The organism is Natronoarchaeum rubrum, assembly GCF_024494695.1.
Genome location: NZ_JANHDP010000005.1, coordinates 1 through 57,671, shown reverse-complemented (window position 1 = coordinate 57,671; position 57,671 = coordinate 1). Strand labels below are relative to the sequence as shown.

Here is a 57,671-nt window from a genome sequence, read left to right as displayed (position 1 = left end):
CGCGTCTGCGCGGCCGCTCATCGGACGACACCCCCGGTCGTCGCCGCCGCGTCGTCATCCGTCGGCTCGTCGTCGGAGCCGGTCGTCGTGGAGTGACGGGCGCGAACGCGCGGGTTGAACATCCGGTCGGTACCCTGCGAAAACAGGATCAGCCCGAACGACAGGAGCGTGATCGTCGCCAGCGGCGCGATCAACCAGTGGGCCATCGACACGACGTGCATCGCACCGCCGCTGACCGCCTGGTCGATCATGACGCCCCAGTTGACGACGCTGTCGTAGGGCAGCACACCGAGGAAGTACAGCCCGATCGATGCGAAGATAACCTGTCTCGCCGCGTTGACGAACGTGATGAGTACGTAAGGCATGATGTTCGGAAGGATGTCTTTGACGATGATCGTCGGGGTCGACAGCCCCATCGCTTTCGACGCCTCCACGTAGGAGTGGCGGCTGATCGAGAGGACCTGCGATCGGATCTCCCGGGCGAGACCGGCCCAGACGTTGACCGTCAGGATGAGGCCGGTGACGATCGGGTTCTGGGGCGCGAGCAGCGCGGCCAGGATGACGATGAGCGGGAGCCCGGGGATGGTCATCACGATATCCGTGATCAACGAGAGGACCCGGTCGGTCCGCCCGCCGGCGTAGCCCGCGGTCGTCCCGACGGTCACACCCATGATCGTCACGAACAGGCCGCCGGCCGTAATCATCTGCAGCATCGACGGCGTCGCGTGGATGAGCTGGGCGAGGATGTCCCGGCCGAGGTTGTCGGTTCCGAGCGGGTAGGCCAGCCCCTCCGAGAGCGGCGTGACCGATCGCGGTCCCTGATTGACCCGCGGCGCCTTGTAGAGTCTCGGCCCGAACAGGCCGACAAGCACGTACAGCAGGATGATCGACGCGCCGATGCGGGCTCGGAGGTCGTCCCAGACGATCCGCCCCGGCGCGAGGATCAAACGATCGAACAGTCGCCGGTATCGCTCTTCCCGACTCATCGTGGTGTCGGAGACGGCTTCGAACGCCTCGCCGTCGTCGATCGCGTGGAGTGACTCGGTGCGTTCGCTCATCAGTGCTCACCTCCTCGAGTCTGCGCGCGCGGATCGATGAGCCCGTACGTGAGGTCGGCGATGTAGACGCCGAGCACGACCGCGATCGTCATCACGAGGAACACGCCCATCATGAGCGGGTAGTCGCGAGCCTCCAGCCCCTCGATCATGTAGTAGCCCACGCCGGGGTAGGTGAACACCTGTTCGAGGATGACGCTGCCGCCGAGCGCGAATCCGATCGCGATCAGCAGCGCCGTGTACAGCGGCAACACCGCGTTTCGTCCGACGTACCGGGTCGCGATACGGCGCTCGGAGAGCCCGCGGAGCCGCGCGACGCGCAGATAGTCCTCGCCGAGCACTTGGATGCTGTTGCCGCGCATCCGCAGCGCCCAGCCCCCGGACGCGACGATCGCGTACGACAGGATCAGCAGTGCCGCGTGCCAGAGCGCGTCGCCGAGGAAAGCGAGCGTCTGTATCGGTTCGAGAAGCCCCACGGTCGGTTCCATCTCCGTCGAGTACCGGCCGCCGGTGGGGAACAGCTCGAACTGGTAGCCGAGGAACCAGATCAGCAGGATGCCGATGATGTAGTTCGGGATCGAGTTGAACAGGATCGACACCACGGACGCCCCGCTGTCGAAGTAGCTTCCCTCCTTGTAGGCCATCACTGCACCGAGCGAGATGCCGATCGCGAACGAGATCAGCAGGGCGATCGACATCGTGAATATCGTCCAGGGGAGCGCCTCAGCGATGATCTCCGAGACCGGGACACCCTCGTTGATCGACTCGCCAAGATCGCCGCTGAGCAGCCCGGTCACGTAGTTGAGGTACTGCTCGTGGAGCGGCGCGTCCGGGAGCACGTTGAGCTTGCGCTCGACGCGGTAGTCGATCTCCGCCTGGGTCATTTGAGGGTTGTTCTGGATAAGTTCGGCCCGGTACGCGTCCGCAGGATTTCCGGGCATCAATCGAAGGAGGAAAAACGCGAGGCTCATCACCGAAGCGACCGTGACGACCGCCTGTAGCGTACGTTCGAGGTAGTACCGTTGCATATTGTGTTGGGCTCACGAAGACTATTCTTCGGCTTTCGCAACGAGCTTCCCGACGCGGGGAAGGTACGTGGTCGCGTACTTGACCGAAGCGTCCGGGTCGGAGTCTTCGACGACCTTGAAGTTCTTCGTCGAGATGAAGCCTTGGTCGACCTTCTCTTGGATCGGAAGCTGCGGGAGGTCGTAGTTGAAGACCCACGCGAGTTCCTGAATCTTCTGACGAGCGGCGTCACCCTGCGGGTCCATGCCGACGAGTTCCTCGATCTCGGGCGCCAGCTCTACCGTCTCGGTCTCGGCGTCGGGCTGTCCTTTCGGCGGGACATCGACTGACTCGGGGTAGTTGTAGACGTTCTGTGCGTCCCAGCTGTTGAGGTTCCAGTTGAGGGTGTGGTAGGGGTACGTCCAACCGTCGGACCACCAGAAGCCGGCGGCGTCGAAGCCGGTGTCACCGTAGAGGTCCTGACCGAAGTAGACGCCGCCGTCGCGGGTAATGAGATTCGTCTCGATACCGAAGTCCTGGAGATGCTGATTGAGCGTGATCGCGGCGTCGACCCACTCGTTCCAGCCGGCGGGTACTTTGAACTCGAAGGTGAGCGTGTCGCCGTCCTCGTCCACCCAAGTGCCGCTCTCTTTCGTGAAGCCCGCGGACTCGAGCAGTTCGGCGGCACGGTCGGTGTCCTGGCCGGAGTAGTCCTCGAACGCGTCCGGACTGTCGAGCCAGTCGTTCGCCGAGTCGTCGAAGTTTCCGACGATTCCGGTTGGCGTCTCCACCGGCGACTTGGCGTCGCCGCCGCCAGCCGAGTTCTCCGCGACGATCTCGCGGTCGATGGCGTGGGCGATCGCCTTCCGCACCTCGCGCTGGCCGAAGTGCTTGTGTTCGTGGTCGAACGCGATCGAGAGCCCCCAGTTGGCGGGCTGTTGCATCTCGACGACGTGATTGGGGAACGACGCCATGATGTCCGGCGTCGTGAAAATGTTGTGCAGGGCGTCGACCGTTCCGCCGCGAATCGCCTGCCAAGCCGTTTCGTTGCCGTCGATGAACCGGAACCGGTACTCGGCGAAGTTGACGTTGTCCGCCCAGTGGTAGTCCTCGAACTTCGTGGTGACGAGTTCCTGTTCGCCGGTCTGGTCGAACTTGAACGGGCCGGTGCCGATCGGTTCCTCGGGCGCGTAGTCCGCCAGCGCCGTCGATTCGGAATCGCTCTCCATCTCGGCGAGGATGTCGTCGTACTGCTCGCCCGGCATGTCCAGTTCCATGTTCTGGATCGAGTTGAGGAAGATGGGCTCGGAGACGTCGGCTTCGAGCCCGACCTCGACGGTCTTGTCGCCGGCGGCCGTGACGTTTTCGACCGAGGTGAAGTTCCCGATCGGGTGGTTGTCGTACAGCGAGATGTGCAGCTTTCGCACGAGGTCCTCCGCGGTGGCATCGTCGCCGTTGTGCCAGGTCAGGCCGTCCTGGAGGGTCAGCGTCGCCGTGTCGTCGCCGACCTCCCAGTCGGCGAGCGCGCCCTCGACGAACTCGCCGGTCGTCGCCCGGAAGTACACCAGCTGGTCGAAAACCACGAATCCCGGACGATCGGGGTAGTTCGAGTCGTTCGCCGCGTTCCACTGCATGTCGTCGGGAAGCACCGACGTCGGCGCGGTGAACGTGCGGTCGGTCATCGGCTCGTCGCCGGTGATCTTCTCTCTGGTCGGGTTGCCGTCATCGTCGCCGCCGAAGCACCCCGCGATCCCCGCCGCTCCCGTCGCCCCGGCGAGTTGCAGGAATCGGCGTCGTGATGCCTCTACGTCCGTGGGTAGCACGCTGTCTGGTTGCATTGCGCTACCACCAGTTGATCGTCCCCTTGTAAATAATTTCCGGAATTCATAACGAATTGCAATTTTCATAATTGTATCACAGATCGTGCGCGCGAGAGCGGACCTCCTCGCGTCGTTCGCTGCGGGCGCCCGGCGAACGCTGACCGGTCAGCTAGGGATACACTTATTAACTACCTCCCCAGATAATCAGAGACATGACGAGCATAGAAGACAGCGAGCCGTACCTAGATCCGTCGCTGCCGATCGAAGAACGCGTGTCGGACCTGCTCGACCGGATGACGCTGGAGGAGAAGATCGGCCAGCTCGCCGGATCGTACGTCGGGATACTCGACGACGGACCGCACGAAGTCGACGACGTCATCGACGAAATCGAAGAGTACCACGTGGGCTCCGTCGCCCCCTTCGGCTGGGGCGGTTCGCCCAACGAATCAGCCGACGACGCCGTCGACGCCGCCCGCCGGCTGCAGACACACGCCGTCGAGGAGACGCGCCTCGGTATCCCGCTTTTGTTCGCCGCCGACGCGATCCACGGCCACGCCTACATCAAAGAATCGACCGTCTTCCCGAGCAATCTCGGAGCGGCGGCGACGTGGAGTCCGGACCTCCTCGAACGGGCCGCCGAGATCACCGCGGCGGAAATGCGGGCGACCGGGGCCGCCCAGAACTACAGTCCGACGTGCGACGTGGTTCGCGATCCGCGGTGGGGACGGACCGGAGAGACGTTCGGGGAGAGCCCGTTTCTCGTCGGCAAGCTGGCAGCCAGTGAGGTCCGCGGCTACCAGGGCGAAGAACTCGACGAGAACTCCGTGCTCGCGACGGCGAAGCACTTCCCGGCCTACGGAGCGCCCACGCGCGGCGAGGACGCCGCGCCGGTCGACGTCTCCACCCATACGCTCCGGAACATGCTTCTCCCGCCGTTCGAGGCGGCGCTCGAAGCGGGCGTCGGCAGCGTCATGCCGTGCTACAACTCGATCGACGGCGAACCGGCCCACGGATCACACAGGTTCCTGACCGGACTGCTCCGGGAGGAACTGGGCTTCGACGGCGTCGTCGTCTCGGACTGGAACGGGATCTCCCAGTTGCACGAGGAACACCGCACTGCGGGCGGACCGGTCGAGGCGGCGCGACAGACGCACTTCGCGGGGCTCGATATCGGCTCGGTCGCCGGCGGCAACCACGCCAAGCACGTTCAGGAGTTGGCCGAGCGGGGTGAGCTATCCGAACAGCTGATCGAGGATAGCGCACGACGAGTGCTGCGGGCGAAGTTCGCGCTCGGGCTCTTCGAGAACCCGTACCCCGACGGTGAAGCCCACGATCTGCTGGGTGCACCCGAACATCTCGACACTGCACGGGAGGTCGTTCGGAAATCGCTCACGCTGCTGCAGAACGACGGAGACCTGCTTCCGCTGGAATCCGGCGTCGACGAAGTGTTCGTGACCGGCCCGAACGCCGACGAAATCGTGCACCAGAACGGGGGCTGGAGCTGCAACGCGGACGCCGGCGTGCCCGGGACGACGATCCGTCAAGGCATCGCCGACGCCGTGGACGAGGAGACGAGCGTCAGCTACGAGTCCGGCAGCGGAATCGCCGAGGCGACCGACGTCGGTGCCGCCGCCGAGCGCGCGGCCGAGGCGGACGTCGCCGTGGTCGCGCTCGGCGAGGACTGGTACCTCCACGAGTTCGGCCCGTCCGCGGAAACAACCGGCAAAACCGGCGAGTTCCCGACGCGCGGCGAACTTTCGCTCCCCGACGCGCAGCGCGAACTCGTCGAAGCGATCTCGGAGACGGGGACCCCCATCGTCGCAGTTCTCGTCTCCGGTCGACCGCTGGCCGTCGAGTGGCTGGCAGAGGAAGTGTCGTCGATCCTCATGGCGTACTACCCCGGAAGGGTCGGCGGCGAGGTGATCGCCGAGACGCTGTTCGGCGACGCCGAACCGGGCGGGCGGCTCCCGATCTCGATCCCGCGGTCGGCGGAGACGCTTCCGACGTATTTCAACCACAAGCCACACCCACATCCGATCGGCGCCGACGAACACCCGCCGTCGTACGATCCGCTGTTCGAGTTCGGCCACGGACTGAGCTACACCTCGCTGGACTACGAGTCGATCGAACTGTCCGAGGAGACGATCGCTCCGGGCGACGCCGTAACGGTCCGCACTACTGTGGCCAACACCGGTGATCGACACGGCAGCGAAGTCGTCCAGGTATTCGGCCGGGACGAGTTCAGTTCGGTCGTAACGCCGGTCCGCGAGCTGTGGGCGTTCGAGCGCCTCGAACTCGAACCCGGTGAACGTGCGACCGTGGACCTGGAGATCGATCCGGACGAGCTCGGACTGTTCGATCGGTCGCGCGACGGCCGCGCCGACGCCGGGAGCGCCCGGATCACCGTGATGGATCGAACGTTCGAGATCGACGTGCGTCCGCAGGACCGCTGAAAGCCGACGGCGCGCGGATCCGTCGCGACGACTTCTTTTTTAGCCGCCTCGACGATCGGGACCGGTACATCGGCGCCACACTGCGTTCATCGAAAGTCGCCCCGAAGGAGTCATCGGACAATCGCGTCTCGAACGACCGATACGGAATTCGTCACTTCGCGCATAAACGTCAATATTCGTATCTGTGTTTTATTCTTTGTCGCAACAGCCAAAATGGTGGACGTGGGGACCCCATTGTTGTCAAATATATGTTCGTTCGGGATGGAAGAGACAAATAGACGGTATATATCTCTCGAAGAGACGACTCTCGCGAGGTGCGACCGACGGGGAGCTCGCACGATTGCATTACAGTCATATCGTTGTAAACCATCGCAGTTGTGCCGGCTGACAACTCTTTCCGCGGGGATCGAGCGAGGTAGACAGCACCTCACAGAACGACGTAGAACAGTAAATTTTCATATAGTATGTGCTAACGGCCACAGTACCATAAGTGATCCTATATTCATATTTTAGTGTTATGTGATCAATTCGTAAAGTGAAGAGCAAGTTGTAAAACCGAATTGAGACCACGGTATAACGCTATAGAAGTGGATACCGACGTATCAGTCCGCACCTGACAACAAAATCAGCTATTCACTTACTCAGTGATTATTTATTTAGACAAATAATCTCTTATGTCGTAGATTATCAGCCATTCAAATGATTTGAGGAGAGTATTTCGGCTAATATATAGATCTCTTTTTGTGAGACAGTAAGTTTGGACATATTGTCTATTGAAAATACTCATAAAAATTCTATCACTAGAATCTTCTGATCGACTATCGGGAAGGTCGGCGTAATACAGATCGGAGAGGCGACCGACGACACGAGCGGTCCGCGCCGGAACTCGGTCCGGAACGGACCGGACAGGAGTCTCCCGCTTCGGCAGGACGAGTGAATTTTCGGCCCCGTACACTTCCGCTGGGTCGAACCCGAACGGCGAAGACAACGGCTGTACAGCCCGATACAAACGGAGACGGCTGTCAGGTGCCCGGCAAGTAGTTGGTGAATATGGACTATTTCTATCGGATTGAACTGACAGTGTGATCGTCCAACTAGTGTCCGCAGTTCGTCCAGCCCAGATCGACCCGCTAGTCGAGGAGACGCTGTCGAACTCGGCAATGTCCAGTTCGCTGTGGTTCATGATCGCGCTGATGGGCATCGCGACGGTACTGTTCGTGTACATGGGTCGGGGCGTCGAGGACCCGCGCGTGCGGACGATCTTCGTGGCGACCATCGGCATCCCCGCGGTATCGCTAGCCAGTTACTTCGGTCTCGCCAGCGGCCTGACGATCGGGGTCGTCGATATCGCGGGCCGGGGCGAGGTCGTCGCCATGTGGGGTCGGTATCTCACGTGGACGTTCTCGACGCCGTTGATCCTGCTGGCGCTCGGACTGCTCGTGGGGTCGGACCGGCCGACGCTGTTTGCCGCCATCGCGTTCGACATCGGGATGTGCGTCACCGGTCTGGCGGCGGCGTTGACCCGACAGGCAGTCTGGATGCGCTGGGTCTGGTTCGGCATCAGTTCGGCGTTCTTCCTCGTCGTCGTCTACGTCTTGCTCGTCGAGTGGCCGCGAGACGCCGCTGTGCAGGGAGACGACGTCGAGAGCCTGTTCGGACTGTTGCGGACGCTGACCGTCGTACTGTGGTTCGGATACCCGATCGTGTGGGCGCTCGGCACCGAGGGGCTGGCGGTAGTGGGTACCGGCGTCGGCGCGACGGCGATCACGTCGTGGGCCTACAGCCTGCTGGACGTCGGCGCCAAGTTCGTCTTCGCCGTGCTGTTGCTCAGGTTCCTCGCCGACGAACCCGCGTCGGTGACCAGACGGCAGCCAACGGGTGCACAATCACCGACCGAAGACTGACCAGCGCGCGGATGAACCGTCACCGACCCGACCAGAACCGCTCCAGGCCGAACGAGAGCATGTCCGTGCTCACTGGCTGAAACTCCTCGCCGGGGATGTACTCGCGGACGCTGTCCCAGGAGTCCCGGGCGTAGCGGGCGTCGACGAACACGCGAACGCCGACCTCCTCGGGGCTGCGGATCACCCGGCCGATCGCTTGGCGGGCCTTGCGGACGGCGGGAACGGTCAGCGAGTACTCGAACCCGTCGCCGAAGGCCTCGTCGTAGGCCGTCCGGATCGCCCGCGTTCTCGGGGAAGTGGTGTCGACGATCGGGACGCCACAGATCACCGCCGCCGACAGCCGGTCGCCGCGGTAGTCGACGCCCTCCGTCAGGGTGCCCCGCAGACTGGTGACCAGCACCTTCCCCCCGCCGGCGAAGAAGTCGCTCTTGAGTTCCTCGGTCGCGTCGTCGCCGCTGGACTCGTCGATCAGCACGGGCTTGTCGACGGCGTCGCGCAGCTGCTCGGCGGCCCACTCGGCCTCGCGGTAGCTCGGCATCCCGACGAGCACGTTGCCGGGGCTCTCGGCAACCTCGCGGATCGCGTCGGCGTACGCCCGGCGCGTGGGGTTGTCCTCGTGGGGGCCGCCCCGGTTATCGTACGTGAACTTCGGGGCGTCGACCGCGAAGCTCTCGCGGTTCTCGGCGGGGAACGTCAGGCCGTAGGTTCGGGTGACGACCGGGCGATCTTCCTCGTGTTCGAGGTGGTCGAGGCCGGTGACCTCCGCGAACACGTCCAGCGGCTCCAGCGTCGCGCTCATCAGGACGCCACCGCCGAACTCGGCGAGGCGCTCGCCGATCACGTCGCCGGGCACGCAGTTGTGGATCGCCAGCCGCGCGTTGTACGCTCGGCGCCAGCTGTCGGGCGGTTCGGCGTCGTCCCAGGTCCGGTCGAGTTCGATCTCGCGGAAGTGGCCCTCGTGGTCGGCGCGGTACCAGCGACCGAGCACGCGCCCGACGCCGGGGGCGGCCCGCTGTTTCGCGTCGTCGTCGGCCTCGTCGAGAATGCGCTTGACGACGGCGCCGACCGTCTCGGCGCGGCTCCACACGCGGTCGTCGTAGCCGGTCCGCTCGGCCCACTCGGTGATTTCGTCGACCGCGGGCACCTCCGGGTCGCGCAGCGGGATCTCCTCGTCGGGCAGGCTGTTGAGATCGCTCCTCCAGCCGCGGTGCTCGCGTTCGAGGTGGGCGGTGACCTGCCGATCGAGTTCCTCGCGGAGGTCGCGGACGAACGAACGCAGCGTCTCCAGTTCGCGCTGGGCCACCTCGGCTTCCTGTAGTTCGGCCCGCACGAGGTCGGCGTCGGCGCTGCTGGTCCCCTCCTTGCCGTCGAACTGCAGGGCCTGCAGAACTCTGGTGAGTTCGGACTCGGCGTCCCGCAGCGATCGGTCGGCGACGGTGTCGCTCACCAGGTCGCGCACGCGCGGTTCGAGCATGTGGGCCTCGTCACAGATCACGAACGTCGACTCGTCGAGCAGCGCGCCAGTGAAGGAGCCGGTCGTCGTGGGGTCGAACGCGTGGTAGTAGTTCCCGAGAACGAGCTCGGCGTGGGGCAGGATCGCGCCCATCATCGAGTGCGGGCAGGTGCCCGCGCCGACGGATCGGCGGACCAGTTCCTCGGGGTCGATCAGCCCGGCATCGGTGAAATCGAACGGGACGGCCTCGGCAGGGTCGCCGTCGCCGTCCTCGGGTTTGTCGTCGAGATATCGGGCGTAGAACGGGCAGTACTCGGCGTCGTCGCGCATCGGCATTCCGGTGGGGTACGGCGAGGGCTCGCCGGCGGTTTCGAGGTAGTCCGCCCCACCGTCGGCGCCCGAGTCGGCCAGCCCGATCTGCTGGCTTCGGGCGTCGTCGACGAGCGCACCCGCGCTGGCGGGGCCGTCGCCGGTCAGCGCGCGGGTGGTGTCGCGCAGCTCCTCGCAGCGGTCGTAGACGGTTGTGTCGTCGATCCCCGCGGCCTCCTCGCGGCTGTAGGGACAGACGTCGGCCTTGCCGACCAGCGTCAGCGCCGAGAACGGGCGCCAGTCGTCGGGCAGCTCGTCGTTGATCCGCTCGACGTCGGCCTCGAACTGCCGGAGCTGTTGCTTGACGCTGGTCAGCGCCAGCACGCGCTCGAAGTCGCTATCGGGGTCGCGAACGAGATGGAGGCCCGCCGAGAGCGCCAGCATCGTCTTGCCGGTGCCGCAGGCACCCTCCAGCGCCAAGAACCCCCCGTCGCGCGCGGCGTCGATCGCGGTCTCGACACCGTCGATCTGCTCCTCGTAGGGAGCCTCGTGACCGAACACGTCTCGCCAGGAGCCGGGCATCTACACGTTCTACTCCCGGCTCCCCGTTTAGGGTTGTCGGATAGAACGGGGCCGTCAGCTATTGCGGTCCGGGAGGATCGACAGGTAGCAAGTAATCGGTGATTACTCGATGGTAACTAGACATTAACTGGTAATTAAGCATGCAATTAAATTCTGAACAGTAGAAATAATTAATAAGGGAAACGGAGTAAATTACGTCGAGAATGATCGCGCAGATCGTGCTAGCGGGGTTTCTCGCCGTGGTGGGGCTCGTCTGGGGGCTGCTCCGCTACGAGTTCGGGATGCCGCGGGGCGTCGCACTCGCGTTCGGCGGGACGCTCGTGCTGCTGGGCGTGATCGCCGCCGGAATCGGTCAACTAGCCGGAATGGGGCCGGTAGCGGGCGTCTCCGGCCTCGCGCTGGGCGTGACGGCGACGCTGTCGGTGTTGCTCGCGCTGGTCAGTTGAGTCGTCGGCAGTGCAAACCGCCTTTGGTGCCCGAGCGAGAACTACGCTCGTGACCGACGACGCCTTCGACGCCGACGCGTGGCGCCGCGAACTGACCGCACAGCGCGAGGAAAAAGACGAGTTCTTCGCCGAACACCGCCAGTCGCCGATTCCGCCCGAGGAGCGCGACGCCTTCGACGGGCTCGACTACTTCGATCCCGACCCCGACTACCGGATCGCGGCCGACGTGACCGTCCACGACGACCCCGAGGGTGTCACGATGGACTCGACCGGCGGCGGCCCCGAAGTACGCTACCTGCGCGAGGCGACGCTGACCTTCGAGATCCGCGGGACCGAACAGACGCTCTCGGCGTACCGCCAGGAGGGCGACGAGGCGTACTTCGTCCCGTTCCGCGACAAGACCACCGGCCAGCAGACCTACCGCCAGGGTCGGTACATGGAACTCCACGCCGACCGCGAGCTCTCGGACGGCGACGAGATCGTCGTCGACTTCAACCTCGCGTACTCGCCCTTTTGCGCGTTCAGCGAGACGTTCGCCTGCCCGCTCCCGCCCGAGGAGAACTGGCTGGACGTCGTGATCGAGGCGGGCGAGCGAGCGCCCTGAGCGTCCAGTCGACTCGAAACCGGCGACCGCGCATCGGCGTCGAGACGCCGCGTCCGAACTGCCGAGCCGGCGCGGTGACGGTGACGAGTTACGGCTCGACGCCGACGGTCAGCAGCGTCCCGTACTCGCGGTAGCGCTCGACCATGGCCTCGCGCGTCTCCCAATCCTCGGTGGGGAACTCGCTCGCGGGCGGGATTTCGGTCTCGCGGTCCGGAATGTTGTCCTGCTCGGCGACGTGCAGGCCGGCCTCTCGGAACGCCTCGCGGTACTCCCGGGCGCTCCAGCGAGTCATCTCGATCTCGATGAACTCCTGCCACTCGTGGGAGTGGACGTTCTCCTCGTAGTAGTTCACGGCGCAGTAGACGGTGCCGCCAGGCCGGAGCACGCGCCGGATCTCCCGGAGCGTCTCGTGGGGGTCGGCGGCGTAGTAGAACGCCTCCATCGTAAAGACGTGATCGACGCTGTCGTCCGCAAAGGGTAGCGACCCGAAGTCGCCGACGACGTAGCCAACGTCCTCGTCGTCGGTGTAGGCCCGGGCGTTGCGCGTCATCTCGGGCGAGCCGTCGAGGCCGTACGCCCGCCCAGCGCCGGCGGCCTCGCGCAGCGCGCGACCGGCGTACCCGCTCCCACAGCCCAGATCGAGCACGACGTCGCCCGCCTCGACGGGCATCCGCGAGAGGACGTGCTTGGCGGTGTGCCAGTGGCGATCCTCCATCCCGCGGTCTCGTCCCTCGGCGGCCCACGCGTCGAACTCCTCGCGTACGCTCATGTGCGCGACGTGGGGGCCGCGGGTGAAAACCGGTTCGGTGAGTCGCCGGGATCGGTCGGGCGATCGAGCGTCGGCCGAGGTCAGAACTCGCCGTTGACGATGTCCGAGAGCCGCTGACGGTCGAACAGCTTCGCGTCGCTCGTGACGTCGCCGAATTCGTCGGGAAACAGCTGCTTGGCAGCCCGTTCGGTCAAAAAGAGGTTGTGAATCGGCCCCTGGCGGAGGTAGCCGCCACGATAGACGCGACCGTCCTGAACGGCCGTGAGCTCGCTCCCGACCGGGTGATCTTCCATGTTCGCGAGTACCGTGTCTCGGAACTCGGTTGCCGACTTTTGCTCGTGGCCGCGAATTAGAAGCACGTCGGGATCGACTTCCAGCAGGTTTCCATAGTCGAGTTCACCGCGGTTGTTCGTGCTGAGGTTCTCGGTACCGGTACCCGCGAGCGCATCGGCCACGCCGAGGTCGGACCACTGTTTCTTGCTCGTCCCCTTGTCGTTGAGGCGGTACGGAGAGAACGTCTCCGGATCGTTCATTCCCTCGAACGTGAGCATCACGCTCGGACGTTCACTCGCCGGGGGAAGCCGTGTCTGAACGTCCGCGATGAACTCGTCGTGGAACCGCTTGAAGGCCCTGTAGCGGTCTCGCTCTTGAAACAGTTCAGCCATCTTCTCGAAGGCTTCGTACAGGGTATAGTACCGGTGATCGTGCCACCCGTCGGACCGGCGGAAAATCATGTTCCCCACGAAGGGCGCAACCTGATTGTGGATCTCTTCGATGTCGGCTCGGCTCCAATCGAACCAGTGTTTGAGCATCTCCGTATCGATGAGGTGAACGTCACTGTCCATCTCGTAGAACAGTTCCATCGACATGCTGTTCTCGACCAGATCGTTCTCGGCGATCCGATCCGTGTCGACGCTGACGCCCGGGAGCTCGTCGTAAATGTCCGTGTAGTACTCGCTCGTTTGCCCGATACCGATCATCCCATCGGCCTGCCCCAGTGCGACGCCCATGTCGGCGTAGTCTCCGCCGTAGGGCACCCACTTCTCTGGGGTCGTATCGAGCGTTATCTCCCCGTTCGGAGCCATCGACACCGAGTAATCAGAATTCCCAGTTGGTCCGGTCTCGCGCTCCGAATCGGTCATCCCCGTACAGCCCGCCAGCAAACCGCTACAGATGGCAGCTCCGCCGTACTTGATCGTGTCTCTGCGCGTCCGTGTCAGGCGCTCGGTTCCGTTGTCCGCCATGGTTTTAGGCTTGCCTAAAGTAACTAAAACACTTTGATTTGGTCAGTGACAGATGACGGTTAGTTCGGGGCTCCACAGCCCGGACACACCGGCGGTCCGCCCTTGGGCAGCGTAAGCCCGCAACGCGAGCACTCCTCGTCGTCGGCAGACAGCATCGACTCGACGACCGCCTCAGTCTCACTCCGAAGAGCGGCCAGCGTACCGACGCCGTCCGCGGTCGCTGCCGGCACCTCCCCGTCCCGTGCCGCGTCGAGGAACTGTAGCCGCGACGCCACGAACGCCGCGGCGTCGTCGTCGTCCGGTTCGGTGCGATCCGGCGACCGAACGTCCACATCGCCGACCCGCACCAGCAATCCCAGCGCCTCCGCAGCCCTCCCGCGGACGTACGGACGCTCGTCGTCGAGCAAACGAGCGAGCGAGTCGCGCGCGTCCGCCAGCTTCGAGGGGTGCTCACACCCGATCGCGACCAGCGCCGTACAGAGGTAATACCGCACGAGCTCGGAATCGTCGTCGAGATGCTCGGCCAGCGAGGAGACCTGATGGCGGAGCCTGCTCGGGTCGCCGATCGCGACGTACGCCAGCGTCTTGGCCAGTTTCTCTCTCACCTCCGGCTCGTCGAACGACAACCTGACGCGGAGATCCGCCAGTAGCTCCGGGTCGCTGACCGCGTCGGGATGGTCGAGCGCCACGTAGCCGAGCGCCTCGGCACACCGCGCCCGGACGTAGTAGAACTCCTCGTCGTCGGCCGAGCGGGCCGCGAGCGCGTCGACGACCGGTCGAACGACGGCTGGCCCCGATCGGGCGAGCGCGACGAACAGCTTGGCGGTCGTCAGCCTGATGGCGCGCTCCTCGTCGTTCAGGAACGTCGTCAGTGGCGTCGCCAGCCCGTCGAAAGCGGACGACTCCGTCTCGGCGAGGTCTCGAAGCGTCCGGATCGCCCGCTTTCGGGCATCCGCGTCGGCCGCTTCGAGTCGGGTCAGAGCGTCGATCGCTTCCTCGCGAGATCCCTCGGAGAGGAGTTCGGACGGCCGGTCGGGCGACGGCTGGCGGTCGGGATCAGTCATCGGAGTACTCGAGTTGATCCACGGTTCTCCTGTCAGTAGTTATAGGTCGGTGATGTACGCGTCGAATCGAACGGGGAGCGGCCGTCCAGTCTGGCCCACAGTTGATCGTAAGTCGTGGAGAACCGAGCCTCTTGCGCCGCGTCGGCATCGATGCCGCGCTGCAAGCGCCACAGCCGATACGCCTGCCCCGCCGTGTCGGCCTGACTCAGCAACCGCTCGGGAACGGCCCCGTCGACCGCCAGCAGAATCCGCGCCGTCGCGCGGGCCTTCCCCGCTTCTTTGGCGCTGTCGATCCGCGAGAGCGCTCGCGCAACGCCCCCGTATCCGAGAGCCGATCGGCGATATCGCCGACCGTGACGGTCTGCTTGATCGCCGTCTTGGCGGCCTTCCCGACGCCGACGCTGAAGTTGAGGTGTGAGCGTGCCGCCAATGAACTATCTGCTAATCACTGCGTTTGCCGGACCCCGAAAGAGGTTTCAGCGACTTTATCACTCACGTTTGTCCGCGTCGACGGCGGCGAGCGTCGTCCGGGCCAGCTCCGAGAGATCGTGCTCGCGGTGCGCCCAGTCGTGCCGACACACTTCCACGGGGATCGCGTCGCTCTCGATGGCGACGTCCAGCCCGCGCCGACGCGCGAGTGCGAGGCCGGCGATCGCGTGGAAGCTGACGAGCTGACGCCCGTGTGCGACTGGCGGCTCGAACTCCCGCTCTGCGATCGCTGCGAGGTCCGCTGCGGCGTCTTCGATGGCAGCCTCGTCTGCGGCGGCGAGCCCGCGGTAGAGGTCGAGCGCGGGTTCGGCCGTGGCGAAGTCGACTACCTCAAGGTGTTCCGCCGCAGCATCGAGACTCTCGAGTGCTCGGTCGTCGGTGCCGTCAACCAGCGCCGCAAGCGCGCGGACCCGATTATACCAGTACTCGAAGTGCGGCCTGGTCACGTCCTCGTCGGTATACTGTCTGGCCTGTTCGACGACGCGGGCTTCGAGGACCGGATCACTGCCGAGAATTGCCGTTTCCAGCGTTTCCTCGGCGTTTTGAAGGTGCACGTTCCAGTCGCCGCCGAGCCGCTTCCCCTGCCGGTGGGCGGTTTCGACGATGTACAGATACGCCGTCTTGAACGCTGTTCCCTCTGCGAAGCACTCTCGCGACCCCTCGTACCGGCCGAGATGCAGCTCCGTGGCGCCTTTAGCACTTTCTTTGTGCCAGACGGTCTTGTGCTTGCTGACGAGATTGAGTGGATCTTTCCGACGCAGTTGACTATCAAGGTCATCTCTGTGGAACCGAAGCGCATACTCGTCCTTATCGTACCTATCCTGAAGCTCCTGTTCTGTGAATTTCATGATTATGCAGTGCTCGAACCCTGTTGTCAACTCAGTACATCTTCGTCTAGGTATACGTGGTGGGTCCCATCGAGGAACTCGCTGAGATCCGACCCCAGCCACGACGCCGACGCTGGCAGTACACGTAGTGCCGAGTAATCGTCGCAGGTTCTGCGTCTCGGCTTTGCTCGCGAGCGAGACGCCGGCGGCGCGCTTGCTGTTGTCGTTCTCGTCGGTCGCCCGCACGTAGACGGTCGTTCCCAGCGCGGCGTCGCCCGCCGCGCCCGTGACGTCGCCCGCGGCGTCGCGGACCGAGCTCCCGAACGAGACGGATGTCGATGTGATCGACCTGATGACCTCTTCAGGCGGGGACGTCTGATTGGCCCACTGCTTGCGAATGTCGCCGCTCACGTCCTCGCGCGTTGAGGTGTGGCCGTGCCTCGGATGAACTACCTGCCAAAGAAGAAGTCGCCAGAAAGGTTCGCAACGCTACAGTTCTGATTCTTGCTTGAGAACCCACTTGACCCAAGATTCTTTGATAAAGTCCTCGTCTCTTCCGGGGGCGTCTTTGACGAAGACTGCTTCGTCATCGGGGTAGTGTACCGTGACCAAGAGAACGATTCTGTGATATCAGTGATTGTTTGCAGGCCGTGTTTGAATCGCTCGATAGAATCCATGTCTCTCAGCGAGGTCTCAAACGCGCTCTGAAGGGGCGCTCGTCATACGTAATATAGTCGTAGTCTTTACTTCTCATTGTTTGCCTCCTTATAGATCTCCCTAATATTAAATTGGCCGACAACGACGATATTTCCATCACTATCAAGTACTTTCACAGTCAGATCTGGGTTGCTAATCACTGCGGTTGCCGGACCCCGAAAGAGGTTTCAGTGGCTTTATCACTCACGTCTGTCCGCGTCGACGGCGGCGAGCGTCGTCTGGGCCAGCTCCGAGAAATCGTGCTCGCGGTGCGCCCAGTCGTGCCGACACACTTCCTCGGGAATCGCGTCGCTCTCGACGGTCCACTCGGTTCAGGACTCTTTGACGATGTTGTCTTCGTCGCTGGGAACGGGAACGACCTTGCGGTCGTCAACTGTAATTATTCTCTGACCATGCGAACTCCTCAAAGGCGTTCCTGTACTGGGATTCAGCGACCATGTTCAGACAGGACTCGACGAGCAGCCGCACGCACACGCTCAGTGTCGTCTTCTTCGGCTATGATCGCGAGAGTGTCGGCTACATCGTCGTCGATGTATGTCGCGAGTTCGTTCACCGCCGTTTCGCGGATCCGTGGTTCGTTCGAGAACTCCAACGTGTCTAGAAGCGCGTCTCGTACGTCGGCCCCGCCTGACTGGGCAGCCGCTCCCAGGGCTAATGGTACTATTTCAGGATCGTCTGCCCATCGCTGATTGATGAGTTGCTGTTTCGCACGGTCATCAGGGTATTTTTTGAGGCTTTGAAGTACCCCACGTTTGATTATGTCACTCTGGTGGGAGAGAAGCATCTCGTATTTCGTCTCTACGTCCTGGCCGTCTCGTTCCCGTAACTGGCCGACTATTTCTCGAAGAGTTCCCGTTTCCACCAGGAATCTCGAAAGGGCAGACTCCTCGTACTCGGCATGATAGAGGTACTGCTGTACTCGATCAGAATCTGGATTCAACTCAAATCCCGTGGCTGAACCATGTTTCTCGACGTAGTTACGTATCGATCGCCCATCATCAAGCAGAGTAACGAGCCGTTCGTCGCGCCATTCGTCGGGCCAGCATTTTCGTACGAGAGAGACGTACTCGTCCGCTGCTGCGACGATTGAGGAAACGAAGTGTTCGACATTAACTTCGACCGTAGCCGACAGGTGAGACGGCTCCCACGCGGGGCGACCGTGTTCGTCGGTTCTCACGTCGTCTTCGGTGATTGCAATCACGACGGTGTCTTGGCTGGGCTTCGCGAGGGGTGGATAGGTCGTATTATGCCGGAATGAGTTGCCCCCACGCTCGACCACGACTGTTCGCGGAGATGGTAGCGTAAAGACACGAGCGGCGGCGAGTCCGTAGAGCGTAGTCAGCATCTCCCTTACAAACACGGAAGCCAAATCCTCATACTGTAACTGGATCCGATCTGCTCGTGTTTCCGCTTGATCTAACAGGTCAATTTCGGGATAGCAATACGAATCCTCGGCTGCCTGCGCCTGCTGGACAATTTTATCCTTGCTATCGATTGATAGTTGAACGGAATTCATAGGATCAACGATATTATTACGGTTGGTAGGTATTCCACTCTACCCAGCCACTGTCCCATTTCTGCCACTCGTCTCCGTTCCACCGCCTTACTAACGGTCCGGTTGAGGGATATACACTTCGAACACGCTCGGCGTTGACGTTAACTTCCACGGATTCGATTCCGTGTCGTGATATTCCCTCATAAGTTATGCTGCCACCGTTTGAATTGCTATTTTTGATGGATCGGTACGCCATGTCCTGTATCTCATTACGTAGTTGTCGATTGGACATCCCCATCGTGTTCGGAAGTTTGGCCGGACCATCGATTCCGGCCCGATCAATGACATTCCCCGTCGGATAGAATGTGGTAACGTCTGAAGAACCGACGTCTTCCCCGAATATGTGCCGTTCAATGGCGTGATCAGTTGCTTGTTTCGTCATGAACATCCCGTTCCCATTCGGTTGTCCAGCGATTACTCTTACGTCGGCAAAGCCTGCCTTAGATCCGTACTCGTTTTGTTCAAACTTTCGGGCGATTTTGACAACTTCGTCACCAACAATCTCGTCGTGAACGAATCTGGATTTGCCTCTGATTTCCCCATCAACGAGAATGTTTCGCGTGATTTGCTGATTCTGATCAGACAGTTTGAGGACGGAGGTGTAACTTCCTCTAGAGAAGCGGTTTTTGATTAACCAAGATGCATGGCCATCGGAATTCCGGATGAATCGAGATAGGTCGGTATGATCAAGACGCACATCGCTATCGACTTGCCCGAACAGGGCCCGGAGTTCCTGCTCCGGCATCTCGTCAATAAATTTCAAACCGTGAGCGCCGGTGTCGGCAACAACTTCCTTTGCAATCCGCGAATTTTCGAGTCTGTCTATCTTTCTAACGGCCCTATCGAGTTGATCATAGGAGTCTATAATATCTTGACGAGAAGCTCGAGCAACAGCGGTTCTATACGCCGCATCAACATCTCGCCCGCCGTCTGTGATAATCCGGGTGGTCTCCGGGGAGACCTCGTCCACGAACGTGGCACCATCTTCATCAGTTCGTGCGAGCATTCGCCCAAGCTTCGTCTGCTTGGCCTCCGGCAACGCGTCGATATCGGCGTCGATCCCGCGCTGCAACCGCCACAGTCGATACGCCTGCCCCGCCGTGTCCGCCCGGCTCAACACCGGTTCCGCGGCGCCGTCGACCGTCAGCAGAATCCGCGCCGTCGCCTTCGCCTTCAGCGCGTGCTTGGCGTCGCTGATCCGCGTCAGCGCCCGCAGCGCCCCCGTGTCCGAGAGCCGCGAGCCGATCCGCTGAACTTGCTTGCTACTTTTCAGCGCCGACTGGGCACTGCCGCCCAGCGTCAGCTTCGCAAGGAACCCCGCCGCGTACCCCGTGTACCAGTTCTCGCGGAACGTCTTGTACAGCTCCGAATGCTCGGCCTCGCGTAACGACCCGTAGGGGTTGTTCTGGGCCTGTTTTTGCTGGAACTGCTTCACGTAGCTGTCGACCAAGATCTGGACGGTGTTTGCCCCCTCCTGCTGGATCAGCTCGAACAGCGCGATCATCCCCTCGACGATCGCCTCGGGTTCCTCGATCAGCATCGAGACGTCCGCAAACACCTGCCCGACGCTCGCCGAAAAGCCCGAGATCTTGCCGAACTCCGCGGCGATGGCGCCGTCGGCGATCTCGTTGCCCGTGTAGAGACTGCCCGCCAGTGTGCCGTAGAATCGGACGGGTCGAAATGGCCCTATCAGTCATCCGCCACCGGGTCGAAAAGCGTCCGGGATCGGTTCTCGGAATACGATCAAACGCCATAGACACGGCGATCGAACCTACGGCATCTGCTCGTAGGCCTCCTTAGCGCGGTTAATGTCCGACCGTAGGCCCTGATAGGCGCTTTTCTCCGCGAGGTCTGGGTTCGTGCCGAGTGCAAACTCCCAGAACTCGGACGCGGTCCCGATCAACAGAGTATCACGATAGTCTGTATCCTAGCACGTCTGTGCGGCTGGTTACGAACCGCACAGATTCGTCCACCGTGACAGCTCGATCGGTATCGGAAAGGTCGAGCAGCATCGATCCACATCCGAGAGAGATAATTGCCGAAGATTGATCCTTGAAGGACGCCAGATCGATCTCCTGTCCTCGATCACCCTGTTCAAATCTGTCTACGAGCTGTATATTTTCCAGCAACGTGGCAGTATCGTCAACGACGGCTTCGACAGTCCCTTGAAACACGTGATCCTGCCATCCAGTAGGATCATCTGTCGATGGGACGATCGAACGGTTCTCGGATTCAACGGGCATCAGGTCTGTCGCCATCGTCGCCATAAGCAGTACTTCCACGTCGCTCTCTTCGAGCCAGTCGGCAGTTGCGACCTGAAGAGCACCGCTTTTAGTCTGCTTGTAGCCGTCGAATACGCCAAACTTCGTTCCGTCTGCGGAGATGATAATGCGTCGCTGTCCGTTTTTCGAACCGACTGTGTCGATATGTGCGTTGATGAGTTCCATCGTGAGGATTAGACCGCACGGGAAGGGTTACTGAAGGTGTTCGTCGGCAACTTCGCGGACTTCGTCGAGGTCCGCGTTCAGGTCCCGAAACCACTCACGCTCAACGACACTCTCGTTCACGTGCTCGATGCGATCAAGCAAATCCGCCACGGACGCGATCACCTCGTCGACGAGGAGCGGCAGTGGAACGACGGCATCCAGCGACCGTTGATCACGAGGAACAACTCGTTGTTGCGGATCTTCGATCGCGTCTCGACTGTAACAGAGCGTGACGTGACCGAGATGTTCGTCCTCCAACTCGAAGATCAAGTATGCTTCGTCATGAGTAGACACACCACCGTGGCCGTCTCGGAGCATCACCAGAACGGCGTCTAAGACTTGTTCAACAGAACGCGTGAATAAGGTCAGACTGTATTCTTCCACTCCCTTGCTCGTCGAGATACGCACAGATCCTCCGCTAGGCGGCCTCCCGCTTTGCACGTCGTTGTCGGCCGACGATCCTAAAACGAACTCCATGGTAAACAAGTACCTATCGGTCATATAATATATTATCCGTCTAGCTGTTTTCGTAGTTTCTCTTCCAGTCCTCTAGATTTTCGATCCATCGATACTCATTAGGTCCGTCCATAGGGTTTGCTGACGTGATGCGTCCACCATCCTCGACACGAACGTGTATAGTTTCTATCCCAGTTTTCTCCGCCTTATTTTCAGTCAGACCATAGTAGATGTCGTCGCCCTGATCGGGCTCGATACCGTCAGATTCGTCGATAGATTTGAAGATCAATCGTTCGATGGCGTCTTCACTCATACTATCCGGGATCTGTCCATTCGTGTCGTCTGGTAGCTTCTGCTCCAATTTGTCAGGAAGATCCTGCCCAGTTGGCCAAACGGTTGTAACAGCCTTCTCGTCGAACTCTTCTGCGTCTATATGTCTTGATTCTAGATATTCCTATCCGTGGTTATCGTCAGCTCCCGGTCTGTATCTCCCACTCTCGAACCAAAGTGGTTCGCCATCGTCTGTTTTTCCCACTATTCGCGTCTGGTCAAGGTCCGATTTATCCGATGCGGCGAGATTAATTAGATCACCAGCATCTATCTCCTCATCAAGCAGCGGATCATCTTTCTTGGTCTCTAGCATCCCCATCATCCGCTGGATGTCTGCCTGATCCATCTCGCTGTTCGTAAGCAGTGTATTTAGCTGTCTGAGATGGTCTGGGTCGAGGTCGCCCTCGCCGTAGCGCACGAGCAGCCGGGTAGCGGTGGCGTCGTCGACGCGCTGGAGCACCTGCCGACTGTCGGTGTCCGTCGCCCGGAGGAACCGATTCGCGTCGAACGAGTCGCTCCGCCGGTGGGCGATCGTCAGCGAGTCCTGCAGACCCGAGTCAGCGTCAAGGAACGCCTGTCGTCGCGGGGCATCGAGATCGTCGAGAACGTCCGCACCGTCGCTGTCGGTTCGCGCGAGGTACGCACCGAGGCGTTGCTGACGCGGCTCCGGCATCGCGTCGACATCGGCGTCGATCCCGCGCTGCAACCGCCACAGCCGATACGCCTGCCCCGGACTGGCTCAGATCAGTTCCGCGTCGTCGCCGTCAACGAAAAAGAAAGGTGCGAGAACTCCTTGTCACGTTCCGCCGACAGGATAGTGTTCGGCGTCATTCAGCGCATCGGGAATGAGTTCGTGGTCGACGGTGATAGCCATGCCGTCACGACGGGCGAGTGCGAGCATCGCTGTCGCGTCGAGGGCGAGGGCTTTCTGGACGGCGTCAGCGTCTCGGGCGCTGGCGACGTGGTTCCGGTGGAACTCGAGGAGGCCCTCGATGCCGGCTTCGACCTCGGAGACGTCGCCTGCGTCGAGTCCCCGAAGGACTCGTGCGTAGGGTAGATACCGCGCGACAGCCCACGGCTTGTTCCGCTCTTCGACGGCGTCTTCGAGCGCCGTCGCGTGTTCCGCAACCGTTCCGGTGTCGAGGAGATAACTGCTCAGGGCGCGGGCCAGATCGATGCGGTGTGCTAAGGACCGGTTTTCGAGCTCATCAACGAAGGGTTCCATCGTTCTCTCCAGTACTGTCTCTGCCGTCGGCTCCACAGTATTGCGGCCGAGTACCGCACAGTAGATGGCGTTGATATACGCCTCCCAGGGGCCAAGTTGCGCTGATTTACTCGGCTCGCTGCCGTACTTCGCGTCGAACTTGTTGTTGGCATCGATGACCCACTCGTCGGCCAGTGCGTCGAGCCAGTCCCAAGCATCGGCGACGTCACCGAGGGCCAGCAGTCCAATTGCGACCGACTGTGCTCGACGCGCGAAGGTGACGACGGCGTCTTCGATACCGTCTTTACCATTAAGCAGGCTCTCACGTTCTGACGTGACCAACTCTGCTAGTGTTGTGCTTGACATGGTCTCCTATATTCCCTTGAAGACGTCTCCGATTTTCACTATTTCGACGCTATCGAGTGTTGGCTCCTCGATATCGGTCTGGCTGAGACCCCTAGCCGCTAACTCTCCAGTCTGATCCCCGTCTTGATATGTGAAGAGCTCCTTCTTGAGGTTCTCATTGTTCACGTCATCGAGACTTATTTCACCGTTTCGCTCGCTGATTTCGATTGCATCTGGGCCATCCTCGTCGGCAAGGCGTCTAATGAGCTCCTTTCGCACCTCGGTATCAGCATTGTCTACCAAGCGTTGGAGCCTGTCTTCGATCCAGACATCACTCATCTGTCTCTCGCCATCACTGAGGGTATCACCGAACACGCCTGAATTCGTCACGCGGCCGTTCGAGTTCGTCGTCTTCGTCTCGATAATGACGAGGTTGCCATCGTTATCGATGGCGAAGCCGTCGAAGCCCTGGTTTCCAGCGTCCAAGTCGTACGGGATGTCCTCTTCGGGAATGTATCCTCGATCGAGCGACCCGGAGTCGCCGTCGAACTCGAAGCCACCGCGGCCGTACTTGCTCCTCGCGAGGTCCGGCTGCAGGACCTGCTCACCGAGCTGGCCGCGGATGTTCACGGGATCACCATCGACTGTTTCGTCGAGGTGTCTGATCGTGTCGGTGCCGTACTCCTCGTAGAGATCGTCCGCGTTGTTCCGTCGGAAGACGGCTTCGACCTCGTCGGCGTTGCGTTCGAGGCGGGTGTCGACGTACGCGTCCCCGTCGCGGATGAACCGGCCGTTGACGTCGATGTCGCCGCCGTCCTGTCCGCTGACGACACCGCGGACGGTGGTGCCACTGCCAGTGCGGTCGACACTGTCGACGCGCTCGAACCCACTGTACGTCTGCACTTCTTCGGCGATGTTGTTCTTATCTCCAGTCTGGACGTCGATGTCGCCGCGGGCGTAGCCGGCTCTGAGGCCATCTCTGACGTCCGCATCGAGGTCGTCGGTCTGGTCGACGAGCTCGCGGACGGCATCGCGCCCGTCGGCATCGAGATCCGCGTACCGCGGGGCGAAGCTGGCACGCGTCCGCGGATCCACATCGAGGTCAGTGTAGTCAGCGAGTGTCGCGTCGTCCATCCGCTGAATCGCGTCCCGCGAGTCGGCGTCGGCCCGCGAGAGCACGTCGCCGAGTCGCGCCTGCTTGGCCTCGGGCAACGCGTCGACATCGGCGTCCATCCCGCGTTGCAACCGCCACAACCGATACGCCTGCCCCGCCGTATCGGCCTGACTCAGCAGTGCTTCCGCGGCGTTACCATCGACCGCCAGCAGAATCCGCGCAGTGGCACGGGCCGTGCCCGCTTGTTCGGCGCTGTCGATCCGCGAGATCGCTCGCGCCGCGCCCGTGTCCCAGAGCCGCTTGGCGATGTCGCCGACCGTGTCGGTCTGCTTGATCGCCGTCTTGGCAGCCTTCCCGACGCCGACGCTGATGACGAACTTCGCGAGGAAGCCGGCCGCGTACCCCTCGTACCAGCTCGCCTCGAACGCGGTATGGAGGTGTTCCTCGTCGGGATCCGTCGGATCGTACGGATTGTTTTGTTCTTGTTTCTGCTGGAACTGCTGGACGTACCCGTCGATGATCGCCTGGACGTCGACATTACCCTCGGTCAGCAGCTTCAACAGCGCCTTGATCCCGTCGACGAACGCCATGGGGTCCTCGATGAACGCCGAGAGGTCTTTCAGGAAGATCCCCATGCTCGCCGAGAAGCCGGAGACCTTCCCGAACTCATTGGCGACGGCGTAGTCGAGCAGCGTCCCCGTGTAGAGGTCGCCCGCGATGTAGCTGTAGAAGTTCGCCCGCTCGACGCCGACCGCGCGTTTGCTGTTTCCGTTCTCGTCGGTCGCTAGCAGTATGCAGGCGGCGACGCGCGCTTTCGCGGCATCAGAACGTAGCGAGAAATCAAATTACCAGCAGAAAGTTAGTTGGTGGAACTGAACTCCTCAAAGGCCCATCATTACTCCCCCGACAGCGTTAGCAGGAGTTATTCTCTTGTCCCTCTCCGAATCGTTCTTTTGCCTCGTCGATAGTAGCGTTGAGGCGGTGCAACTTCGACTGGTCGGAGTCGTCAATCACTGCCGCGACGTGCCCACTGACCTGTTCTGCCCCATCAAGCGCTGCCTGCGCCACCTGAGTAAACTTTGCAGTCGACTCCGCTCCGATTCCGAGACGCTCATTCGGATCATCAATCGCTGCTTCGCTATATCGATGCGCGACAGTTAATTCGTCGCCGTCACGGTGGAACGCTAAATAGGTCTCACCGTAAAGCCGAATTTGCCGGTCCGTCGCGCCCTCGGCTAACTCATCTAGCGCGGTGAGCAATTGCGTAAAGAATCCGACGGCGCGTACTTCACAGTAGACCCCATCACCGGAAATCCACGTCTCGCCGAGGCGGATTACGAGCTTCGAGATGGGGTCAAACAGCCCGTCGTGGCTCCGTAGCTGACGGTCGAAGCTGTCATTGAAACTGACACTAATATCGATAGATTCTCTCATTTTTGATCACCCAGACTCCATATTCCATTCATCTGCACTCCCATAGTAGGTATCGACTGCCGAACCACTCTGATCGGGATATGAAGATATTACACGTCCCGTTTGTTCATCCACTTTTACAATAACTTCGTCAATTCCTTCTACATCGACGTTGTCATATCTGTACGTTATTTCTGTGCCAGTATCTGATGCATCACCATTCTTTAGTGCTCTATAAGTGAGCCCATCGATATCTTCGATATCTATGGCGTCTGGGAGCGTACGTCCACCGACAGTCTGGCCAACAGGCCAGAAATTAGTAATTGGCTTTTCGGTCCGTTCGGCACCACCAACATGACGAAGTAATAGATGTCTCTGGCCTGTATCAGCATCGCCAGTATCCAATTGGACCGTGTCGACAGTTCTCCCGTCTTTCGTCACAGTGTCATCTGGCTCGACGACAGCCACTGTGTCTGATAGTTCATCGTTATCTGCTAATTCTATGAACTCTTCAACACTCACGTCGTCATCGTACCGGAAGTTCTCACTCTCGTCAAGAACCTCAGATATCCGACGAAGCTCTCTGGTATCAATTTCACCATTATCGAGCGCGTTCTCTAACCGATTGAGATCACTTGTATCTAACTTACCAGACCGCTTGAGGTCGGCAAGGCGGTCGGCGGTGTCGTCGTCGACTCTGTCGAATCGTTTGATGACTGCAACGGCGTCGTCGCCACCGTCGGCTACCACCCGTGCACCATCGTCGCCGTTGCGAATGAGGAACTCACCGACGGCCGACTGGTCAGCTTCTGATCGCGAGTCAACGTTCAGGTCGTTGTTCTGCTGCAAGCGCCACAGCCGATACGCCTGCCCCGCCGTATCGGCCTGACTCAGCAGCGGTTCAGCCGCATCGTCGGCCGCCAGTAGAATCCGAGCCGTCGTGCGAGCTTTCAGCGCTTCCTTGCCGTCGCTTACCCGTTCGAGTGCCCGCAGAGCGCGGGTGTCCGAGAGCCGCTTGGTGATGTCGCCAACGCGGTCGGACTGTTTGACCGTCGACTTGGCGGCCTTCCCGACCCCGGCGCTGATGACGAACTTGGCGAGGAATCCGGCCGCGTAGCCCGTGTACCAGTTCCGCTCGAACGTCCGGTAGAGATCCTCTTGGTCGGAGTCGTACAGCTCGTAGGGATTGTTCTGGGCCTGCTTTTGCTCGATCTGCCCGACGTACGCGTCGATGAGCGCCTGCACGTCGATATCGCGCTCGGTGAGCAAGTCCACCAGCGCTTTGATGCCGTCGACGATCGCTAGCGGATCTTCGATCAGCTTCGAGATGTCACGGAACGGCAGCCCGACGCTCGCCGAAAAGCCCGAGAGCTTCCCGAACTCGGCGGCGACCTCCTGGTCGAGGAGCGTCCCCGTGTAGAGGTCGCCCGCGGCGGCGCCGTAGAAATTCGCCTGTTCGACGCCGACGACGCGCTGGCGATGCCCGTTCTCGTCGGTCGCCTTCACGTAGACGGTCGAGCCGATCGCCACTTCACCGACCTTGCCGGTGATGTCACCTGCCGCGTCGACGCTGGACTTGGTAAACGAGACGAACGTCGACTTGACCGAGCTCGTGTCGACACCCTCCACCGAGACGAGCTTGTCGGTGAACTCCAGCCGATCGTCGATTTCGGTGTCGTCGTAGCTGTACCGATGCGCATTTCGGCCCTCTGGCCGCTCGTAGGTCTTCGTGACCCGAGCGGAGCCGCCCTTCCACAGCGACGCGCTGTCGACGCCCGCGTCGTCGGTGATCGTAACCTCGACCCAGTACGTCGTGTCGAGGCTGGTTTCGGGGATTCTGTATCCGCTCGGCCCAACGTCGATCTCGGGTGGCCGCACGTCGTAGAGCGTGGGATCGTCTCGACTCTCGACCTCGACATCGTCCTCGATACCGTCGCCGTCGGTGTCCCGTTCGGTCGGGTCCGTCGCCAATTCGCGTTCGCGCGCATCGTCAAGCCCATCGAGGTCGGAGTCGGGCCGCCACGGATCGGAGGTCACTTCGCGCGTCTCGTAGTTGGCTTCGAGTACCTCCGTGGACGGTTCGCCCTTCTCGAGCACGTTCGCGGTTGCCTGCTTGTCGGGCGTGTACGCGACCGTCGTCGGCGACCGCACCTCGGTGTAGTCGTCGACGCCGTCGGAGTCGGTGTGGACCTGCGTCGGATCGCTCACCGGCTCCAGATAGACCGCGCCGGAGAGGTTCTCGCGGTCGTACCCGGCCCGTTCGAGCGTCTCGACGAGCTGGTCGGCCCGGTAATCGGATTCGATCTCTTCGTCAGTTGCGGCGTCGCCGAGCTCCTCGCCGTCCGTGAGCCCGTCGCCGTCGCTGTCCTTACTGTAGGGGTCCGTCGTGATCAGGCCGGTCTCGGGCGTCACGACGCCGCGGCGCTCGACGGCGTCGGGGATGCCGTCGCCGTCGGTGTCCTGCGCGCCGACGTCCTCGGAGACGCGCGAGAACACCTCGGGGAGGTCCGCCGCGTCGTCGACGTAGGTGTAGTTCCCGCCCGTGATATCGGCGATGTCCGAGAGCTTGTTCCCGTTCGCGCCGCCGAAGCCTATCGTGTAGATCGTCGTCCCGCGCTCGGCGGCCGTCCGCGCTTCGGCGCGCCCGCCGCCGCCGACGCCGTCGGTCAGCAGGATGGCGACCTGCGAGCGGGAGTCGTTGCTCGCCGCCGCGAAGTGTTCGTTGGCCGTCCGGACGCCGTCGCCGATGTCGGTGCCGCCGTTGGCGTCGAGTTGCTCGATCGAGAGGTTGACCTTCCCGAAGTCGGTCGTTAGCTCCTGTGAGACGTGCGCGTCGCCGTCGAAGTCGATCACGCCTGCACGGTCGTCCTCGACGAGCGCGCCGACGAACTCCTTGGCGGCCTGCTTGCGGAACTCCTGTGGGTCGTTCCAACTCATCGAGCCCGACGAGTCGATGATCATCGTGACGTCGATGGGCTGGAGTTCCGACTCCGCCGGAGCGTCGTCGGGGCGCTCGGCGACGAAGTTCGACGCCCAGTTTTTCACGTCGAAGACGACGAACCGGGAGAACTGGTCGGTCTCGCCGGTGACCGTGTTCGTCTCCGGATCGACGGTCGTGTTCAGCGGTTCGAACACCCCGACCGACTCGTTGTACCGGAACACGACCAGATCGGACTCGTTCGTGTCGCCGAGCCGCGACTCGTCGTAGGTGAACGAGACGTTCGCCGACTCGAACGACCGCTCCGATTCGAGGTTGACGAACTCGGTGACCTGCGCGTCCGCGATTTGTTCGCGGTCGAACCGTTCCTGCGAGCCGTTCTCGATCGTGACGCCGTCGGCGACGTCGCCGGCGCCCGTCAGCGAGACGTTCACGCCGATCGATTCGTTGGCCGTGTGGGTCGTGTACGAGGCGTTGCCGTCGACGACGCCGTCACTGTCGGAGTCCGCCGACAGCGGGTCGGTCCCGAGGCGCAGTTCCTCGCCGTCGGGGATGCCGTCGTCGTCCGTGTCGGGATCCTGCGGGTCGGTCCCGACCTCGAGTTCGCGCCCGTCGTCGAGATCGTCGCGGTCCGCGTCGGCCACGACGGGGGTCGTCCCGGCCGCGAGTTCCTCGCGGTTCGTCAGGCCGTCCTCGTCGACGTCCCACTCGCCGTCGGGGACGCTGTCGTCGTTCGTGTCGGCGCTCGTCTGATCGAGCTGCGAGTACTGGATCTCGAACCGATCGGGGAGTCCATCGTCGTCGCTGTCGGCGGCGAACGGATCGGAGCCGAACCGGCCCTCGTGGTAGTTCGTGACGTTGTCGGCGTCGAAGTCCTCGAGACCGTCGATGACGCCGTTGTCGCCCACGTCAGTCTCGACTTTCGTGGAGTCGCTATCGGGGTCCTGCGGATCGGTGCCGAGCACTTCGGTCTCGAACGTGTCCGGGAGCCCGTCCCCGTCGAACAGGACCGTGTCGGTGTTGCTCGGAGTATGCCGATCGTCGTCGCGGTCATCGTCGTCATCCCACTCGTGCTCGTCGTCGCGGTCATCATCACGCCCGCGGTCATCACGATCGTCGTCCGACTCCCACGGATTTCCGTCCTCGCCGCGTCTGTCCGGCGGGCCCGCGTGATCTGGCGGACCGGCGTGGTCGGGCGGACCGGCACTCGCGACCGGGATTGCGGTCGCGGATGGGCCAACGAGCGACGGCGGACCCGCGTGGCCGGGCGGACCCGCGTGCGACGGCGGCCCGCGGCGTTCGTCGTCGCCATCCTCGTCGTCTGCGTCTTCATATGTTTCGTCGGCGCCGTCCTCTTCCCAATCTTCCCGGTGTTCGTCGTCGCCGTCTTCTCCCCAGTCTCCTCTATCCTCGGCGTCGTCATCGTCGTCACGCGCCGGCTCGTTCTCGTCGACCGTGACGGTCACCGACGTGATCCGCTCCTCGAGCGTGACGTTCACCGCGAAGCTGGCGTTCGCGCGACTGCCAGTCGCGTCGAGCGGCGTCGTCACCGTCCGGTTGTCACCGACGGTGACCGTGGCGTTCGTCAGTTCGTGCGGCCGGACGTCGAAGACGGTCCCGCGGATCTGTCCCTCGATCGGCTCGCTGCCGTTCCGCTGTGGATCGCCCCGAGTCGTGATCGTCACCTCGGGCTCGGTAGCGGCGTCGACCGCGTCGAGCGCTTTCGTCGCCTGCTTCCAGGCGATCCGGAACTGCTGGACCGCTTTCGCGCGGGCCTCCAGATCGTCCGAGTCAGCGGCGTTCAGTCGCTCCCGGCCGCGTTCGTAGGCGCGTTCCGCGTTCCGGAGGTGCGCCTCCGAGCTTCGCTGGGTGCCGGTGTGAAGCTCCTCGCGGGTGTGGTCGAGCGCCCAGCGTGCGTCCTCGATGCGCTGTTTTGCGCTCTCGTTGTCGGCCGACGCGATCAGCTCGGCCGACAGAACGGTCAGCTCGTCGGTCCGCGCCTCGCCGTCGAGCGAGAGCGACTCGATCGCCGCTCGATCCCGCTCGAACGCCCTGATATCCGAGACGCGATCGGGACCCGCGGCGTACTCGAGCGACTCGTTGAGATGTTCGAGCGACTGCCGGTAGTCTCCGTCGCCCGTCGAGTGTGAGAGATTTGCGACGAGCAGTCCGGCCCACGTTCGCTGGAGGGTGGGACTACCGTTGAGTAACGTTTCGGCCCGTTCGCTCCCGAGAACGGACTCGACGTACTCGCGGTCGTCGGCGCCGGACGATTCGAACAGCCCGGCGTCCGAGCGGGCCATGCCGGCCGCCATCACCGGTGACACGGTTCCTGCCACCAGAAGGACCGCCAGGACGATTGCTACCAATCCGTTGCACGCGACGGTGACCGACCACCGGCCACCACTTCGTCTTTTCATTGAACTATGAACTGAATAGATCCTATATTAATTCTACGATACGAAGAATAATTAAAGAGTGTAGTCAAAAATTCTATTGGAGGAGAAGCCGATCAAGCGTTACCATCGCCGATACCCATCGCAGACACTCAGAACCCGCGGCCAGTGCATTCGCTCGACCCGGATTCGCGCAGTACCGCTAAATTTCGATCCGAATCCGCAGCCGACAGTCAGTCCGAAAACAGACTCGTGTGGACGGGCGCGAAGTCGGAGTCGTCGCGGGGGTCCTCGTCGGTGTCGGTGACGGCTTTGCCGTCGACGCCGGCAGAGAGGAAGTCCGCGAGCGGCGGGCCGACGTTGTCCGGTTCGACGAGGAACGCGTCGTGGCCGTGGTCCGACTCGATGACGTGGTGGGCGACCGCCACGTCGGCGTCGCGGAACCCGTCGGCAAGCGATTCGGCCTGCTCGGTCGTGAAGTGCCAGTCGCCGGTGAAGCTCATCACCAGCGCCTCGCCGGTGAAGGCTGCCAGCGCGTCGGCGTCGTTCTCGTAGCCCGCCGCGAGGTCGTAGTTGTCCATCGCCCGCGTCAGGTAGAGGTAGCTGTTGGCGTCGAACCGGTCGACGAACTTCTCGGCCTGGTAGTCGAGATACGACTCGACGTCCCGGTAGGGGAAAAACGCCGCCGCGGCGTCGGCCGGGAACTGCTCGCCGCCGGTGTCTCGACCCGCGGCGCGTCGGCCGAACTTCTGGGACATCGACGCCTTCGAGAGGTACATCACGTGGCCGATCTGGCGGGCCAGCGCGAGCCCTTCGCTGGGGGGCTCCTGATCCTCGCCGTAGTAGTACCCGCCGTTCCAGTTCGGATCGGCGCGGATCGCCCGCCGCGCGATGGCGTCCAGCGCGAGGCTCTGGGGATCGAGCCGCCCGGCGGTCGCGATCGGCGCGAGCCGGCGCACGTCGTCGGGGTAGCGCTTCGCCCAGTCGAGGACGTTCATCCCGCCGACGCTGCCGCCGACGACGGCGTGGAGCCGCCCCACGCCGAGCGCGTCGAGCGCACGGCGCTGGACCCGGGTCCAGTCGGCGACCGTCACGGGCGGGAACTCGGTGCCGTACGGCTCGCCCGTCTCGGGGTTCTCGCTCGCCGGGCCCGTCGTCCCGTAGCACGACCCGGGGATGTTGACGCAGACGGCGTAGTACTCCTTCGTGTCGATGGCCTTGCCCGGCCCGACGATGTCGGACCACCAGGCGTGGGCCTGCCCGCCGGTGGGTTGGGCGTCGGCCGGCTCGTCGTCGAGCCGGCGGTGGGCGACGTGGGCGCTGCCGGTCAGGGCGTGACAGACCAGCACCGCGTTGTCGCCGTCGAACTCACCGTAGGCCTCGTAGGCGACGTCGAGTTGCGGGATCGACTCGCCACAGTCGAATTCGAACTCACCCAGATCGAGCACGCCGGCGTCGGCGTTCATCGCCGGTCACCTCCCGCTCGACGCCGATGCTCGGCTTCTGACGGTGAATTCGTCGCCCGATTCGCTCGTGTCACGGTCGTTCTAGAGCCTCGGCGTGTCATGATTCTTGTGCGTTACTCGCTGGCAGCCTCGATCGCCCGCTCGATGTCCGCGAGGATGTCCGCGGGATCCTCGATCCCGACCGAGAGCCGGACGAGATCCGGCGTCACGCCGGCTTCCTCCTGCTCCTCGGGCGTGAGCTGGCCGTGAGTCGTGCTCGCGGGGTGGATCACCAGCGTCTTCGCGTCGCCGATGTTGGCGAGGAAGCTCGCGAGGTCGGCCGCCTCGCAGAAGCGCTTGCCCGCCTCGAACCCGTCCTCCAGGCCGAACGCGATCATGCCGCCGAAGCCTCCCTGCAGATACTCGTTCGCGTTCTCGTGGGTCTCGTGGCTCTCCAGGCCCGGATACGACACCCAGGCGACCTCGTCGTGATCGGCCATGTACTCCGCGACGATCGCGGCGTTCTCGCAGTGTTTCTCCATCCGGATCGGTAGCGTCTCCAGGCCCTGCAGCGTCTGCCAGGCGTCGAAGGGATGCTGTTGATTGCCCAGACTGCGCAGCGAGCGGAACCGTGCCGCCGCGGCGAACGGCGCGTCGGCGAAGTCCTCGCTGAAGTCGGTGTCGTGGTACGCCGGGTTCGGACCGGCGACCTCCTCGTAGCCGCCCGCTTCCCAGTCGAAGTCGCCGCCGTCGACGAGGACGCCGCCGATCGTCGTCCCCGAGCCGTGGATCCACTTCGTCGTCGAGTTCCACACCACGTCGGCGCCGTGCTCCAGCGGGTTACAGAGCGCCGGCGTCGCGAACGTGTTGTCGACGACGACGGGGACCGATCGCTCGTGGGCGATCTCGGCGATGCGCTCGAAGTCCGGCGTCACCAGCGAGGGGTTACCGATGGTTTCGAGGTGCACGTAGGCGGTGTCCTCGTCGATCGCTTCCTCGTAGGCGTCGTACTCCAGCGTCGGGACGAAGCGGGCCTCGATCCCGCGGCGCTTGGCGGTGTGAGAGAGATAGGCCGTCGTCCCGCCGTAGGTGTCCGTCGAGCAGACGACGTTGTCGCCGACGCTCGCGAGCACCAGCGTCGCGGCGTCGAGCGCCGCCATCCCGCTGCCGGTCGCGACGGCGCCGGTTCCCCCCTCCAGGTCCGCGAGGCGCTCTTCGAGCATTTGGACTGTGGGGTTGGTCATCCGCGAGTAGATGTGACCCTCGGCCTCCAGCGCGTACAGATCCGCGGCGTGGTCGGCGTCCTCGAAGACGTACGACGTTGTCTGGTAGAGCGGCGGTGCCCGGGCCCCCGTCGCCGGATCGGGCTCCTGGCCCGCGTGGAGGCTGCGGGTCCGGAACTCCGGCTCGTCCGAGTCGGTCATGTATACGACGCATATCTCCCCACGCGGAAATAACCGCCAGTTACGGCAAGATTCGCAAATCTTGCCAGTATTTGCCATGGGTGAGCGTCGACCCCGGCGCTGCTCGGACCCTCGCGATGCGAACCACTTCACCGAGACGCAACCGACTTCTCCCGGACGGTCGACTCCCCGCCCGTGGACGTGATCCACACCGCGCTGTGGGTGTCCGACATCGACCGGACCCGGTCGTTCTACGTCGACGCCCTCGGCCTGGAGGAGAACTGGTCGTTCGAGAGCGACGGCGTGCAGAACGTGTATATCGGCGGCGACCACGGCGAGTTCCAGTTCAAGTACGATCCCGAGGGCGTCCCCGAGAGCAACGCGAGCGGGGGCTCGTCGGGGAGCGAGCAGGGAGAGCGGACCGACGGCGGACAGGAGATCGACGCCGGAACGATGGCCCACGTCGCGGTGGGCGTCCCGACGAGGTGAAGCCGAGTCGGGGCTCGTGGAGCTTCGCTCCACGGCGTCGACAGCGTCGACGAGACGTTCGAGCGACTCGTCGAGCGCGCCGACCCGCCCGTTCGCACGGAGCCGACGACGATGGACGACATCGATCGGCGGGTGGCGTTCGTCGAGGACCCGGACGGCTACGTCGTCGAACTGGTCGAGCGACTCGACTAACCGCCGTTCCGTCCAGATTCAGCAGCCGTTAACACGCTCGACGCCCAACATCCTGCAACCGTGAGCACCCACCGCGATCGGATCGCGCTCGCCGCCGTCATCGCCTCGGTCCTGCTCGCGCAGGTCCTCCTCTATCCGGGGATCGGCGGGCTCGTGCGGGCGCTCGGCGCGACGACCGAGCTCGACGCCGGCATGTGGTTCCTCGCCGCCGAGTTCGGGGCCTTCGTCACGTTCGTCGGCGTCTGGGGCGCGCTCAGCGACGCCACGGGCCGTCGGGTTCCCTTTATCGCCGCGGGCGCGTTCGGCGGCGCGATCGGCTACGCCACGCTCGGCGCCCTGCCGGCGGTCGTCGCCCCCAGCTTCGGCGCCGTGCTCGCCCTGCGGGTGGTCCAGGGCGCCGCGACGATCGGCGCGTTCTCGCTGGCGATGACGATGCTGATGGACTTAGAGGGCGGCCACGGCAAGAACATGGGCGCGGCGGGCATCGCCATCGGCACCGGGACGGCCGTCGGGGCGCCGCTGGGCGGCCAGCTCTCGGAGATCGACCCGCTCGCGCCGCTGTATCTCGCCTGCGCGCTGCTGTTCGCCGCCGGCGGGCTGGTCTGGTTCGTCGAGGATCGCGCCCCGTCCGGCGGACGGAGCGCCCGCCAGGCGGTGGCGTCGCTCCGCGCGACGCCGACGCTCGGGATTCCGTACGCGTTCGGCCTGATCGACCGGCTCACGGCGGGCTTTTTCGCGCTCGTCGGTACCTTATACTTCCAGGACCAGTTCGGGATCGGACCGGGGGAGACGGGCCTCGTTTTGATGCTGTTTTTCGCACCCTTCGCGCTCCTGCAGTACCCGATGGGCAAGCTGTCCGATCGGATCGGACGCCGCGTGCCGATCGTCGTCGGGTCGGCGCTGTACGGGCTGGGCGTGATCGGCGTCGGACTGGCGCCGACGCTGACGCTGGCGGGCGTCGGGATGGTCGTCGTCGGGGTGCTGGGCGCGCTCGTCTCCCCGGCGACGATGGCGCTGGTCACCGACGTGGCTCGCGACGGCGACCGCGGCGTCGCGATGGGCGGGTTCAACCTGTTCGGCAGCGTCGGCTTCCTGACGGGCTTTCTCGTGGGCGGCGCCGTCGCCGGCGAGTTCGGGTACCTCGCGGCGTTCTTCGTCGCCGGCGGGCTGGAGGTGCTGATCGCGCTCGTGACGATCCCGGCGTTCCTGCGGCTGGACATCGGCGGCGTGCCGACGCTTCCGGAGTCGAGTGCGGAATCGGACTAACCGTCGCTGATCGTCATATTACCGACCGGATAGTAACTGGTAGTCCTGTCTGCGAAACGAACAGTCTCTTTCGTCTCGAATTCCCGGAGATATTAAGCTACAGTGGAGCGTGGTACGGTCGATGACTCGTCGATCCACGCGGATCGTCAGCGACGACGTGACCGGTGGCCGGCCCCGAGTCGCGGGCAGCGACCTCACGGTCGACCGAGCGCGAACGCTGGTCGAGGAGGAGGGACGAGCCGCAGCCGCGATCGCCGAGCAGTACGGGCTCGGTGTCGCGGACGTCTACGCTGCGCTGGCGTACGCCCACCGCGACGCTGACGGCGACCGGAACGAGACCGACGCGGGTGGAAGCTCCAGCGACGGGACCGATCGAACTGTGGAACGAGAGCTGCTCTGGAAGGCCCTCGACGAACTGGACGACGTGTTCTACGTCTACGACGACGACCGTCGACTGCTCTACTGGAATCGCCGCCTCGCGGACCTGTACGACCTGGCCGACGACGAACTCGCGGGGATGCGACCGGCGGAGTTCTTCCGCGACGAGGATCGTCAGTGCATCCGCGAGGCCGTCGACGAGGTGTTCGAGACGGGAAGCGTGGTCGTGGAGGCGACCACAGAGACGGCCGACGACGAACTGCTGCTCCAGTTGACCGGTCGCCTGCTCGTCGACGACGACGGGACCGTGCTCGGGTTCAGCGGCATCGGCCGAGACGTCACCGATCGGCGAGACATCGAGCGGCGACTCGAACGGCAAAACGAGCAGTTGGAAACCTTCGCACGCACCGTCAGTCACGACCTCCGAAACCCGCTGGCCGTCTCGAAGGGGTTCCTCGAACTCGAACGCGAGGAAAGAGACACCGAGAATCTCGCGGAGGTCGCAGCCGCGCTCGATCGCATGGAGCGGATCGTCGACGACGTGCTCGCAGTCGCACGGCAGGGCCACGAGGCGACCGACGTGACGCCCGTTTCGCTGGCGGCGATCGCGGAGTCGGCGTGGTCGACGACCGACACCGGCGGTGCCACGCTCGCTCTGGAGACGGAGCGGACTCTTCGGGCCGACGAGGAGCGACTCCGCCGGCTGCTGGAGAACCTCTTCCGGAACTCGGTGGAGCACGGCGGCGATGCGGTCACGATCACAGTCGAAGACACGCCGAAGGGGTTCGCGGTGGTCGACGACGGCGTCGGAATCGATGCCGACGATCTGGAACGAGCCTTCGAGGTCGGCGTCAGCGGCACGGCCGAGGGGAACGGGCTGGGACTGGACATCGTCCGGACGATCGCGGACGCTCACGGCTGGACCGTCGCGGCGGTCGAGAGCGACGACGGCGGCGCCCGTATCGAGTTCGACGTCGGGGACGGGCCGGACGCCGACGGCGGGCGCTAGAGCCCGTACTGCTCGCGTACGAGGTGATCGATCCCGCGCGCCTCCAACGTATCCATCGGCGCCAGCATATCGAGCTGGACGACGCCGGGGAGCCGGCCGATCTGGACGCCGCCGGTGAACGTACAGCGTCCCCGGACCTCGCCCTCCGTCATGTCCAGTAGCTTGCCCGCCCGATCGAACGCGTTGTCGGTCGCGTCGTTGATCGTCGCACCCGAGCCGATTACCTGGATCGGGCCCATCTCCTCGGTCAGGTCGGTGTCGTACTGCTCGGCCAGCCCGCGCCCGGCGTCGAGCTCCTCGTCGCTGTAGGGCTTGCTGATAAAGGGCAGATCCGCCTCGTTGGGCAACAGAACGGGCCCGTCGATATCCAGATCCTTGATGACCTCTACCTCGACCTCGGTGCGCCCGCTCACGTCGGTCGTGTGCAGGGAGAGTTCGCCGTCGCCCTGGTTCGCGTGGAGGTCGCCGACGTAGACACCCGCGCCGTCGACCTTGACGGGACAGAGCAGCGTCGCGCCGGCCCGGACCTCCGGAACGTCCATGTGGCCGTCGGTACGGGCCACCAGTTCCGATTCGTCGTCCAGTCCCCACTCGTGGTCGGCGCCGATCAGGAACTGCCCGAAGTCGCCGGCGTTGTGCGAATCCGGCAGCTCGATCGGCGGCGTCGTGCCGATGTTGCCGGCGAAGGGACGCAGGCGCCCGAGCGTCCCCGGCATCTCGTCGGGTTCGTACAGCAAGATGGGGTGCTGGCGGGAGTGCTCGGGGATCGCCATCGCCTCCTCGGCGCGCTCGGCGAGGTCGTGCGCGCCGTCCGCTCCCACTGTGATCCCCACCGAGCGGTCGTCGTCGAACGCGACGGTGTAGCCGAACTCGAAGCCGAAGGCGGAGGCGTTTTCGCCGCACTCCTTGCACTTGATCGCGTCCTCGCCCGTCCCCTCGACGACGCTCTCGGGCCACTCGGTGCCGCAGTTCGGACACCGGTGGTCGACGAATGGGTCGCTGTCGAAGGCGCCCTCGCGCTCGCGCATCGATCCAGTGCTGGTCGCGACGCTGGTCACTTCGATGTCCTCGATCTTCAGCGCGACCGCGTCGCCGACTTCGGCGTTCTCGACCCGGATCGGGCGCGTGACCTCGTGGCCACCGCGGAACTCGGGCGTGATCATCGGTCCCCAGCACGCCGGTGGCGTGTGGGTCTTGATCGTCCCGCCGTCGGCGACCGTGCCGGCCCACTCCTGGTCGGGGCCGACCAGTCCGAGCGTGTACCGATCGACCTCCAGTACGTCGCGTACTTCTCGCTGTGCCATGGCGTTCGAAACTACGCTATCGTTCATGATAAACTCGACTGGCAGGAGTCGAGAGGCCCGCGCGGGCTTGCCATCGCAAACCTGCCCTTTTCGATGCCACAGAACGTACGGACGGACGCGAACTTCGGGGGATTCAAACTATGACGCCAGGACCGGCGGACGTCTCGAATCACGTACAGAGCGGCCTCGAAAAGGGGCTCGAAGCGTACTTCGCCACCGACACGATCACGCAAGTGCTCGACGCGGTCGACGTCGACGCCCTGCTGTCGGGCGAGGGGCTCGAAGAGCCCATGGAGTACGAGAAGATGGGCGAACTCGTCGGGCAGATGACCGGGCGACTGGTCGTGCGTAACTCGGTGGGCCGGTACACGCCGGGCCAGACCGTCGAGCAGTTCGTCGGCTACGCGGTCGGCGGCGTCGTCGGCAAGCGCGTCGGCCAGCAGCTCGAACGCAGCCAGATCGAGCGCGTGCTCCGGGACATCGCGCGCGACGCGAACGAACGCGACGTCGACGATCTGTTCCCGGATCAGCGGAACGGCGGCGGGCTGCTGCCGTTCGGCGGCGGCGGAGACGACGGATCGGAGCCGATTCGGATCGACATCGAATCCGGCGGCGAGGGTACGAGCATCGACATCGACGACGGCAGCGAAGACGGCGATACCGTCGAAATGCGGCAGGACGAGACGGACGTCGAACCGGAGGACGAGGGGAGCGACAACGAGGGCGGCGACGACGACGACCCGCGACAGGACGAGACCGATCCCGAGTAGAACTGGGGTTCGACACCGCGCCTGCGGCCGGAAACGTTCGAGCACGCAAAGATTATCACCTGTGAGGAAAATTCAACGCAGTAGACGATGCTCGGTATTTTCCCCGGCTGGATGGAGTCCAAGCCCTTCGAACAGCAGGTCCTGATCTCGGCGCTCGTGCTCGACCCGATCGGGTTTCTCACGGGCTACCTGGTCGGTCCGTTCGTCGGTCTCGAGCCGCTGTACGGCGGCGTTGCCGGGCTGGTCGCCGCGAGCATTCCGCTCTCGCTGCTGGTGATGCAGGAGGCCCAGAAGCAGCAGTAGTCGGCGGGCGCCGCCGACGCCGAGGGCACGAGGTGGCGCCGGTGCGCGACGCCGACGCGGAGACGCGAGCCCCGGCAGTGCTCGGCTTCGAGTTATTGATCCACCGGAGAGCCATCAAAAGTACCATACCGCCGCGCGACGCAGGAGGCAGTATCAGGTGACATCCGTGACCGAGAAACGCGAATACAGAGACGACTACACCGACAAGACGCTGTACATCCCCGGCCCGACCGAGGTCCGCGAGGACGTCGTCGAGGCGATGAGCCAGCCGATGTTCGGCCACCGGATGGACCGGATGACCGACCTCTACACCACCATCGTCGAGGACACCAAGGAGTTCCTCGGCACCGACAACGAGGTCGTCATCCTGACGGGGTCGGGCACCGAGTTCTGGGAGGCCTCGACGCTCAACCTCGTCGACGAGAACATCCTCGTGCCGACCTGCGGAAGCTTCAGCGAGCGCCACGCCAACGTCGCCGAACGACTCGGCAAGGACGTCGATCGACTGGAGTACGAGTGGGGCGAGGCGATCAAGCCCGAGGACATCCGCGCCGAGCTCGAAGCCAGCGACAAACAGTACGACGTCGTCGCGACCGTCATGAACGAGTCCTCGACGGGCGTGCGCAATCCGATCGAGGAGATCGGCGACGTGATCGCCGAGTACCCCGACACGTACTTCGTCGTGGACGCGGTCTCCTCGCTGGGCGGCGACTACGTCGACATCGACGACCACGAGATCGACGTGATCTTCGCGTCGAGCCAGAAGGCGTTCGCCATGCCGCCCGGACTGGCGATCTGCGCCGTCAGCGACGAGGCCTACGAGCGCGAACTGGAGAAGGATTCGGCGTCGTGGTACGGCGGCTTCCAGCGCACGATCGACTACTACGACCGGAAGGGCCAGACGCACTCGACGCCCGCGATCCCGATCATGCTGGCCTACCGCCAGCAGATGAAACACATGCTCGAAGAGGGCCACCGGGGGCGCGACGAGCGCCACCGCGAGATGGCCGAGTACACCCGCGAGTGGGCCCGCGAGCACTTCGCGATGTTCCCCGAGGAGGGCTACGAGTCCCAGACCGTCAGCTGCATCGAGAACACGCAGGGCATCGACGTCGCCGAGACGATCGAGACGGTGTCCGAGGAGTACGACTTCGCGTTCTCGAACGGCTACGGCTCGGCGCTGGGCGAGAAGACGTTCCGCATCGGGCACATGGGCGAGCACGACGTCGAGTCGATCAAGGAGCTGACCGACGCCATCGAGGACGTCGCCGGGCTGTAAACCGGCGACCGACGGCTCAGATTTCTCGGACGTACACGTATTCTTCGCCGAGCTCCGACGTTTTCTCGCGGATCCGCTCGAACCCGCGGGCCTCGTAGAACCCGACCGCGGCGTCGTTGTCTGCGAACACGCCCAGCCGCAGCGTCGCGGCGCCGCGCTCCCTGATCGCGCCGATCGTCTGGTCGAGCAGGCGCGTGCCGATTCCTTCGCCCCAGCGATCGGGGAGCACGTAGATCCGGGCCAGAACGTACGTGTCGCCGGTGTCGTCCTCCGGCGTCGGACCGCTCCCGTCGTCCTCCGGCGCCCGGCCGGCCTGGACGAACCCGACGACGGCGTCGTCTTCACCGGTCGCTCCGTCCGCTGCGAGGAGAAAGACGCCGTCCGGCCGCGCGATCGAGTCGGCGAGCTCATCGACGGCGTACCACTCGTCGAGCTTGCGCTCGATCGTCTCGGCGTCGAGGATGTCGTCGTAGGCGGCCCGCCAGCTCTCCCGAGCGACGGACCGCACCGCGCTGGCGTCACTCTGTCGGGCCGAGCGAATCCTCACGTTGTTCATACTCGCGTACTGATGTGACGGAACTATAACGGTTGGGTGGCGTCGACGCCGAGGGCCGGTTCGTTTCGCGCGGACCGTCAAGTACTACAGTTCGCCGGTCGACTCGCTGGTACGAGTGACCGACGCGAACGAATCAACCGCCCCGGTCGCGCTGATCACCGGCGCGGCCTCCGGCATCGGCGCTGCGACGGCCGCGGCGTTCGCCGACCGCGGGTGGCGGGTGTACGCGACCGACGTCGAGACGCCGCTTCCCGAGGCGCTACGGGAGCGCTGTACCTGCCGCGAACTCGACGTGACCGACGCCGAGCAGTGCCGGACGGTGGTCGAACAAATCGTCGCCGAAACGGACCGGATCGACGCGCTGGTCAACAACGCCGGCTACGCCGTCCCGGGGCCGGTGGAGGACGTCGACCCCGAGGACGCCCGCCGGCAGTTCGACGTGCTCGTCCACGGCGTCGCGACGCTCTGTCGGGCGGTGTTACCGGAGATGCGGGCGGCCGGTCGGGGACGCATCGTCAACGTCTCCAGCGTGCTGGGCATGTCGGCGGTTCCCGGCCTCGGAACCTACTGCGCCGGAAAAGCGGCGCTGGAATCGCTGACGGACGCGCTGCGGATCGAACTCCGCGGCACCGGCGTCGACGTGAGCCTCGTGGAACCGGCGTGGGTCGACACCGGCTTCGCCGACGGCGCTCGCGAACGTCTCGACGGCGACCGGAACGACGCCTACGAGGACACGTACGCGGCGCTCGAACGCGGGTGGGTGCTGGAGGGCGGCCCGCTCGCTGCCGATCCCGAGGCTGTCGCGGAGCGGGTCGTCGCCGCGGCGACCGCGGCGTCCCCGCGAGCCCGGTATCCGGTCGGGGCTTTTGCTCACTTCGTCCGGTGGACCCACATTCTCCCGGCGCGCGTTCAGGATCCGATCCAGCGGTGGTTCGGCCGGGCCAGCATCGCCGCGAACCGGCTCTACCGACTCCTCGGGAAGACCTGACGCGCTCGTAGATAGAGTCGAGCCGGAAGGCTCACATTTTTTGCCCGTGCCGCCCACGAGAGAGAGTATGAACTATCGGGAGGTCACGACCACGGGCGAGTATCTCGCCCGCCTCGAGACGGGCGCCGATTGGCGCGCCGAGATCGAGGAACTCGCCGCCGACGTCGACGCCGACGCCGCGTGGTTCGCCGCGATGGGGGCCGTGCAGGACGCCGAACTCTGGTTCTACGATCAGGAGTCCTGCGAGTACCAGTCGATGACCTTCGACGAACCGCTGGAGGTCGCCAGCTGCGTCGGGAACGTCTCGCTGCTGGAGGGCGAGCGCTTCGCCCACACCCACGCCGTCCTCTCGCGGCCGAGCGGGCAGGCGCTCGCGGGCCACCTCGACGCCGGGACCGTCTGGGCGGGCGAAGTGTACCTGCGAGCGTTCGAGGACGAACTGGAGCGGGAGTACGACGAGACCACCGAACTGGACCTCTGGTTATAGATGCGCGAGGTTGACGAGCGGTACTTCGAACGGCTGGAAAACCCCCTCGAAGACGCCTTCGAGGTCGCCCAGGAGGCCAAGCGCCGCGGCGGCGACCCGAAACCCGAAGTCGAGATCCCGACCGCGCGGGACATGGCCGATCGGGTCGAAAACATCCTCGGGATCGACGGCGTCGCCGAGCGCGTCCGCGACCTGGAAGGCGAGATGAGCCGCGAGGAAGCCGCGCTGGAACTCGTGACCGACTTCGTCGACGGGGAGGTCGGCGACTACGAGAGCCGCGAGGGGAAAGTCGAGGGCGCCGTGCGGACCGCGGTCGCGCTGCTGACCGAGGGCGTCGTCGCGGCGCCGATCGAGGGGATCGACCGCGTCGAGATCAACGAGAACGACGACGGCACGGAGTTCGTCGCCGTCTACTACGCCGGGCCGATCCGCTCGGCGGGCGGGACCGCGCAGGCTCTTTCAGTCCTCGTCGCCGACTACGCCCGGTCGCTGCTCGACGTCGACGAGTTCAAGCCCCGCGACGACGAGATCGAGCGCTACGCCGAGGAGGTCGGCCTCTACGACAAGGAGACCGGACTGCAGTACTCGCCGAAGGACAAGGAGACGAAGTTCATCACCGAGAACTGCCCGATCATGCTCGACGGGGAGGCCACCGGCGACGAGGAGGTCTCGGGCTTTCGCGACCTGGAGCGGATCGACACCAACAGCGCCCGCGGCGGGATGTGTCTGGTGCTCGCGGAGGGGATCGCGCTCAAGGCGCCGAAGATCAAGCGCTACACCGCACAGTTGGACGAGGTCGAGTGGCCCTGGCTCACCGACCTGATGGAAGGCACCATCGGGAAGGAGAGTAAGGACTCCGAGAGCGACGAAACGGACGCTGACGACGCCGAAGACGCCGCTGCGGAGGGCGACGACGCCGACGGCGCGGACGCCGACGCGGAGGACGCCGAGCCCGACGGCCCGCCCCGCGTCGACCCGAGCGAGAAGTTCCTGCGGGACCTGATCGCCGGCCGTCCCGTCTTCTCGCATCCGAGCGAGGAAGGCGGCTTTCGCCTGCGCTACGGCCGCGCGCGCAACCACGGGTTCGCGACCGCGGGCGTCCACCCCGCGACGATGCACCTGGTCGACGACTTCCTCGCGACCGGCACGCAGATCAAGACCGAGCTCCCGGGGAAGGCGGCGGGCGTCATCCCGGTCGACTCCATCGAGGGGCCGACCGTCCGCCTCGCTAACGGCGAGGTCCGGCGGATCGACGACCCCGAGACCGCCCTGGAGCTGCGCAACGGCGTCGAGAAGATCCTCGATCTGGGCGAGTATCTCGTCAACTACGGCGAGTTCGTCGAGAACAACCACCCGCTCGCGCCGGCGTCGTACACCGTCGAGTGGTGGATTCAGGAGTTCGCCGAGACCGACGCCGACGTGCAGGCGATGCAGGACTCGGTGGGCGTCGACCTCTCGGATCCGTCCCCGGAGGAAGCGATCGAGTGGGCCCGCGAGTACGACGCGCCGCTGCATCCCGACTACACCTACCTCTGGCACGACATCGACGCCGAACAGTTCGAGGCGCTGGCCGACGCCGTCGCGGCGGGCACCGTCGACCCCGAGCCGATCGACCACAGCACCGCCGGCGGCGGAACCGGCGATCACCTCGCGCTCGAGCGCGACGAGGCGGTCCGCGACGCGATCGAGTCGCTGATCGTCCCCCACACCCAGACCGACGGGCGCCTGCGGATCCCGGTGTGGCGTCCGCTCGCGCTGACGCTCGGCTTCGAGATCGACGAGGGAGTCGACGCCGGCGCGGGGGCCGGCGAAGCGACGCCGAAGGCGGATGGGGGAATCGTCACGGCAGACCCGCCGACGCTCGATCGCACCTGGGACGAGCTCTCGGGCGACGCACGATCGTGGCCCAACGCGATGGAGGCCGTCCGCGAGGTCGCGCCGTTCGACGTTCGGGAGCGCGCGCCGACCCGCGTCGGCAACCGGATGGGGCGGCCCGAGAAATCCGAGGAGCGCGAGCTCAGCCCCGCCGTTCACACGCTGTTCCCGATCGGCGAGGCCGGCGGCAGCCAGCGCGACGTCGCCGCCGCGGGCAAGCACGCCGACACAATGGAGGACACCCCCGGCATGATCGAGGTCGAGGTCGCCAACCGCGAGTGCGTCGAGTGCGGCGCCGAGACGTTCAAGGCGGCCTGTCCCGACTGCGACGGCCAGACCGAGCCGGTCTACCGATGTCCGGACTGCGAGACCCGGCTGACGCCCGACGAATCCGGCCGGGTCCACTGCAGTCGCTGCGAGATCGAGGGGACCTGCGTCGAGGACCGCGTGATCGACGTGAACGCGGAGTTCCGCGACGCGATGAAGACGGTCGGCGAGCGCGAGAACGCCTTCGACATGCTCAAAGGCGTCAAGGGGCTCTCCTCGGCGACCAAGACGCCCGAGCCGATCGAGAAGGGGATTCTCCGGGCGAAACACGACGTCTCGTCGTTCAAGGACGGCACCGTCCGCTACGACATGACGGACCTGCCCGTCACGTCGGTCCGACCCGAGGAACTCGACGTCACGGCCGACCAGTTCCGCCAGCTGGGCTACGAGGAGGACATCCACGGCGACCCGCTCCAGCACGACGACCAGCTCGTCGAGCTGAAAGTTCAGGACGTCGTGCTTTCGGACGGCGCCGCCGAGCACATGCTCAAGACCGCCGACTTCGTCGACGACCTCCTTGATCAGTACTACGGGCTGGACCGGTACTACGAGGTCGACGAGCGCGACGATCTGGTGGGGAAGCTCGTGTTCGGGATGGCGCCACACACCAGCGCAGCTGTCGTCGGGAGGGTCGTAGGATTCACGAGCGCGGCTGTCGGCTACGCTCATCCGTTCTTCCACGCTTCGAAACGGCGGAATTGCTTTCATCCGGAGACGAAAGTCTGGTACGAGGACGAAGGCGGACAGTGGCATTACGAGGAGATCCGAACGCTCGTAGAGGAGCGACTGAACGATCCTGAAGAGGATGACTTCGGCACGCTCGTACAGAATCTCGACGGTGAGGTCTACGTGCCGTCGATTGACGAAGACGGGACGTTGGAACGCAAGCGTGTCGAGGCAGTATCGAAGCACGAGGCGCCGGAACATCTCGTAAAGATCGAGACCCGAAGCGGACGAGAAATAACGGTAACGCCCGATCACGACGTGCACGTCTTCGACGGAGACGGGATCGCATCCGAGCGGGCCTCAGAGCTATCAAAGGGCGATTCAGTCGTCAAACCGCAGCATCTCGACTCGATAGATCCGTCAGAGACGGGACGAGTGTTCGACCTCCTCGCGCAAGGCATCGCGATCGACGAGATCGAACTGGATCGCCTCATGGTCCACGGTCTCGACAAAGACCGAGTGTACGACCTCTTCGAGAATGCGTTCGCTGACCAGTGGGACGGGCAGTTCTACCCGCTCTACTCAACCGCCGAACATCTGGGAATCAACAAAAAGACGCTCAGTAACTACCTGTACCGAGAGAGCATCCCTGTTAGCATTCTGACGGAGTGTTTCGAGTCTCCCGCAGAACTGCTCGCGTGGGTCCCCTTAGACGTCGAACTCGGGATGAAACGCGATTCGACGACCATCGATCGGCGGATCGAGTTGAACGCTCAAGTCGCAACGCTGATTGGATACTACACTGCCGAGGGATTCGCCCGCGCCCAGAAGACGCCAAAAGGCACGATCCACCAGACGACGATCTGCGGCGTCGAGTCGGAGGCCAGAGAGTTCTTCAAGAGCGTACTTAGACAGGAGTTCGGCGTCGAACCATATGAGGAGAACCATGCGAAGATAACCGCATCAGGCAGACTTCTGCGGATGTTCTTCGACACGGTGCTCGACGCTAGTGCGTCTGCGGACACGAAACGCGTGCCGCAGTGTATCTTCGATGCTCCTGACGAGACCGTTGCAGCGTACCTCCGCGGGTACTTCAGCGGCGACGGCACGGTCGACTCGAACGCCCTAGTGGTCTCCGCGACGACGGTTAGCAGGGATCTCAAGGAGGGCATCATCGCGTTGCTGAGTCGACTCGGAATCACTGCTCGCGTCGACAAAACGGACCCAGTACCTCTCTGCGAGAAGTTTCCCGAACACTACGAGATAGACGATCCGGAGATGTCTGCGCCAGGATACGTAGTGAACATCACGTCTGACGACGCGGTCGCATACGCAGACAAGGTCGGCTTTCATCTTTCGAGGAAATCCAAGCTGTTGAAATCACAGGTTGACAGCGTCAGTACCTCCGCCAGACGCGTCTTCGATGGCGGCGATGGTGATTATCTCGTCGAGTCAGTAGCGTCCGTCGACATCGTCAAGGCGGACGTCGACTCGACATACTGCCTGACCGTGGAAGATACGCATTCGCTCATCGCGAACGACTTATCAGAAAAGCAGTGCGACGGCGACGAGGACTGCGTGATGCTCCTGCTCGACGGCCTGCTGAACTTCAGCAAGAGCTACCTGCCGGACCAGCGCGGCGGCCGGATGGACGCCCCGCTGGTGATGTCCTCGCGGATCGACCCCTCCGAAATCGACGACGAGGCCCACAACATGGACGTCGTCGACCGGTACCCCCTGGAGTTCTACGAGGCGACCCGCGAGTTGGCCGACCCCGGCGAGGTCGACGTCGAGATCGCCGAGGACACGCTCGGCACCGATCTGGAGTACACCGGCTTCCGGCACACCCACGACACGAGCGACATCGCGCTGGGGCCGGACCTCTCGGCGTACAAGACGCTCGGGTCGATGATGGACAAGATGGACGCTCAGCTCGAAATCTCCCGGAAGCTCCGGGCGGTCGACGAGACCGACGTGGCCGAGCGCGTTATCGAGTATCACTTCCTGCCGGACCTGATCGGGAACCTCCGGGCGTTCTCCCGACAGGAGACGCGCTGTCTCGACTGCGGCGAGAAGTACCGCCGGATGCCCCTGACCGGCGACTGCCGGGAGTGCGGCGGCCGGGTGAACCTCACCGTCCACCAGGGGTCGGTCAACAAGTACATGGACACCGCGATCCGGGTCGCCGAGGAGTTCGGCGCCCGGGACTACACGAAACAGCGCCTCGAAGTGCTCGAAAAGTCCCTGGAGAGCATCTTCGAGAACGACAAGAACAAGCAGACCGGCATCGCGGACTTCATGTAGGCGCGGTCGGCGATGACGCTCAGACTCTGTGTTCGGGAACGGTACGAGACCGACGGCGAAGAGCGCGTGCGGTTCGGCGTCGTGACGCGGGTTCCGGTATCGGCGCGCTCTGCCCGTTCGCGAACGAGCGCGGCGCGGTCGCTTTTTAGGGTATACGACGGGAGAGTTCGGTCCGCGAGCCGTTCGGGCGCTCGACGCCGGCGAGAGCGGCGCCGACGTCGTCCCGTCGCTGGTCGCTGACGCCGACGCGATGGCCGAGCGACAGGCCCACGGCATCGACCGCGGCGAGACCGTGGCGGCAGAGAGCGACGTTCACAGCGCGGCGGTCGTCGTCGCCGACCCGGGCGCACCGGTCGCCGACCTGTGCGAGACGTTCCGGCTGGGTGCCCGCGGACGCGAGGAACTCGCGGATCGTCCCGGCTGGTGATCGATCGTATTCGCCCATCGCGTTCTCGAGAGCCACGAATCCGGACCGCCGGCGCGTCGACCGTACGGTTCGAGTCTGATCGTTCGTTAGTTCCGTCGGCCATCGGTATTTGTCAGCACGGATCGCACAACTGGGGAGTACGAGGAAGGGATGTTTCTGGAGCGCCCCCAGTTCGTGAAAAGCCGGCGATTCGATCGCCACCCCGAACTACTATCAAGAAGACTATGGAAAAACGAGACCATATCTCAGGTCAGTTTTATCAGATCATCTGAATTAAAACTCATACTATTGTTCTCCGAGATATTGGACTGATACCACGAAAAACACCGTCTGAATCAGTATACAGACCATTACCGATTCGTGGCGACGGGTAAGTACTCGTACTTTTTCCTCAGTTCGGCTCACGACAGGAACGCAGTTGACGTTATTATCCATTATGAATATAGGCAAACATGTAAAATATACCGAAGGAATTAACCGGATCGCACTGACATCTTCAGACACAGCATGGCAAAACGACGCACGTTCCTTGAGACGGCCGGGACAATCGGAGTCACCGGTCTACTGGCCGGGTGCCTCAGCAGCGGAAACGACGGCGGCGACAGCGACGGCGGCGACAGCGACGGCAGCGACGGCGACGGCAGCGACGGGGATTCGGGACCGAAGTACGGCAACGGCGAGATCAACTTCGTGATGTCGCCCTCCGAGCCCCAGCAGAAGATGCGCCAGCAGTATCAGCCGGTAAAAGAGCACCTGAGCGAGGAGATCGGGATGCCGACGAAGCTCAAGTACGCGCGCAACTACAGCGCCGTCCTGCAGGCGATGGGCTCGGGCACCTCCGACATCGCCGAGACAGGCCCGTTCGCGGCCGCTCTGGGCGTGCGTGACGACAAGTGTAACATCGCGCTCCAGCGGAAGGGCTACGGCGCGTGGACGTACTCCTCGGTCATCGTCACCAAGGAGAACTCGGACATCGAGTCGCTCAGTGATCTGGAAGGCAAGCAGATCGGGTTCGCCGACCGCCTGTCGGCGTCGGGCGCGCTCTACCCGCTGTACATGCTGCAGGACGCTGGACTGGACATCGGCGGCTACCCGATGGAGCGCGGCAGCGCCGACTTCCGGGGCACGTTCTCCGGGCACGAGCAGGCGTTCCAGCAGTTGAAGACCGGGCAGGTCCCCGCAGTCGGCGTCGGGAAGTTCATCGCGCTCAACGACAACCGTGAGCTGAAAGATGGGTACCGTTACGTGGAAACCGAAGACGGCATTCCGCGCGCGCCGATCGTCACCAGCCCCGAACTCTCCGATAGCGAGCACGACGACCTGGTGAACGCACTCAAGAACGCGCCGGAGTCAATGTATCTCGGCGCAAACGGCGAGGAAGGCGGCGGCGACGACCTCTGGTTTAGCGACGTGCGGCCAGCCTCCAGAGAGACCTACGAACCCGTCGTCAACGTCGCCAAGTCGCTCGGAATCGAGACCGACCTGCTCGACGGCGGTAGCAGCTAACCGCACACGACCCCCGTTTTCACCCCTTACAGCACGACCACCACAATGTCAACCGTATCACTATCTGACGTTACGAAGGTCTACGGAGAGGATACCGTAGCGCTCGACGACGTCTCGTTCGAGATCGAGGAGGGCGAGTTCGTGATCCTCCTTGGCCCCTCGGGAGCGGGCAAGTCGACGCTGTTGCGCGTCCTGAACGGACTCACCACGCCGACCGACGGCGAGGTGCTGATCAACGGCCATCAGCCGGGAACCCGGTCCGAAGTCGGGATGGTGTTCCAGATGCACTATCTCATCGAGTCGATGTCGGCCTACAAGAACGCCCTGACGGGCGCTCTCTCGCGGACTGGGTGGGGCCAGTCGCTGTTCACGCTCTACCCGAAATCGGACAAGCGGGCTGCCCTGGAAGCACTCGACACCGTCGGGTTGCTGGGCGAGGCCGAGCAGCGCGCTGGGTCGATGTCCGGCGGCCAGAAACAGCGCGTCGGCATCGCCCGCGCGCTGGTCCAGGACCCCGAGCTGCTGCTGGCCGACGAGCCGGTCTCCAGCCTCGACCCGAAAGCGGCCCGAGATGTGATGAGCTACATGAAGCAGGCCGCCGACGAGCGCGGCCTGACGACGGTCGCCTCGCTGCACCAGGTGAACATCGCCCGCGAGTTCGGCGACCGATTCATCGGCATCCGCGACGGCGAGATCTTCTTCGACGGCACGCGCGACGAGTTGACGATGGACGTCGTCGACGACCTCTACTACGGTGAAGACGCGAGCGGCGTCCTCACCGACGACGGCGATTCGGAGCCCGACAGCGACGCCGCGCCGGAGGATCGCGCCGTCCAGCGCGATTCGACCCCGAACTCCGAGGGGGTGACACAGTGACTGACGACGAGCGCGCGGCGCCGGACGACGCCGATCGGGATCCGTCGGCGCTCCGATCCGACGGCGGCGCCGCAGCCGCCGGTCAGGATGCCGAACGTGGAAAGATCGAGGGAGTGCTCGCGTCGATCGAGCGAAAGACGTGGCTCCGGCGCGGGTTCTACGTCTTCTTGCTCGCGGCGATCGTCATCATAGCGTACGCCGGGATCGGCTACCTCGCGGAGAGCTCCGTCTCACGGTTGCTCCGGGATCTCGGCCGGCAGATGCCGACGTTTCTTGAGAACGTCCGCGACTTCCTCGCGCCGAACTTCGTCGACTTCACCGCCTACTCCCAGGAGAATCAACTCACCGGGTGGAACGGTCTCTTGCAGTCGTTCGCTCATCCGTCGACCTTCATCGAGACGATCAAAACCGGGTCAAACACCTACATCGTCTCCGGCGCCGTCGTCACCATCGTCATCGGATTCACCGGCACCGTGCTCGGGTTCCCGCTCGCGCTGCTGTTTGGGGTGCTCGGTTCCGAGCGCGTGACGCCGTTCCCGTTCAACTTCATTTTCCGCGGTACGATGTCGACGATCCGGGCGGTACCGGCGCTAGTCTGGGTTCTCATCTACATCCCGTTGGCGAACATCTCGCCGATCTCCGCGATGCTCGCGGTCGCCACCGACACCGTCGGCAATCTCGGTCGACTGTTCACGGACGAACTCGAGGAGACCGAAGAGGGCCCCATCGAAGCCATCCGGTCGACCGGAGCGAACCGTCCGCAGGTCATCAGCTTCGGGATGCTCTCGCAGGTGTCGTCCTCGTTCATCGCGTGGACGCTGTACATCCTCGAGATCAACACCCGAATCGCCGTCTCGCTGGGCGTCGTCGGGGCGGGCGGTATCGGTCAGTACCTCGACCTCCGGCTCGGGTTCCTCGCGTTCGACAAGGCCGTCGCCGCGCTGATCATGGTGGTCTTCATGGTGCTCTCGGTGGAGATGATCTCATCCCGCCTGCGCGCGCGGTTGCGGCCGGGCGAGGAGAGCAAGAGCCTGATCGAAGCGGTCCAGAGCCTGTTCGACGGCCGGAAGTGGCTCGGCACGAACCTCGGCAAGAACTGATGACGTCGAGAACGGCCCGGGAGGACGACGAAGCGCGCGAACGGGCGGCAATAGCCGAACGGGCGGCCGCCGCGGGCGCGGCCGTTGCGGACGCGGCGTTCAGGACCGGAATCGACACCGAAACCAAAGACGGCAAGACCGACGTGGTCACTCAGGCCGACCGGGATGCGCAGGCCGAGGTCGTCCGCGTGATCCGCGACGCCTTCCCGGACGAGGCCGTCGTCGGCGAAGAGGGCGATGAACTCGAGTCGGTCCCCGAGGCGGGCCCGGCGTGGGTCGTAGATCCGATCGACGGGACCAACAACTTCGTTCGGGACATCCGAATCTGGACGACCAGCGTCGCCGCAGTCGTCGACGGCGTCCCCGTCGCCGCGGCGACGGTGCTGCCCGCGCTGGGCGACACGTACACCGCGGGACCCGAAGGGGTGTGGCGAAACGGCGAGGCCGCAGCAGTCAGCCGTCGCACCGATCCCGAGACGTTCGCCGTCTGTCCCACGATCTGGTGGGACTACGACCGACGCGAAGAGTACGCCGTCGCGACGCGCGAAATCGTCGAACGCTTCGGAGACCTGCGGCGCCTCGGGAGCGCACAGGCGGCCCTCGCGATGGTCGCGGCCGGACACCTCGAAGCGGCCGTCACCAACGTCGTTCCCAACCCATGGGACACCGTGGCCGGCGTCCGGATGGTCCGCCAGGCGGGCGGCACGGTGACTGACGTCGACGGCGATCCCTGGCATCACGACAGTCGCGGCCTGGTCGCCTCGAACGGCAAAGCACACGACGAAGTGCTCGCCGCCGTCCGGGAGATCGAAGCGGCTCGTCGCGGCGAGTGAAACCCGACGGCTACGTCAGGTCACCAATCACGGCGAGCGCAACGACCTCGTGGAGATTCGACCGAAAGCTCGCAGCCGTCTCCGCGTGGACGCCGAGTCAGCACGACCGTCGGCGGCCCTGATCGTCTCGAGTGTAGTCTCGTCTACGAGTTACATTTTTTATTAATTCTATTGGCTAACGACTCGTGTTGGCACAGCCCACACGGCAGGGAAAGTACGACGAGGGGACTCCGGGATCTGTATCGGAAGGGACGGCTGATCCGGAAGTTCGAAGATCGGGTACAGGAACTGGTCGGGGACGGTAACCTGTTCGCCGACGGACGGGCGTCGCTCAGAGCCGTGTGCGCCCGCGAGCGCACTCTCGAATCGCCCGCTCGATCATCTGCTCGATTGGCGGTAGGCTGTTGACACGCGACCCGCTGAACGTCCGGCAGACCGCGCGCTGGAGCCACTCGTGGCGCTTCTCTCCGTACCCCAGCGCCTCGCGGATCGCCCGCTTCTCGGCGGGATCGAGATCGACGACCAGACGCACCGGCTCGTCCGACGCCTCCGCGCGCTCGCGCAGACGCTCGACCTCATCGCGCGAGCGGTGCGCGAACAGGTCGTCTCGGTCGCTCAGCCCGCCCTCGACTTCGCGGTCGAGTTGCCGCGCGGCCTCCTCGGGGATGGCGATCACGTCGCGGACCATGCCCGGGTGTGCGACGAACCGCAACGACAATCTTTCGGTCGCGATCCGGAGTATCAGCCGGTCTGAGTGGTCCGTACGGTTACTCTTCCGGGGCCCCGACGACCGACGAATCCTCGTCGTTGGCGCGCCCGACGTCGACCTCGTGGCGCGTGTGGCGGGCGTGGGTTCGGGCCCAGCGTCGGGCCGCCTCGTCGGAAAGCCGTTCGACGCCTTCCGGACAGTTACGGCAGTCCGCGAGCCACGGTGCGACGCCGTCGGGGTAGTGGCCGGTGTGGCGCTTGTGATCGAGCGCGAACTGCTCGATCGCCTGGTTGCCGATGCCCAGATCGTCGAGCTCGTAGCCCAGATCCCACTCGCGCCCGCAGCGCGTGCAGGCGATCGTCGGCGTGTCGTCGATCTCGCCGTCCGGATCGAGCGGGTCGAACTCGTCCTCGTCGAAGCTGTCAGGCACGCCCCACCGTACGTCGCGGTCGGGTTTGAAGCTGGTCCTCGCGAGCGACCCGAACGAGCGACAGTAACCTGAACACCTGTCGCGGTTGCTCCAGCTGATGGACGCCGACGGTCCCGACGTGACGCTGAGCCGGACGGGAACTGGCAGCCACTACTGAGGAGCGCAACCGAGATTCGATATAGCGTTCGATGGTTTATTGTATGATCGTCCGCTCTCTCGACAGACACCGAAGTGAGAGCATCTATCGTCCAGAAACGTCGAAATCGGTGCCAAGAGATGGCAGGAAACGACAAGCGGGGTTTATGCCAGCTCGTGACAAACAATAGCACATGGCACAGACCGAACGAGCGGACGTCAGCCTGGGGGTTCCGATCTACAACGAGGACGGGACGCGGCTCGGCACCGTCCGGGGGTTCGACGACGAGGGGTTCTACGTCACGCTGGCCGAGGATGCCGTCGCCAAGGAGACAGGGCGGATGCAGGCGGGTGGACAGACCGGCGAAATGGACCTGATGTGGCGCTGCTGGCAGTGCGGCGAGATCGGTAAGATCGCCGAGATTCCCGATAGCTGTCCGTCCTGCGACGCTCCAAGGGAGGACATCTACTACTGGACCGAGGACTGACCACGAGGACCAGAAGCGCCCCGCAACCGACGTTTATACCGATATTCGTGGTAGGCCCGAGTATGGTCGAAACCGGCGAACGACCGGACGACGTCGACGAGGACGAACACCGAAAACTGGACCTCGGGATGGGCGTCTACGACGACGAGGGCGAGCGCCTCGGGGAGATTCGGGGGTTCGACGAAGGCGGGTTCTACGTCACGATGCGCGACGGATACGAAGCGTTGTCGGTCGAACACGCCCGATCGGGGCAGGGGTTCGGCGAGGCCGAGTTGATGTGGCGCTGCACGAACTGTGGAGAGATGGGTGAGATCGACAAGGGGTTTCCCGAGCAGTGTCCGAACTGCGAGTCGCCCAAGGAGGAGCTATACTACTGGACGGAGGACTAACCAAGCCGTTTTGTCGGGAGCGACCGCGGAACGCGTATGGAGATCGTCGTCTTCGGAGCCGGAAGCCTCGGTAGCCTGTTGGGTGGGCTCCTCGCCCGCGAGCACGCGGTGACGCTGGTCGGACGCGACCCGCACGTCGAGACGGTTGCCGAGACGGGGCTTCGAATCTCGAACGGGGTCGAGGCCGTAGTCGAGCCGGGAGCCACGACCGACGGAACGAGTCTCGACGCCGATATCGCCGTCGTGACGGTCAAGTCGTACGATACCGAGCAGGCCGCGACGGCGCTGGCGACCGGGTCGTTCGACGCCGCGCTGTCGCTCCAGAACGGGTTGGGCAACGAGGAGACGCTGGCGGATATCCTCGAGTGCCCGGTGCTCGCGGGAACGGCCACCTACGGCGCCCGCCTCGTCGACCCGGGGCACGTCGAGTGTACGGGCGTGGGCGAGATCGTTCTCGGCGCGCCGACCGGCGGCGCGTCGACGCGCGCCCGGCGAATCGCCGGGGCGTTTCGAGACGCCGACACCGAGGCGAGCGCATCCGAGGCGATGCCGCGGCGCCTCTGGGAGAAAGTCGCCGTCAACGCCGGGATCAATCCCGTGACCGCGCTCTCGCGAGTTCCGAACGGCGCGCTCGCAGCGGCGCCGGGCCGCGATATCGGGCGGCGAGCCGCGAGAGAGACAGCGCGGACCGCCCGAGCCGACGGCGTAGCCCTATCGGACGAGGCAGCGCTGGCAGCCCTCGACCGCGTCGTCGAGACGACCGCCGAGAACCGCTCGTCGATGCTCCAGGACGTCGCCGCGGGACGCCGCACCGAAATCGACGCCGTCAGTGGGGCCGTCGCCGAGCGAGCCCGCGACCGTGGAGTCGACGCGCCGACGAACGAGCTGCTGGCTGGGCTGATAAGAAGCTGGGAACGGGAACGAGGATTGCGTAGCGAGACCCACGGTAGACCGGGCGGTAACAAGTAACAACGATCGAAGAGAACGGGTCGACCGCCGACGAGACCGACCTCAGAACGGCGCCTGAGGGCCTTCGTCGGAATCGGCGTCGTCGTCGCTCGACTCGCCGGGGAACGAGGGGCTCATGCCGCCGCCGCCGTGGCCGGCCGACTCGCCCGTGTTCGCGTGGACCTGCTCGATCTCGGGGATCTCCTTGACCATCCGGCTCTTGATCGCCTGGATCGTCATCGGGGAGATGCCACAGCCGCTACAGGCGCCGCCGAGCTGGATCGACACCTCGCCGGTCTCCCGGTCGAGGTCCTGAATTGCCGCGTTGCCGCCGTGCATCTGAATCTGCGGGAAGTTCCGGCGGAGGAAGTTCGCGACGCGATCTTCGAGGTCGTCGCCGTCGTCGGACGTGTCCGTGCTCATGGAGCGAGATAGGTGGTGGCCGGTCTTAGGCCTTTGGTCTCTGGTGTTCGGGCTCGCGGCCGTCAGCCCTCGAACTCGAAGACGCGCCGAAGCTCGGCTTCGATCTCGTCGAGGTACCGGTCAAGCACCGTCTCGAACTTCTCGCGATCGACGACGACGGCGGTCAGCCGGTCGTAGGGCTCCTCGGGAAGTTCGATCCGGAACTCGCCGTCGCCCTCGTAGAACGGTTCGCTCTCGTTGAGCACCTGCTGGTCGATCCCGTGGATCAGCTGGGAGTCGTAGGCGTCGTTCATCGTCTCGAAGGCGTTCTTGTACGCCCGCTGGAGTTCGGGGAAGTAGTTCGCGTACTTGTCTTCGAACTGCTCGGCGTCGAACTCGGTCATGTGGGACCGAACGGGAGTGGCATACAAAAGTCGGCCGAAGAGCGGCGGCAGGCGACGCACGAGGCGGTCCAATTTTCGACGCCGACCGCGAACCCGACGCGAGTCGTCGATAGACGCGTTCTGGGCGCCGTTCGTCGGCATCCCACGAAAGTCGGTGAGCGTGCGGTGTGCGATCTCGTAAATCACATGTTGCGATATAGAACATCACGCATTACGATATCAGAGTTTCGGAGGATAGGTCAGTTTTAGCCTAAATTCACTCTGACTGGCGATACTCTTCGTCAGTAAGAGGAAAGTTTTGAACGCCTATCGGCACGATGAGGGGACATATGTGAGAAAAAGAATAGATTTTGACACTGCTAAATAGCGTATCCACTCCCGCACAGCTACCTCGGCGAGAGCGTAGCCGATTAGTCAGGCGAAATTAACGCCGAGGCGATGAGCTCTACACACTCGCCGGCAGTCAAGATCGGTGCGTAGTCCGTCTCTCCGTCAACATCAGCTTTCAGCAAAAAGTCGGTGAGCCGCCAGATGTTATACCAGTCTGCCAGTGAGGTGCTGCGATCTCTATCCAATAATATATGGATCGGCCTATATCAGAGAATAGGTAGTATCTCAGGAGAATGCTATCGCTGCGCGTTCGAAATGAACGAACCCCCACGAGCGCGGTGCTCGTGGGGGTGAGTATGAGTGGCAGGCGGCGAGGCAGTGTTCCCAGAGGCTCGCGCACTCCAGTACTTGCTGCCACGTGGGTGAGCTTAACTTCCGTGTTCGGGATGGGTACGGGTGTTACCTCACCGCTGTGGCCGCCTTAACGCCGACCAGCGGAATCGAACCGCCGATGATGGTACCAACCATCGGAAAGACGATGTTAGTGTACGTGCGATCCAGTTAACGCCTGGACTCATTCTCGAAGACGACGATCGTCGTCTCGAAACTGAGCCAATGCGGTATGACTGTGTGGCGATCTTGATTAGTGCTCGCGGACTCAACGTCTCGTTGCCT

47 protein-coding genes, 1 rRNA gene and 1 pseudogene (1 of these 49 running past the window's edge) are annotated in these 57,671 nt (G+C 63.9%); 21 read left to right on the top strand and 28 right to left on the bottom strand.

Going from position 1 to position 57,671, the window contains the following annotated elements; translation table 11 throughout:
* The 4 genes in view from NO931_RS13855 to NO931_RS13840 are tightly spaced (at most 21 nt apart) and all read right to left on the bottom strand, a layout consistent with a single transcriptional unit that may run on beyond the window.
* Positions 1–21 carry the start of an ABC transporter ATP-binding protein gene (locus tag NO931_RS13855; protein WP_256392941.1) on the bottom strand. It extends 1,038 nt beyond the left edge of the window, so 21 of the gene's 1,059 nt are visible here — the first part of the coding sequence; it begins with the start codon at positions 19–21; the stop codon falls past the left edge of the window.
* A complete protein-coding gene (locus tag NO931_RS13850; RefSeq protein WP_256392940.1) occupies positions 18–1,058 on the bottom strand; it encodes an ABC transporter permease in 1,041 nt (346 codons plus the stop codon). Before NO931_RS13850 ends, NO931_RS13855 begins: the two co-directional genes overlap by 4 nt.
* Entirely contained in the window at positions 1,058–2,083 is a 1,026-nt protein-coding gene (locus tag NO931_RS13845) for an ABC transporter permease (protein WP_256392939.1), read from the bottom strand. The genes NO931_RS13850 and NO931_RS13845 overlap by 1 nt, the downstream gene beginning before the upstream one ends.
* 21 nt (positions 2,084–2,104) lie before the next feature.
* On the bottom strand, positions 2,105–3,898 hold the full coding sequence (locus NO931_RS13840) for an ABC transporter substrate-binding protein (protein ID WP_256392938.1): 1,794 nt from the start codon (positions 3,896–3,898) through the stop codon (positions 2,105–2,107).
* Between the two features lie 194 nt (positions 3,899–4,092).
* Here NO931_RS13840 and NO931_RS13835 point away from each other — a divergent pair, with 194 nt between their 5' ends.
* The gene (locus tag NO931_RS13835) at positions 4,093–6,333 is read left to right on the top strand and encodes a glycoside hydrolase family 3 N-terminal domain-containing protein (protein ID WP_256392937.1); all 2,241 of its coding nucleotides are present in this window, start codon (positions 4,093–4,095) and stop codon (positions 6,331–6,333) included.
* Between the two features lie 1,160 nt (positions 6,334–7,493).
* Positions 7,494–8,237: a bacteriorhodopsin gene (locus NO931_RS13830; protein ID WP_256392936.1), complete on the top strand. Its 744-nt coding sequence runs from the start codon at positions 7,494–7,496 to the stop codon at positions 8,235–8,237.
* 19 nt (positions 8,238–8,256) lie between these two features.
* On the opposite strand, the gene NO931_RS13825 is transcribed toward NO931_RS13830, so the two are convergent.
* On the bottom strand, positions 8,257–10,581 hold the full coding sequence (locus NO931_RS13825; RefSeq protein ID WP_256392935.1) for an ATP-dependent DNA helicase: 2,325 nt from the start codon (positions 10,579–10,581) through the stop codon (positions 8,257–8,259).
* A 203-nt stretch (positions 10,582–10,784) separates the two neighbouring features.
* Here NO931_RS13825 and NO931_RS13820 point away from each other — a divergent pair, with 203 nt between their 5' ends.
* Positions 10,785–11,027 carry a hypothetical protein gene (locus NO931_RS13820; protein ID WP_256392934.1) on the top strand — a complete coding sequence of 81 codons (243 nt, stop codon included), beginning with the start codon at positions 10,785–10,787 and terminating at the stop codon, positions 11,025–11,027.
* 49 nt (positions 11,028–11,076) lie between these two features.
* The gene (locus NO931_RS13815; protein ID WP_256392933.1) at positions 11,077–11,631 is read left to right on the top strand and encodes a DUF1684 domain-containing protein; all 555 of its coding nucleotides are present in this window, start codon (positions 11,077–11,079) and stop codon (positions 11,629–11,631) included.
* 88 nt (positions 11,632–11,719) lie between these two features.
* Here the strand turns inward: NO931_RS13815 and NO931_RS13810 are convergent, their stop codons facing one another.
* The 16 genes from NO931_RS13810 to NO931_RS13735 all read right to left on the bottom strand — a co-directional run bounded on the left by NO931_RS13810 (position 11,720) and on the right by NO931_RS13735 (position 33,847).
* Positions 11,720–12,400 carry a class I SAM-dependent methyltransferase gene (locus NO931_RS13810; protein WP_256392932.1) on the bottom strand — a complete coding sequence of 227 codons (681 nt, stop codon included), beginning with the start codon at positions 12,398–12,400 and terminating at the stop codon, positions 11,720–11,722.
* An 80-nt stretch (positions 12,401–12,480) separates the two neighbouring features.
* On the bottom strand, positions 12,481–13,644 hold the full coding sequence (locus NO931_RS13805; RefSeq protein WP_256392931.1) for an ABC transporter substrate-binding protein: 1,164 nt from the start codon (positions 13,642–13,644) through the stop codon (positions 12,481–12,483).
* Between the two features lie 59 nt (positions 13,645–13,703).
* Positions 13,704–14,708: a HEAT repeat domain-containing protein gene (locus NO931_RS13800; protein ID WP_256392930.1), complete on the bottom strand. Its 1,005-nt coding sequence runs from the start codon at positions 14,706–14,708 to the stop codon at positions 13,704–13,706.
* 488 nt (positions 14,709–15,196) lie between these two features.
* A complete protein-coding gene (locus tag NO931_RS13795) occupies positions 15,197–16,435 on the bottom strand; it encodes an Imm49 family immunity protein (RefSeq protein ID WP_256392929.1) in 1,239 nt (412 codons plus the stop codon).
* A 733-nt stretch (positions 16,436–17,168) separates the two neighbouring features.
* Entirely contained in the window at positions 17,169–18,257 is a 1,089-nt protein-coding gene (locus NO931_RS13790) for a HEAT repeat domain-containing protein (protein WP_256392928.1), read from the bottom strand.
* Positions 18,258–18,273: 16 nt separating this feature from the next.
* Entirely contained in the window at positions 18,274–19,836 is a 1,563-nt protein-coding gene (locus NO931_RS13785) for a hypothetical protein (protein WP_256392927.1), read from the bottom strand.
* A 370-nt stretch (positions 19,837–20,206) separates the two neighbouring features.
* On the bottom strand, positions 20,207–20,743 hold the full coding sequence (locus NO931_RS13780; protein ID WP_256392926.1) for a hypothetical protein: 537 nt from the start codon (positions 20,741–20,743) through the stop codon (positions 20,207–20,209).
* A gap of 27 nt (positions 20,744–20,770) precedes the next feature.
* Positions 20,771–21,259, bottom strand: a complete 489-nt coding sequence (locus NO931_RS13775) for a hypothetical protein (protein WP_256392925.1) — start codon at positions 21,257–21,259, stop codon at positions 20,771–20,773.
* A 40-nt stretch (positions 21,260–21,299) separates the two neighbouring features.
* On the bottom strand, positions 21,300–21,551 hold the full coding sequence (locus tag NO931_RS13770; protein WP_256392924.1) for a hypothetical protein: 252 nt from the start codon (positions 21,549–21,551) through the stop codon (positions 21,300–21,302).
* Between the two features lie 141 nt (positions 21,552–21,692).
* Positions 21,693–22,241 carry a hypothetical protein gene (locus NO931_RS13765; protein WP_256392923.1) on the bottom strand — a complete coding sequence of 183 codons (549 nt, stop codon included), beginning with the start codon at positions 22,239–22,241 and terminating at the stop codon, positions 21,693–21,695.
* A gap of 123 nt (positions 22,242–22,364) precedes the next feature.
* A complete protein-coding gene (locus NO931_RS13760; RefSeq protein ID WP_256392922.1) occupies positions 22,365–23,138 on the bottom strand; it encodes an Imm49 family immunity protein in 774 nt (257 codons plus the stop codon).
* A 6-nt stretch (positions 23,139–23,144) separates the two neighbouring features.
* Complete coding sequence (locus NO931_RS13755; protein WP_256392921.1) at positions 23,145–24,866, bottom strand: hypothetical protein; 1,722 nt, start codon at positions 24,864–24,866, stop codon at positions 23,145–23,147.
* Between the two features lie 277 nt (positions 24,867–25,143).
* A complete protein-coding gene (locus tag NO931_RS13750; RefSeq protein ID WP_256392920.1) occupies positions 25,144–25,665 on the bottom strand; it encodes a hypothetical protein in 522 nt (173 codons plus the stop codon).
* Positions 25,666–25,671: 6 nt separating this feature from the next.
* Positions 25,672–30,921: a VWA domain-containing protein gene (locus tag NO931_RS13745; protein WP_256392919.1), complete on the bottom strand. Its 5,250-nt coding sequence runs from the start codon at positions 30,919–30,921 to the stop codon at positions 25,672–25,674.
* 290 nt (positions 30,922–31,211) lie between these two features.
* Complete coding sequence (gene metX, locus NO931_RS13740; RefSeq protein ID WP_256392918.1) at positions 31,212–32,444, bottom strand: homoserine O-acetyltransferase MetX; 1,233 nt, start codon at positions 32,442–32,444, stop codon at positions 31,212–31,214.
* Between the two features lie 113 nt (positions 32,445–32,557).
* On the bottom strand, positions 32,558–33,847 hold the full coding sequence (locus tag NO931_RS13735) for an O-acetylhomoserine aminocarboxypropyltransferase/cysteine synthase family protein (RefSeq protein ID WP_256392917.1): 1,290 nt from the start codon (positions 33,845–33,847) through the stop codon (positions 32,558–32,560).
* Positions 33,848–34,021: 174 nt separating this feature from the next.
* Here NO931_RS13735 and NO931_RS20875 point away from each other — a divergent pair.
* From NO931_RS20875 to NO931_RS13720, 3 genes and pseudogenes are all read left to right on the top strand, one after another.
* Positions 34,022–34,507: pseudogene (locus tag NO931_RS20875) on the top strand (VOC family protein).
* A gap of 60 nt (positions 34,508–34,567) precedes the next feature.
* Entirely contained in the window at positions 34,568–35,773 is a 1,206-nt protein-coding gene (locus tag NO931_RS13725; RefSeq protein ID WP_256392915.1) for an MFS transporter, read from the top strand.
* A gap of 121 nt (positions 35,774–35,894) precedes the next feature.
* On the top strand, positions 35,895–37,160 hold the full coding sequence (locus tag NO931_RS13720) for an ATP-binding protein (RefSeq protein WP_256392914.1): 1,266 nt from the start codon (positions 35,895–35,897) through the stop codon (positions 37,158–37,160).
* Here NO931_RS13720 and NO931_RS13715 read toward each other — a convergent pair.
* A complete protein-coding gene (locus NO931_RS13715) occupies positions 37,157–38,464 on the bottom strand; it encodes an acetamidase/formamidase family protein (protein WP_256392913.1) in 1,308 nt (435 codons plus the stop codon). The two genes, NO931_RS13720 and NO931_RS13715, sit on opposite strands and share 4 nt — an antisense overlap.
* 140 nt (positions 38,465–38,604) lie before the next feature.
* On the opposite strand from NO931_RS13715, the gene NO931_RS13710 reads away from it, so the two are divergent.
* From NO931_RS13710 to NO931_RS13700, 3 genes are all read left to right on the top strand, one after another.
* A complete protein-coding gene (locus NO931_RS13710; RefSeq protein ID WP_256392912.1) occupies positions 38,605–39,234 on the top strand; it encodes a hypothetical protein in 630 nt (209 codons plus the stop codon).
* Between the two features lie 87 nt (positions 39,235–39,321).
* On the top strand, positions 39,322–39,537 hold the full coding sequence (locus tag NO931_RS13705; protein WP_256392911.1) for a DUF8141 family membrane protein: 216 nt from the start codon (positions 39,322–39,324) through the stop codon (positions 39,535–39,537).
* Positions 39,538–39,703: 166 nt separating this feature from the next.
* Complete coding sequence (locus tag NO931_RS13700; protein WP_256393209.1) at positions 39,704–40,816, top strand: pyridoxal-phosphate-dependent aminotransferase family protein; 1,113 nt, start codon at positions 39,704–39,706, stop codon at positions 40,814–40,816.
* A 16-nt stretch (positions 40,817–40,832) separates the two neighbouring features.
* Here NO931_RS13700 and NO931_RS13695 read toward each other — a convergent pair whose 3' ends face one another.
* Positions 40,833–41,372: a GNAT family N-acetyltransferase gene (locus tag NO931_RS13695; RefSeq protein WP_256392910.1), complete on the bottom strand. Its 540-nt coding sequence runs from the start codon at positions 41,370–41,372 to the stop codon at positions 40,833–40,835.
* A gap of 115 nt (positions 41,373–41,487) precedes the next feature.
* Between NO931_RS13695 and NO931_RS13690 the strand changes: the two genes are divergently transcribed.
* The 8 genes from NO931_RS13690 to NO931_RS13655 all read left to right on the top strand — a co-directional run bounded on the left by NO931_RS13690 (position 41,488) and on the right by NO931_RS13655 (position 52,761).
* A complete protein-coding gene (locus NO931_RS13690) occupies positions 41,488–42,360 on the top strand; it encodes an SDR family NAD(P)-dependent oxidoreductase (protein WP_256392909.1) in 873 nt (290 codons plus the stop codon).
* A gap of 67 nt (positions 42,361–42,427) precedes the next feature.
* Positions 42,428–42,847, top strand: coding sequence for a PPC domain-containing DNA-binding protein (locus tag NO931_RS13685; RefSeq protein WP_256392908.1), 420 nt, complete (start codon positions 42,428–42,430; stop codon positions 42,845–42,847).
* A complete protein-coding gene (locus tag NO931_RS13680; protein ID WP_256392907.1) occupies positions 42,848–48,019 on the top strand; it encodes a DNA polymerase II large subunit in 5,172 nt (1,723 codons plus the stop codon).
* 250 nt (positions 48,020–48,269) lie between these two features.
* Positions 48,270–48,446 carry a hypothetical protein gene (locus NO931_RS13675; protein ID WP_256392906.1) on the top strand — a complete coding sequence of 59 codons (177 nt, stop codon included), beginning with the start codon at positions 48,270–48,272 and terminating at the stop codon, positions 48,444–48,446.
* Positions 48,447–48,953: 507 nt separating this feature from the next.
* The gene (locus tag NO931_RS13670) at positions 48,954–49,952 is read left to right on the top strand and encodes a phosphate/phosphite/phosphonate ABC transporter substrate-binding protein (RefSeq protein ID WP_256392905.1); all 999 of its coding nucleotides are present in this window, start codon (positions 48,954–48,956) and stop codon (positions 49,950–49,952) included.
* A 45-nt stretch (positions 49,953–49,997) separates the two neighbouring features.
* Entirely contained in the window at positions 49,998–50,828 is an 831-nt protein-coding gene (locus tag NO931_RS13665) for a phosphonate ABC transporter ATP-binding protein (protein WP_256392904.1), read from the top strand.
* Entirely contained in the window at positions 50,825–51,928 is a 1,104-nt protein-coding gene (locus NO931_RS13660; protein WP_256392903.1) for a PhnE/PtxC family ABC transporter permease, read from the top strand. Before NO931_RS13665 ends, NO931_RS13660 begins: the two co-directional genes overlap by 4 nt.
* Positions 51,928–52,761, top strand: coding sequence for an inositol monophosphatase family protein (locus tag NO931_RS13655; RefSeq protein WP_256392902.1), 834 nt, complete (start codon positions 51,928–51,930; stop codon positions 52,759–52,761). Before NO931_RS13660 ends, NO931_RS13655 begins: the two co-directional genes overlap by 1 nt.
* Before the next feature lie 331 nt (positions 52,762–53,092).
* Here NO931_RS13655 and NO931_RS13650 read toward each other — a convergent pair whose 3' ends face one another.
* Positions 53,093–53,449: a hypothetical protein gene (locus tag NO931_RS13650; protein ID WP_256392901.1), complete on the bottom strand. Its 357-nt coding sequence runs from the start codon at positions 53,447–53,449 to the stop codon at positions 53,093–53,095.
* Positions 53,450–53,528: 79 nt separating this feature from the next.
* Complete coding sequence (locus NO931_RS13645) at positions 53,529–53,900, bottom strand: DUF8062 family protein (RefSeq protein WP_256392900.1); 372 nt, start codon at positions 53,898–53,900, stop codon at positions 53,529–53,531.
* 329 nt (positions 53,901–54,229) lie between these two features.
* Here NO931_RS13645 and NO931_RS13640 point away from each other — a divergent pair, with 329 nt between their 5' ends.
* The 3 genes from NO931_RS13640 to NO931_RS13630 all read left to right on the top strand — a co-directional run bounded on the left by NO931_RS13640 (position 54,230) and on the right by NO931_RS13630 (position 55,881).
* On the top strand, positions 54,230–54,523 hold the full coding sequence (locus NO931_RS13640) for a DUF7130 family rubredoxin-like protein (protein WP_256392899.1): 294 nt from the start codon (positions 54,230–54,232) through the stop codon (positions 54,521–54,523).
* 62 nt (positions 54,524–54,585) lie between these two features.
* Positions 54,586–54,912: a DUF7130 family rubredoxin-like protein gene (locus NO931_RS13635; RefSeq protein ID WP_375142068.1), complete on the top strand. Its 327-nt coding sequence runs from the start codon at positions 54,586–54,588 to the stop codon at positions 54,910–54,912.
* A 36-nt stretch (positions 54,913–54,948) separates the two neighbouring features.
* Entirely contained in the window at positions 54,949–55,881 is a 933-nt protein-coding gene (locus NO931_RS13630; protein ID WP_256392898.1) for a ketopantoate reductase family protein, read from the top strand.
* Between the two features lie 42 nt (positions 55,882–55,923).
* Here NO931_RS13630 and NO931_RS13625 read toward each other — a convergent pair whose 3' ends face one another.
* The 3 genes from NO931_RS13625 to rrf all read right to left on the bottom strand — a co-directional run bounded on the left by NO931_RS13625 (position 55,924) and on the right by rrf (position 57,480).
* Positions 55,924–56,283 (bottom strand): NifU family protein, encoded by a 360-nt coding sequence (locus tag NO931_RS13625; RefSeq protein WP_256392897.1) that lies wholly within the window; start codon positions 56,281–56,283, stop codon positions 55,924–55,926.
* Between the two features lie 62 nt (positions 56,284–56,345).
* Positions 56,346–56,666 carry a DUF5783 family protein gene (locus NO931_RS13620; RefSeq protein WP_256392896.1) on the bottom strand — a complete coding sequence of 107 codons (321 nt, stop codon included), beginning with the start codon at positions 56,664–56,666 and terminating at the stop codon, positions 56,346–56,348.
* 692 nt (positions 56,667–57,358) lie between these two features.
* Positions 57,359–57,480, bottom strand: a 5S ribosomal RNA gene (rrf, locus tag NO931_RS13615).
* Positions 57,481–57,671 lie beyond the last annotated feature (191 nt).

What these genes read in the sequence shown, in the direction of transcription:
- NO931_RS13850 (WP_256392940.1), bottom strand. Translation starts at nt 1,058, where the DNA reads ATGAGCGAACGCACCGAGTCACTCCACGCGATCGACGACGGCGAGGCG.
- NO931_RS13845 (WP_256392939.1), bottom strand. Translation starts at nt 2,083, where the DNA reads ATGCAACGGTACTACCTCGAACGTACGCTACAGGCGGTCGTCACGGTC.
- NO931_RS13840 (WP_256392938.1), bottom strand. Translation starts at nt 3,898, where the DNA reads ATGCAACCAGACAGCGTGCTACCCACGGACGTAGAGGCATCACGACGC.
- NO931_RS13835 (WP_256392937.1), top strand. Translation starts at nt 4,093, where the DNA reads ATGACGAGCATAGAAGACAGCGAGCCGTACCTAGATCCGTCGCTGCCG.
- NO931_RS13830 (WP_256392936.1), top strand. Translation starts at nt 7,494, where the DNA reads ATGTCCAGTTCGCTGTGGTTCATGATCGCGCTGATGGGCATCGCGACG.
- NO931_RS13825 (WP_256392935.1), bottom strand. Translation starts at nt 10,581, where the DNA reads ATGCCCGGCTCCTGGCGAGACGTGTTCGGTCACGAGGCTCCCTACGAG.
- NO931_RS13820 (WP_256392934.1), top strand. Translation starts at nt 10,785, where the DNA reads ATGATCGCGCAGATCGTGCTAGCGGGGTTTCTCGCCGTGGTGGGGCTC.
- NO931_RS13810 (WP_256392932.1), bottom strand. Translation starts at nt 12,400, where the DNA reads ATGAGCGTACGCGAGGAGTTCGACGCGTGGGCCGCCGAGGGACGAGAC.
- NO931_RS13805 (WP_256392931.1), bottom strand. Translation starts at nt 13,644, where the DNA reads ATGGCGGACAACGGAACCGAGCGCCTGACACGGACGCGCAGAGACACG.
- NO931_RS13800 (WP_256392930.1), bottom strand. Translation starts at nt 14,708, where the DNA reads ATGACTGATCCCGACCGCCAGCCGTCGCCCGACCGGCCGTCCGAACTC.
- NO931_RS13790 (WP_256392928.1), bottom strand. Translation starts at nt 18,257, where the DNA reads ATGAATTCCGTTCAACTATCAATCGATAGCAAGGATAAAATTGTCCAG.
- NO931_RS13785 (WP_256392927.1), bottom strand. Translation starts at nt 19,836, where the DNA reads ATGCTGATCGAGGAACCCGAGGCGATCGTCGAGGGGATGATCGCGCTG.
- NO931_RS13780 (WP_256392926.1), bottom strand. Translation starts at nt 20,743, where the DNA reads ATGGAACTCATCAACGCACATATCGACACAGTCGGTTCGAAAAACGGA.
- NO931_RS13775 (WP_256392925.1), bottom strand. Translation starts at nt 21,259, where the DNA reads ATGGAGTTCGTTTTAGGATCGTCGGCCGACAACGACGTGCAAAGCGGG.
- NO931_RS13770 (WP_256392924.1), bottom strand. Translation starts at nt 21,551, where the DNA reads ATGAGTGAAGACGCCATCGAACGATTGATCTTCAAATCTATCGACGAA.
- NO931_RS13765 (WP_256392923.1), bottom strand. Translation starts at nt 22,241, where the DNA reads ATGCCGGAGCCGCGTCAGCAACGCCTCGGTGCGTACCTCGCGCGAACC.
- NO931_RS13760 (WP_256392922.1), bottom strand. Translation starts at nt 23,138, where the DNA reads ATGTCAAGCACAACACTAGCAGAGTTGGTCACGTCAGAACGTGAGAGC.
- NO931_RS13755 (WP_256392921.1), bottom strand. Translation starts at nt 24,866, where the DNA reads ATGGGGATCTTCCTGAAAGACCTCTCGGCGTTCATCGAGGACCCCATG.
- NO931_RS13750 (WP_256392920.1), bottom strand. Translation starts at nt 25,665, where the DNA reads ATGAGAGAATCTATCGATATTAGTGTCAGTTTCAATGACAGCTTCGAC.
- metX (WP_256392918.1), bottom strand. Translation starts at nt 32,444, where the DNA reads ATGAACGCCGACGCCGGCGTGCTCGATCTGGGTGAGTTCGAATTCGAC.
- NO931_RS13735 (WP_256392917.1), bottom strand. Translation starts at nt 33,847, where the DNA reads ATGACCGACTCGGACGAGCCGGAGTTCCGGACCCGCAGCCTCCACGCG.
- NO931_RS13720 (WP_256392914.1), top strand. Translation starts at nt 35,895, where the DNA reads ATGACTCGTCGATCCACGCGGATCGTCAGCGACGACGTGACCGGTGGC.
- NO931_RS13715 (WP_256392913.1), bottom strand. Translation starts at nt 38,464, where the DNA reads ATGGCACAGCGAGAAGTACGCGACGTACTGGAGGTCGATCGGTACACG.
- NO931_RS13710 (WP_256392912.1), top strand. Translation starts at nt 38,605, where the DNA reads ATGACGCCAGGACCGGCGGACGTCTCGAATCACGTACAGAGCGGCCTC.
- NO931_RS13705 (WP_256392911.1), top strand. Translation starts at nt 39,322, where the DNA reads ATGCTCGGTATTTTCCCCGGCTGGATGGAGTCCAAGCCCTTCGAACAG.
- NO931_RS13695 (WP_256392910.1), bottom strand. Translation starts at nt 41,372, where the DNA reads ATGAACAACGTGAGGATTCGCTCGGCCCGACAGAGTGACGCCAGCGCG.
- NO931_RS13685 (WP_256392908.1), top strand. Translation starts at nt 42,428, where the DNA reads ATGAACTATCGGGAGGTCACGACCACGGGCGAGTATCTCGCCCGCCTC.
- NO931_RS13680 (WP_256392907.1), top strand. Translation starts at nt 42,848, where the DNA reads ATGCGCGAGGTTGACGAGCGGTACTTCGAACGGCTGGAAAACCCCCTC.
- NO931_RS13675 (WP_256392906.1), top strand. Translation starts at nt 48,270, where the DNA reads ATGGCCGAGCGACAGGCCCACGGCATCGACCGCGGCGAGACCGTGGCG.
- NO931_RS13670 (WP_256392905.1), top strand. Translation starts at nt 48,954, where the DNA reads ATGGCAAAACGACGCACGTTCCTTGAGACGGCCGGGACAATCGGAGTC.
- NO931_RS13665 (WP_256392904.1), top strand. Translation starts at nt 49,998, where the DNA reads ATGTCAACCGTATCACTATCTGACGTTACGAAGGTCTACGGAGAGGAT.
- NO931_RS13655 (WP_256392902.1), top strand. Translation starts at nt 51,928, where the DNA reads ATGACGTCGAGAACGGCCCGGGAGGACGACGAAGCGCGCGAACGGGCG.
- NO931_RS13650 (WP_256392901.1), bottom strand. Translation starts at nt 53,449, where the DNA reads ATGGTCCGCGACGTGATCGCCATCCCCGAGGAGGCCGCGCGGCAACTC.
- NO931_RS13640 (WP_256392899.1), top strand. Translation starts at nt 54,230, where the DNA reads ATGGCACAGACCGAACGAGCGGACGTCAGCCTGGGGGTTCCGATCTAC.
- NO931_RS13635 (WP_375142068.1), top strand. Translation starts at nt 54,586, where the DNA reads ATGGTCGAAACCGGCGAACGACCGGACGACGTCGACGAGGACGAACAC.
- NO931_RS13630 (WP_256392898.1), top strand. Translation starts at nt 54,949, where the DNA reads ATGGAGATCGTCGTCTTCGGAGCCGGAAGCCTCGGTAGCCTGTTGGGT.
- NO931_RS13625 (WP_256392897.1), bottom strand. Translation starts at nt 56,283, where the DNA reads ATGAGCACGGACACGTCCGACGACGGCGACGACCTCGAAGATCGCGTC.
- NO931_RS13620 (WP_256392896.1), bottom strand. Translation starts at nt 56,666, where the DNA reads ATGACCGAGTTCGACGCCGAGCAGTTCGAAGACAAGTACGCGAACTAC.